This window comes from Curtobacterium sp. ER1/6, assembly GCF_001742745.1.
GTDB lineage: Bacteria > Actinomycetota > Actinomycetes > Actinomycetales > Microbacteriaceae > Curtobacterium > Curtobacterium citri.
This window is the reverse complement of the sequence record NZ_MJAK01000008.1, coordinates 1-56,632: the sequence shown is the minus strand read 5'-3', so window position 1 is coordinate 56,632 and position 56,632 is coordinate 1. Positions and strand designations below refer to the sequence as shown.

Genomic DNA, 56,632 nt, shown 5'->3' with positions numbered 1-56,632 from the left:
GCAGGCTCCTGCTGGGTGGAAGACTGCTCGGTGGGGTGCTGCTCGGCCTGCTCCGCCTCGGTGTGCTCGGCGGTCGCGGCGTGGTGCGCGGTGTGGTGCGCGACGGTGGGAGCCCCATCGGGCTCGACGGATCTGCGGTGTTCGGCTGCCATGACGATCCCACGCTAGGCCGACCACTCCCCGCGGTCCGCAGGATGTGCGGTCGCTGTCCCCCACTGCCCCAGACCGGGCCGATGGACACCTGCCCGTTCTGCCGCGTCATCGACGGCAGCGCCGCCGCGACGTGGGTCGAGCGCGAGGAGCACGCGGTCGCGTTCGCACCCCTGCCCGACTCGGCCCTCGCCCCCGGGCACACCCTCGTGGTGCCGGTCGCGCACACCCTGGACCCGGCACCGTCGTGCTGCAGGCCTCCGGCACCGACGCCGGGCAGAGCGTGCCGCACCTGCACTTCCACGTCGTGCCGTGCTGGTCGGACGACGGCACGACGCACCGGCCCGCGCGGCGGTCGGCACGCGTCGTCGACGGGACCCGTACGCGGCGGTCGCGTCGATGTCCGACCAGCACGGTCCGCCGATGTCATCCCGCAGGAGCACGACGGTCCTCCTCTGAGCCGATCCCTGCGCCGGCGCGGTCCGCTGTGATCGGAGCACACACCACGAAAGGCCCGACATGCCCCGAACCACCACGACCGTCCTGACCGTCGGCGCGCTCGCGCTCGCCGCGGTCGCCCTGACCGGCTGCTCCGCCCTCGGCGACGCCGCGCACGACCGCCTGACCTCCGAGGCGTCCAGCCGCGCCGACCTGGAGTCCGCTCCCGCGTGGCTGCCGGACGACGCGACGGCCATCACCTCCGTGACGGGCACCGGCGGCCGCGCCTCCGACACCGCACCGACGACGCTGGTCTTCACGAGCCGTGCCGGCGTGACCGCGGACGGCTGCAGGACCACCCCGCGGAAGTCGGCGCCGACCATGGACGCCGACGGCGCGCCCGACGTCTACAAGGCGACGTCCGTGCTGCAGTGCGGCGGCTGGTCGATGACCGCGAAGGGCGACCGCTGGGTCGCGTGGACGCCGAACCCGGGCGACGGCGGGTCCTGAGCGTGCCCCGTCACCGCGGTCGGCGTCGGCGAGGCGACCACCGCCTCCCGTTCCGGCTCCTCGTCGAGGACCCCGCCACCGTCTCGGTCGCCGCACTGTCCGCCGGGCTCGGCGCCCTGGTGGTGACCGGGGCGGCCGCCGCACGGCGGATCGTCGAGCTCGGGGACCGCACCGGGTCGAGCGCCACGGTCGCCCTCATCCTGCCCGTCGTGGCGTGGGTGTTCATCGGGGTCGCGCTGTACGTCAGCGCCGTCGTCGCGTCGAACACCTGCGCGACCGTGATCGCGGGCCAGACCCGGTCCCTCGCCCTGCAGCGCCTGCTCGGCGCGACCGGCGCCCGGCTCCGCCGGCAGGTGACCCGGACCGGTCTGGTCAGCGGACTCGTCGGTGCCGTCGTCGGGACCGTGCTCGGCACGCTCGTCGCCGACGCCGCCCTCGCCGTCGCCGCCGCGCTCGGGACGCTCCCGCCGCTCGGCGTGCTCGCGCCGCCGGCACTCGTGCCGGTCGGGCTGCTCGTCGCCACGATCACCACGCTCGCGTTCCGCATCGGTTCGCGGGCGGTCCTCGCCATCCCGCCGCTGCGCGCGCTCGAGTCCGGTGTCGAGCCGCCGCCCGGCACGACCCGGTCCGTGGGACGCACGGTCACCGCCGCGGCGCTCTTCCTGTCGGGCGCCGCCGGGCTCGGCGTCGCCGTCGTCCTCGGGGCGTCGACCGTCGACGCGCTGCTGCTCGCCGTGGGCTGCGGTGCCCTGTCGTTCACGGGTGTCGTCGTCGCGTCGCCGGTCCTGCTGCCCGCCGTCCTCCGCCTGGTGGCTGCCGCGACCGCCCGCTCGGTCGTCCCCGCCATGGCCGCGCGCAACTCCCTGCGTGCACCGAGGCGGACCGCCCGTGCGACCGTCGGGCTGCTCATCGCCGTCACGCTCATGGCGACGTTCGCGGTGGGCTTCGCGACCTACGCGAGCATGCTCTCGCAGCAGGCCGCCGACGACCCGGAGTACTACCGCGGCATCGAGGAGCAGTTCGACCAACTGGCGGTCATGTTCACCGGCCTCGTCGGCGCGGCCGGGGTCATCGCCGCCGCCGGCGTGGTCGCGGTCACCGCGCTGACGATCGCGCAGCGCGGGCGTGAGCTCGGCCTGCTCCGGGTGGTCGGCGCGACACGGCAGCAGGTCCGCGCGCTCGTGCTCGTCGAGACGGCGATCACCATCGCCGTGGCCGTCGTGCTCGGCGTCCTGCTCGGCACGGCCTACGGCTGGGCGGGGGCGTACACGCTGCTCGGGGCCACGAAGGGTGCCACGCTCATCGCGCCCGTCGTGCCGGGGTGGCTGGTGGTCGTCGTGCTCGTCGGGGCGTCGGCGACCGGGCTCGCCGCCGCGCTCGGGCCGGCCGCACGGGCCGTCCGGGCAGCCCCGGTGGCGGCGCTCCGGTACGAGTAGGAGGAGCGGGACCGGGGCGGCCGGGTGGCTGCGGCGGTGTGAGCGCTAGAACCAGCGGAGCAGGAGCTGCTCCACGACGTTCCGCGCGACCCCCAGCGGTCCGGCGACGGGCTCGCCGGAGTCCCGCCCCACCGCCTCGAGCAACGCGTCCTGCGCGGCCCGGTGGTCGTGCCGCTCGTCCTCCGACCAGGACTCCGGCGGGGTCGTCCGAGCGGTGCTGACGGCCTCGACACGCGCCGCTCCGTACCGGAACCCGACGGGCCGCGGTGCGGACTCGATCATCGCGGCGACGCGCTCGTGGGAGTACGTGTCCGTGCACCCCGTCGCGCGTCGGACCAGGTCCGTCAGCCCGCGCAGGCCAGCCTCCGACGACACGGACCGCACCTGCACGATCCTCGCGCGGCTGCACAGGTCGTACAGCAGGCCCTCGTCGACCGCCGTCACCGGTCCCCGCCCCCATCGGAGCCGACCGCCGTCACCGGTCCTCGCCCGGGTCGGAACCCGCGGCTCGGCGGACGAGGTCGCGGAGCCGTTCCTCGACGTCGTCGGTCCACTCGACGACCGCGTACGAGGTGGCCCACATCGCGCCGTCGTCGAGCGCCGCGTCCTGCTGGAACCCGACCGTGGCGTACCGGGACCCGAACTTGGCGGCCGGCTGCACGAAGGTCACCACCTTGCCGTCCCGGGCGTACGACGGGAAGCCGTACCAGGTCTTCGGGTCGAGGTGCGGCGCGACCTCCGTCACCAGGAGGTGGAACCGGGAGGCCAGGGTCCGGTCGAAGCCGGTCAGCTGCTCGATGGCGACGGTGCACGCCTCGCGTTCGGCGTCCCGCTTCGCCGCACCCTTCAGACCCCTCGTCGCCCGGCGCTCGTCGGCGGCCTGCTGCATCGCGGCGCGTTCCGCCTCGCTGAACACGGTCCCCATCTCGACTCCCTCGTCAGGGGCGGTGCGTCCACCGCCGTCCTCGGCCGGTGCCACGCGGAACCGGTCATCGAGCATCATGCCGCACCCACGGCGAGCGCGGCGGTCGCACCGAGGGTCGGCCGGTCACGGCGTCCGTGCCGCCCCCACCTCGGCCGTCGCCCGCTCCCGGAACCGCTCCGCCGCCGGGGTCGGCACGCGGTCGAGCGCACCGTCCGCCGCCTCCTCGAGCCGGACGAGCCCCATGCGGCGCAGGTACGGCGTCTTCCGGTCGCTCGCCGCGCGGTCCGCCACGACTTCCGCCGGCAGCACGAACTCCTCGACGTTCCGCCCACCCGCCGCGTACGACCAGTCGACGAAGTCGAAGAGCGGCCACCAGGTGAACCCGCGCAGGTCGACGCCGTCCGCCACGAGCCCGCGCACCGCGTCGGCGGCGTCCGCGACCCAGGCCGAGCGACGATCGTCGTCGCCCTCGATCGAGGTCTCGGTGACGACCATGGGGATCCCGTACCGGTCGTCGAACCGACGGAGGGCCTCGACGAGCCCGGCGGTCCACCGGTCGTGCGCGTGCTGGACGACCCGACCGTCCTCGACCGTGAGCTGCCGCGGTGTGAGGTCCGGGTAGTAGTTCACGCCGAGCAGGTCGACGGCGACCGCGCCCTCCACCAGCGCCCCCAACGCGGTGGCAGTCGCCCCGTGGTCGAGGAGCCAGTCGTGCGCGGGGTGCTCCGCCGTGACCCGTCCGAGCACCAGGTCGGTCGGGACGGTCCCGAGCAGCTCGAGCAGGGCTGCCTCCGCCACCACCGCGGTGCCGCCGTCCACCGGTCGGACGAGCGTGCTCGCCTCGACGTGCACGATCACGGCGTGCGGGTTCGCCGCCCGGACGGCGCGGACGGTCCGCTGGATGCCGTCGACGATGCCGAGCACCACCCGGGTCCACCCGTCCCAGCCGGTGAGGCCCGGGGGCCACACGCCCCGCAGCCCGGCGAACGACGCCGTCGTGATCGGTTCGTTGAGGGGGGTGATGTGGTCGACCACGCCGGCGTACCGCCGGGCGAAGGCCTCCGCGAACTCGGCCACGACCGCCGGGTACCGCGGGTCGGCGAACGAGTCGTCGAGCCACGTCGGTGTGCCGTAGTGCACCAGGTCGGCGATGACCGTCACCCCGCCGGCCGCGGCGTGCGGCAGGCGCTCGTCGAGCTCCGACCAGTCGAAGCGGCCGGGTCCGAGGTGCACACGGGGCCAGTCGACGCCGTACCGCAGCGCCGTGGCGCCGAGGTCACGGACCGCGTCGAGGTCGCTCCGCCACGCTCGGTCGTGCCCGGTGAGCGCGTGCTCGTCGAGCGGCGCCATCGCGAAGCGGGCCGGCGGGTGCACGCAGGTGTCCTCGATGCCGAGCGCCCAGGTGAACGTGCCGCGGGCGAAGGCGGACGGGCCGGTCACTTCAGCCCCGAGGTGGCGACACCGGCGACGAAGTACTTCTGCGCGAAGAAGAACCCGACGGCGATCGGCAGCAGCGAGATCACCGCACCGGCGAGCAGGACCGCGTGGTCGGTCACGTGCGCCCCGCCGAACAGCGTCAGTCCGGCGGGCAGCGTCAGCATGTCGTTCGACGTGCTCACGACGAGCGGCCAGAGCAGGTCGTTCCACAGGGCCATGCCGTTGAGCACGGCGACGGTCGCGATCGCGGGCTTCGCCAGCGGCAGGATCACCTGCCAGTAGATCCGCCAGTGTCCGGCGCCGTCGATGCGCGCCGCCTCGTCGAGCTCCGGAGGGATGTCGATGAAGAACTGTCGGAACAGGAAGATGCCGAACGCGCTCGTGGCCCTGGGGATGATGAGCCCCTGGTAGGTGTTCAGCCAGCCGAGGTGGAAGAGCTCGACGAACACCGGGATGAGCGTCACCTGGAACGGCACCATGAGCGTCGCGATGACGAGCACGAAGGCCACGTTCCGCCCGACGAACCGCATGCGGGCCAGTGCGTACGCGCACATCGAGTCGAAGAGCAGCGTCAGCACGGTCGTGACGACGGTGAACACGAACGAGTTGAGCAGCAACCGCAGGAACGGCAGTTGCGACCACACGCCCTGGTACCCGTGCAGCGTGATGCTCGTCGGGAACAGCGAGGCGGGGTGGCCGAACAGGTCGGCCTCGGACCGGAACGACCCGCTCACCATCCAGACGAACGGCACGAGCGCGAACACGAGCCCGATGCCGAGGTACACCCACTTCAGGACGGAGCCGGTGACGACGAGGCCGCTCCGACGACCGTGTCGCCGGGCGCGTCGATCGGGGTCCGGCCGGGAGGCACGGGTCGGCTCCGCCACGGGCGGTCGCCGGGTGAGCGCGTCAGTCGACATCGTCGTAGCGGAACAGTCGGAGCTGCAGGAGCGAGATGAGCATGATGATCACGAAGAGGACCCAGGAGATGGCCGACGCGTAGCCGGTCTGGTAGTCGACGAAGCCGTCGCGGTAGAGCAGGTTCACGAGCGAGTCGGTGGCGAACACGGGTCCGCCGCCGGTCATCACGTAGACGAGGTCGAAGACCTGGAACGACTGGATCGTCAGGATCATCGACGTGAAGAGCAGGGTCGGGCGGATGCTCGGCAGCGTGATGCGCCAGGTCGTCTGCCAGCGGTTCGCGCCGTCGAGCTCGGCCGCCTCGTACCGTTCGGCGGGGACGCCCTTGAGCCCGGCGATGAACAGGATCATCGCGAAGCCGATGCTCTTCCACACCGACACGAGGATCACGGTCGGCAGGGCGAGCGAGGTGGACTGCAGCCAGGCGACGCTCGGGAGCCCGAACAGTGCGGTCAGGCCGCCGACGAGCCCGATGTCGGGGTCGAGCAGGAACTTCCAGACCAGGCCGATCGTGACGAGCGACACGATGGTCGGGAAGAAGAACACCGACCGGACTATCCGGTTGAGCAGGGTGTCCCGCTGCAGCAGGAGCGCGGCCACGAAGCCGAGCACCACGAGCAGGACGACGGACACGACCGTGTACTCGAGCGTCACGCGCAGCGCGTTCCAGAACTGCGGGTCGCGGGTGAGCTGCACGTAGTTCCCGAGGCCGACGAACTGCTGCGATGCGGCGCCCACCGTCCAGTCGAAGAACGAGTAGTACAGCGACCGGAGGATCGGGAACAGGACGAACACGCCGAGGATGAGCAGCGACGGTGCCATGAAGAGCCAGGCCGGCTGGAAGCGGCGCGCTCGGCGGCGGGTGGGGCGCGCCTCCCGGCCGGTGGCTGAGGCGGGGGCCCCGTCACGCGCACCGCGTGACGGGGCCGACCCGAGGAGCTGGTCGGTCACTTGCTGCAACCCGTCAGGCCGTCGATGGTCGACGCGGCCTCCTTCGTCGCGTCGGCGACCGAGGTGCCGCGGGTGATCTTGCCGATCATCGGCACGTAGGCGTCGGAGTCGACCTTCGTGGCGTTCTCGACGTGCGGCAGGTACAGCCGGGCGTCGCCGACCTGGCTCGCGAACACCGACACCGTCGGGTCGGCCTGCAGCTTCGCATCGTCGGACAGGTCGGTGCGGAGCGGCGGGAAGCCGGTCTGCAGCGAGAACTTCTGCTGCGCGGTCTTCGACGTCCAGTAGGCGAGGAACTGCTGCGCCTGCTCCGGGTACTTCGTCTTCGCCGAGATCGACAGCGGCGCGATCGACCCGAGCGTGCTCGACTTGCCGTCGACGCCGACCGGGACCTTCACGATGCCGAGGTCGATGCCGGCGCTCTCGTACCCGGACGCGGCCCACGGGCCGTTGATCTCCATCGCGGCCTTGCCGGCGGAGAACAGCGAATCGGCTTCGGCACCGGTGAGCCCGACCGGGCTGACCCCGTCCTTCGCCACCAGGTCACCCCAGGTCTCGAGGCCCTGCTTCGATGCGCTCGTCTGGACGGCGCTGCAGCCCTTGCCCGTGACGATGTCGCCGCCCTCGAGCCACTGCAGGACCGGCCACATCTGGATGGTCTGGTTGTCGGCGAGCGCGATGCCGTACTTCCCACCCGTGGTGAGCTGCTTCGCGTCGGCCGCCATCTCCTGGACGGTCGTCGGCGGGTTCGTGATGCCGGCTTCCTGGAAGAGCTTCTTGTTGTAGTACAGGCTCAGCGTCGCGAAGTTCGCGGGGACGCCGTAGAGCTTGCCGTCGTAGGTGAACTCGTCGACCGTCCCGGGGGCGAACTGCGCGGTGTTGATCTTGCTGTCACCGCTGCCGGTCATCGTGATGGGCAGCACCGAGTTCGTCTTCACGTACTGCGCGACGGCGTTCGGGTCCGAGCTGACCGCGGCGACGTCGGGGCCCTGCCCGGTGAGCCACGCGGACGGCAGCTTCTGCTGGATGGTGTCCCAGGGCTGGACGGTCATGTCGACCTTGATCTTCGGGTGGGCCTTCTCGAAGTCCTGCACGATGGTGGCGTAGCCGGGGCGGTCGCCGCCGGTGAACCCGGTCCAGACCTTCAGGGTGACGGGGCCGTCCGTGCTCGCGGATCCCCCGGCCGAGCAGCCGGTCAGGACGAGGGCGAGGGCGGCGGCCCCGGAGACGACCGCGAGGGTCGTGCGCGTGTGCTTCATCGTTGTAACGCTCCTTTGCGTCGCAGGGGTGCGCGGGTCGGTGTTCGGTGTCGGACGGTGCGCTGTGGTGGATGGGGAGAGGAGGAGCTCAGGGGGCGGGTGACCCCGCGTCGTCGTCGCAGCCGCAGGAACCGCGGAGGACGACCTCGACGGGCAGCTCGGTGTGCTGCCCCGTCGTGCTGGGGGTGCGACGGTCGACCAGGTCGAAGAGGCGCTCGGTGGCGATGCGCCCCATCTCCTCGGCCGGCACCCGCACGGTGGTGATGCCCGGGGTGGTGACCCGGGCGAGTCCGAAGTCGTCGAAGCCGACCACGGAGACGTCGTCGGGCACGCGGATGCCTGCTCGGCGCAGGACCCGCAGGCCCCCGACGGCCATGTCGTCGTTGGCGAAGACGATGCCGTCGTGCTCGGCGCCGGACGCCAGGACCTGCTCGACCGCCGCGGCGCCGGACGCCTCGGACAGGTCGCCCTCGACGACGGCGACGTCGGACAGTCCGTGCGTGTCCGCAGCCCGGAGGAACCCGTCGCGCCGGTCGATGCCGGTCTGGTGGTCGAGCGTGCCGGTCACGTGCAGGAGCCGACGTCGGCCGTGCACGGTGACCAGGTGCTCGACGAGCCGTTCGGTCGCGGTGACGTCGTCGATGCCGACCGACACGGCACGTCCCAGGTGCGGGTAGTTGCCGATGAGGACCACGGGCAGCCCGCTCGCGACCAGGGTCTGCACGTGGTCGTCGTCGATCGCGGCGCTGGTGACGATCGCACCGTCGGCGGTCCGGGACCGCATCACCCGCTCGTACGCGACACCTCCGGAGGACGTGTCGGCGTTCGTGGAGACGATCACCTGGGCGTCGTGGGCGTTCGCCGCGGTCGACATCCCGGTGAGCACGTGCATGAAGTAGAGGTGGCCGAACACGTGCGTCGACGAGTTCGGCACGATGAGGGCGACCGCGTCGGCACGCTGACTGCGCAGGGCCCGTCCGGCCGAGCTCGGCACGTAGCCGAGTTCGTCGGCAGCCTGCTTGACGGCGGCGCGTGTCTTCTCGCTGATCCGCTCGTGACCGGAGAGCGCCATGCTCGCGGCGGCCGACGTCACCCCGACCGCGGCGGCGACGTCCTTGAGGGTCACGGACTTGGACACGGGGAGCCTCCTCGGAGCGGACGGGGCGGTTGTTTTATCGATTAACCGCCGCGGACAGTCTGCACCTGCTGAATCGATTGAGCAAGTGGTGGTGTGCGGCCGGACGGGAGGCGCGTGGCGGGACCGCCCCGCGCCTCCCGTCCGGCACCTGGATCAGTTGAAGCGGAACACCTGCGGTGCCTGGCCGTTGCAGTCGTACAGCTGCAGCGGCGTCTGGTTCGCGGTGTTGCCCGACGGGACGTCGAGGCACCGACCGGACTGCGGGTTCAGCACGGAGCCGTTCGCCTGCGGCACCCACTGCTGCCCACCGACCCCGTCGCAGGTGTACAGCTCGAGGTGCGTGCCGTTCGCCGTCGCGTTGCCGTCGAGGTCCAGGCAGCGCCCGAGCGTGCGGATCGTGTGGTCGTTCGCGTTGTACGCCCACTGCTGGTCCGTCGTCTGCTCGTCGGTCAGCAGGGTCTGGCAGTCGAACACCTGCACCTGCTGCCCGTTCTGCTGCAGGTCGTTGCCCGCCACGTCGACGCACTTGCCGCCGATCGTGCCGATCGGCACCGCCGCGACGAACTTCTGCGCGGCGTTGCCGTTGCAGTCGTAGAGCTGCAGCGCGGTGCCGTTCGCGGTGTTGCCGGACGGGTCGTCGAGGCACCGACCGGACTGCGGGTTCTTGATCGACCCGTCGGGCTGCACGATCCACTGCTGCCCGCCGACGCCGTTGCAGTCGTAGAGCTCGACGTGGGTGCCGTTCGCCGTGCCGTTGCCGTTCGCGTCCAGGCACCGCCCGAGCGTGCTCAGCGTGTTCGCTCCGTAGACGCTGCCGAGCCAGTGCTGGTCGGCGGCGAGGGTCCGGCAGTCGTAGAGCTGCACGACCGCGGTGTTGCCGCCGGTGTCGTCACCGGCGACGTCGATGCACTTGCCGCCGGGGCCGGTGATGAACGCGCCGGGTCCCCCGCCCGTCGAGACACCCTGGTAGGCCTGCGCGACGATGTTCGCCTGCACCGCGTTGTCCGCAGCGTCGGTCGAGTACCCGGTGGTCATGACGCCCTCGAAGAACGACTGCGTACCGCGGTTCGAGTTGTCGCCGCCCGCGCCGAGCACGATCGAGCCCTCGAGCTTCATCGGCGTGTAGCCCTGACCGTCGGCGTCCTTGTCCGTCGGCAGCGCACCCTCGTACCACTTGGACAGCGAGCCGCCCTGCGAGTCGCCGCCCTTCAGCGCGAAGTTCGCGACGCCGTCGTTCTTGAGGAGCGCGGTGACGAACTTGCTCGCGTTGCCGGTGTTCGCCGTGTTGATCGCCGTCTTCCCTTCATAGACGCCGTTCTCGATGTCAGCCTGCACCCAGGGGCCGCGGCCCGCGCTGCCCTTGCCGTTGAGCATCGACAGGTTCAGGGCGTCCATGTGCCCCTTGCCGGTGTCCTGCGGGAGCGTCTCGACGTTGCCGAAGTCGGAGCAGCAGCCGTGGTTGACGTTCGTGCCGCTCGCGACCTCGTACATCGACTCCGGGCTGGCCCCGCGCGCGGTGCCCTTGGCGACCGTGCTCGAGATCCGGTAGGCGACCTGCTGCGGCATGAACACGCCGTAGGCCTTGTGCCCGGCGACCGTGACCGGCAGCGCAGCGGCGTCGGCGGCGTGGTTCGCGGGTCCCGCATCCCCGGCGCCGGCGACCGTCAGGTCGTTGTGGTTGCTGGTCTGGTCGTAGATCTTCGGGATCGTGCACGTCGTGCCGGAGCAGAAGGCGTCCTGCGTCGCGGCGTTCGCGTACCCGCCCGCGGCGAGGAGCCCGACGTTCGTCGTGGCCCCGTCCGAGGCGCGCTGCACCTGGTAGAGCGGCCCGTTGTAGGCGGCGAAGAGCGCGCGGGTCGAGCTGTACGCGGCGACGCACGCGGTACCCGCGCCGCCGTAGGTGTCGCAGGGGCCGTTCGTGGCGGCGGAAGCGGTACCGACGCCGAACGTCGTGGCGAAGAGGCTGCCCGTGACGAGGGCGAGGGCGCCGAGTGCGGCGGCGACCGTGCGCCGTCGTCGTGGGGATGGTCTGGTGGTGCGCATGGTGAGGCGGTTCCTTCCGAGCGTCGTTGCTGAGATGGCGGTCGCAGGCATCGACGAGCGATGCTTAAACGATTAAACAGATCATACGCGACGGAGCCCGTCCGGACCAGTGCCGATGGCCGATCAGCGACCGCCGACGCAGCAGCGACCCGGGCGCTTACCTGCCCGCCTCGGCTCGACCACTCCGCGGAACCGACAGACCCCGCCGGTCGGTTGCCGGAGAACCGTCGCCCTGCCGTACCACTCGTGCAGCCGTACCCCTTCCCCGGGGGCCACGGACGTCGTATGGTTTCCAGCGTTGTAAACGCGGCCGCCGAACCGGGCGACCGCGGTCACGGCCGTCGAACGGCCCGATGGACGACGTCGTCCACGAGGAGCACACTTGCGCGCCAACCCCGTCCGTTCCCGAGGGCAGCGCCGTGCGCTGTCCTCGGCCCTCGTCGCCGCGACCGCGCTGAGCATGCTCGGCCTCACGGCGCTCCCCGCCGCCGCGGACCCCGCGGCCGCCCGCACCGTCGTGTCCGGCCAGGCCCGGTTCGAGGTGCTCTCCCCCACCCTGATCCGGACCGAGTACGCCGGTGACTCGCGGTTCACCGACGGCAGCACGTTCAACGTCGTCGGCCGCGACGACTTCGCGCCGACACGGTTCACGAAGACCGAGCAGGACGGCTGGCTCACCATCGACACCGGCGCGATGCAGGTCCGGTACGAGGAGGGCTCGGGCCCGTTCACGCAGGACACCCTGCAGACCAGCCTGACCCTGCCGTCGGGGCAGCACGTCACCGGGACGCCGTGGGTCACGAAGCCGACCCCGTCCTGCACGATCGGGACGCTGTGCGAGGCCGAGGCGCTCGGGCTCAGCGGCCTCTCGCTCGCCACCGACCACGGCGGCTACACCGGCGCCGGGTTCGCCGCGGGGTTCGAGTCCGTCGGCAACGCGGTGTCCTTCACCACCACCGCGTCGACGACCGGCTCGTACGACCTCGCCCTCCGCTACGCCAACAGCCAGGGCGGCGACGGCAAGGTCGCCACCCGGACGCTCACCGTCACCGTCGACGGCGGGACGGCGCAGACGATCAGCCTCGCCCCGGGTGCGGACTGGGACGACTGGCGGACCACCACGGCCGCGGCACTCGACCTGACCGCCGGCACGCACACCGTCCGCATCGAGCGGACCGCAGGCGACTCCGGGCAGGTGAACGTCGACAGCCTCGCCCTCGTGCCGAGCGGCGCCGCCTACCCGGCGCCGTCGACCGCCGCCGGTGGGCAGGACTGCGCCTTCGGGGTCGTCTGCCAGGCCGAGGACGCGGCGTTGACCGCTCCCGCGGACACGGCCACGAACCACAACGGCTTCGCCGGCACCGGCTTCGCCGCCGGGTTCGAGCGCAGCGGCGCCCAGCTGACCGCGCACGTCACCGGCGTCCCGACGGCCGGCGACCACGTCCTCCAGGTCCGCTACGCCAACGGCTCCGCGACCGTCCCGACGCTGACCGCCGCGCCCGCGGGCCAGGCGGCGACCACGGCGGAGCTGCCGAGGACGAGCGGCTGGGACGACTGGAACACCGTGTCCGTCCCGGTGCACCTCGCCGCGGGGACGAACGACGTCGTGATCGGCTGCCCGACCGTGGCGGCGAACTGCAACGTCAACTTCGACACGGTGGCCGTCGTCGACACCGCATCGCCGGTGCTCGCGGCGCACGCCCCGCTCGGCGGGTACCGCCGCGACCTCGACACCGCGAACGGGTCCGTCAAGACCAACCCGGGCCTGCTGTACCAGGACGGTTGGTCGCTCCTCGACGACAGCGCATCGGCCGGGTACGACCCGACGACGGACACCGTCACCCCCGCCGGTGACCACGGCGGGAAGCCGTACCAGGACGGCTACGTCTTCGGCTACGGCTCCGACTACCGCCACGCACTCCAGGAGCTCGCGGTCCTGACCGGACCGACGAAGCTCCTCCCCCGCTGGGCGTACGGCGTCTGGTACTCCGAGTACTACGACCGCTCGCAGGCCGACTACCTGGCGATCGCGAAGCGCTTCCGCGACGAGGGGGTCCCGGTCGACGTCATGGCGATCGACACGGACTACAAGACCGGCAGCACGACGAACGAGGGCGACAGCAAGTGGGACGGCTGGTCGGTCGACCCGGCCCGCATCCCGGACATGACCGGGCTGCTCGCCGACTGGCACGCCGAGGGCATCCACAACACCCTGAACATCCACCCGTCGATCTCGAGCAAGGACCCGAAGTTCGCGCAGGCGCAGGCCACGGCGAAGGGGAAGCTCACGAAGGGCGACGGCGACCGCTACCTGTTCGACTGGTCGGACCCCGACCAGCTCAAGGCCTACTTCGACCTGCACACGTCGCTGCAGCCCGAGGGCGTCGACATGTGGTGGCTCGACTGGTGCTGCAGCGAGAACTCGAAGTACTCGGCGAACGGCGTCACCCCCGACGCCTTCATCAACCAGCAGTACGCGAAGGCGACGAACGAGGCCCTCGGCGGCCGCGGCCTGGCGTTCTCGCGGGCGTACGGCTCGCTGACCGCGGGCGGCTACGGCAACCCGCAGGCGGTCCCCACCGGGCCGTGGGCGGACAAGCGCACCACGGTGCACTTCACCGGCGACACCACGTCGTCGTGGGACATGCTGGCGGCCGAGGTCGGGTACACCCCGGGTGAGTCCGCTGCGACCGGCCTCGCGTCGATCAGCCACGACATCGGCGGCCACAACGGTGCGCAGTACGGCATCGAGGGCGCCGAGCCGGGCACGACCCAGCTGCCCGAGGACCTCTACGCCCGCTGGGTGCAGCTCGGGACCTTCCAGCCGATCGACCGCCTGCACAGCAACCACAGCGACCGGCTGCCCTGGCAGTACCCGGCCGCCGCGAACGCATCGGCGAAGCAGTTCCTGAACCTCCGCGAGGACCTGCTCCCCCTGACGTACACCCTCGCCGCCCAGGCGACGGCGACCGGCACCCCGATCCTGCAGCCGCTCTACCTGCAGTACCCCGAGGCGCAGCAGTCCTACGCCCAGGCCGGCTCCGAGTACCTGTACGGCGAGGACGTCCTCGTCGCCCCGGTCACGACCGCGAACGACGCGGACACCGGCACCGCCACCCGCTCGGTGTGGTTCCCGGCCGGCAGCTCCTGGACCGACTGGTTCACGGGGAAGACGTACGCCGGTGGCACCACCGCCGACGTGACGACCGGACTCGACAGCATGCCCGTGTTCGTGAAGAGCGGTGGGATCGTCCCGACCCGCTCGCACCACGTCGCGAACGACGCGGCACCGCTCGACGCCGTCACCCTGACGGTGGCGACCGGCGCGGACGGCGCCTTCGACCTGTACGAGGACGCCGGTGAGGGCGCGACCACGGCGGCGGACGTGCGCGGCAAGGCGGCGGCGAGCAGTGCCTCCACGGCCGTCCGCTACACGCAGCAGGCGACCGGCGGCACGCTCGACATCGCCCCGGTGGACGGCAGCTTCGCGGGCCAGGTGCAGGACCGCGCGTGGACCGCGACCTTCCGCGACGCGGACCGTCCGCGCACCGTGACCGTCGACGGCCGCCCGGTCGCCGACACGGCGTGGACCTACGACGCCGCCACGCGCACCATCAGCGTGCCGGTCGACGAGCGGTCCGTGAGCGAGCACACGGTCGTGCGGTTCAGCAGCGAGGCGGCGGTGACCCCGACGCTCCGGGTCGCGGACCCGCAGGTCGCCGCGGGTGCCGTGCAGACCGTGACGGGCGCGGGCTTCCCGGCCGACACCGACGTGGCGCTCGCCACAACGCCGGACCTCGGTGGCGCCACCGCGCACACCGACGCGGCCGGCGCGTTCTCGGCCGAGCTGACGGTGCCGGCCACCGCGTCCGGCCGGGTCACGGTGACGGCCTCGGTGGGTGACACGGTGCTCGCCCGGGCGGCGTTCACGGTGACGCCCGCGGCGTCCGGGCCGGGTGCGACGCCGACCCCGACGCCCGGTGCGACGCCGGGAGCCGGCTCGCCCGGCGGGTCCGGTCCGGCGGCGGGTGCCGACGGCGCGGGGGCTGCCCCGGGGTCGGACGCAGCCGGGGGCCGCGACGGTGCCCTCGCGTGGACGGGTGCGGACCTGCTGCCACTGGCGCTGCTGGCCGCCGGGTTGCTCGCCGCCGGCGGGGTCGTGCTGACGGTGCGTCGCCGACGTCGCGTGCGCGGCTGACGGTCCGACGGCCTGACGGACGGGAGGGACGGTGCCAGCCGGCACTTGGGCCCACGCCGCCGGTTCCGGCACGACGCGCCAGCGGCGTGCCGGCCGTGCCGGTGGGGACCCTCCCGTCCGTCGTCGGCGAGCGTCAGAGCTCGACGGTCCCGTTCTCGATGGGGTCACGACCCGGGTCGCGCGTGACCGCGGCCCGCACGGTCTTCGCCACGTAGGCCGCCGTGCTCTTCGGCCCCTCCCAGTACTCGGCGGAGTCCGCCTCGATCCTGATCAGCGCGAGCCCCGGCGTCTCGAGTCCGTCCGGGAACCACGCCTGCAGCGGCTTCGCCCAGAGCTGCTCGGCCTTCTGCCGGTCGTGCACGACGCTCGCGCGCCCGGCGAGCGACGTCCACGAGTGCCCCTTCGTGTCGGAGAACGCGACGTTCACCTCGGGGTGCGCGGCGATCTGCCGGGCCTTGGCGGAGTCGTCGTACGCGAAGAACCAGAGGTCGCCGTCGAACTCGGCCTCCTGGATCGCCATCGGGCGGCTGACGTGCCGACCGTCCTCGGTCATGGTGGTCAGCATCGCCACCTCGGCGTCGCCGAGCAGTTCGGCGACGTGGTGCTGGTCGTCGTGCGTGGTTCCGGACATGGTGGTCCCTCTTCCGTCGTGTGCCGGTTTCCTGTCGCCCCGCACGGTACGCGCCGCCCTCGACCGGCCGGTCACCGTTCGAGCAGCATCCGTCGCGCCAACCGTGCGAGTTCGCGGGTGGCAGGGGACAGCACCACCCCCGATCGCTGCACCAGGGCGATGACGTCGTGCAGCGGCTCCGCGAACGGCACCGTGTGCAGGCCGGCGGGGAAGTTCCGTCCCGCCGCCACCGCTCCGGACACGACCGTGTCCCCCGCACCACGCGCGACGAGGTCGAGCGCCGAGTCGATGTGCTCCACCTCGATCCGCGGCACCAGCGACACGCCGGCGAACTGTGCACGCTCCGCCAGCTGCCGTCGCGTCGGGTCCCGCCAGCCGTAGTGCGCGTCGTACAGCACGAGGTCCGTCGCCGCGAGGTCCTCGATCGTCACGGGCCGCGCGGTGCGCTCCGGGTCGGCCGACGCGAACAGGACGTCGTCGCGGCGGAGCGGCGTCACCTCGAGTCCCTCCGCATCGATCGGCAGCACCACCAGGCCCGCCTCGAGCTCGCCCGCCGCGACCGCCTCGGCGACCTCGACCGAGTTCAGGCCGATCACCCGGAGCCGTACGTCCGGGTACCGGGCGTGGAAGCGCTCCAGCAGCCGGGACAGGAAGTAGTAGTTCGCGTTCCGCAGGAGCCCGAAGGTGGCGACGCCGCCCTGCAGGCTGGTGAGCTCGCGCAGGGAGCGGTCGGCCGCGTCCGCCGCCTCGACGGCCTGCCGCGCGTGCGGGAGCAGTCCCTCCCCGGCCGCGGTCAGGACGAGACCGCGGCTGCCGCGGGTGAAGAGCCGGACGCCGTAGGTCTCCTCCATGCGCTTGACGAGCTCGGAGACCGAGGGCTGCGCCATCCCGAGCTGCACGGCGGCGGCCGAGAACGAGCCGGCGGCGACGATGACCAGGAAGGCCCGGAGTTGGGTGAGCGTCACAGGGCCACCCTATGGCCGACCGTGGATCATCGGCTCTTGTCCTCTGCGCCGGCGCCGGTCAGGCTCGTCTCCATGAAGCTCAGCCCCCGGTTCTCCGCCGAGAACGCCCACCGGTTCTCGTTCGTCAAGGCCCCCGCGGTCGATGCCCCGGAGGCGCAGCGCGACCCGGCGGTCGCCGAGCGCGTCGCCGGGATGCTGGCCGAGATCGCCCGGGACGGCATCGAGGCCGTGCGACGGTACGCCACGGAGCTCGACGGTGCCGACGTGGTCGAACTCAGCCGCGACGAACTCGCCGCCACCGGCGACCGACTCGACCCGGCGCTCCGCGCGGCCATCGAGCTCGGCGCCGAGCGCACCCAGCAGTTCGCCCGGCTCCAGCGCGACCACCTGACCGACTTCGAGGCCGAGCTCCTGCCGGGCCTCACCGTCGGCCAGCGCTACGTCCCGGTCGGCAGTGTCGGCGCGTACCTGCCGGCCGGGCGCTTCCCCCTGACCGCGAGCGCGTTCATGAGCGTCGGTGTCGCCAAGGCCGCCGGCGTGCCCACGGTGATCGCCTGCACGCCGCCGCAGCCGGACGGCGGGGTCAACGCCGCGGTCGCCTACGCCGCGTACGTGTCCGGCGTGGACCGGCTCTTCGTCGTCGGTGGCGTCCAGGCCCTGGCGGCGATGGCGTACGGGCTGCTCGGCGAGGCGCCGGTCGACATGATCGTCGGCGCCGGCAACGCGTTCGTCGCCGAGGCGAAGCGCCAGCTGTTCGGCACCGTCGCCATCGACCTGCTCGCCGGACCGTCCGAGGTCGCGGTCATCGCCGACGAGACGGCCGACCCGGAGCTCGTCGCAGCGGACCTGCTCGGACAGGCCGAGCACGGCCCGAACTCCCCCGCCGCCCTCGTCACGACGTCGCGGGCACTCGGTGAGGCGGTCGTCGCCGAGGTCGAACGCCAACTGCCGACCCTCTCCACGAACGCGATCTGCGGCCCGGCCTGGCACGACTTCGGGTCCGTCGTCGTCGTGGACGACCGCGAGTCCGCGGTGGCGGTCATGGACGAGCTCGCACCCGAGCACCTCGAGGTGCAGACCGCCGACGACGCCTGGTACCACGACCGCCTCACGAACTACGGCTCGCTCTTCATCGGGCCGTGGAGCACGGTGGCGTACTCGGACAAGGGCATGGCGGGCACGAACCACACCCTGCCGACCGCCGGCGGCGCGAAGCACAGCGCCGGGCTGTCCGTCTCCCGGTTCCTCAAGCCCCTCACCTACCAGCGCATCGCCCGCGAGGCCACCCCGGCCCTCGCCGACGCCGTCGACGTCATCTCGGCCAGCGAGGGCATGTCCGCCCACCGCGCGACCGCGACGCTCCGCACCGACCGGCTCCACCGCAGCACGCTCCCCTCCCCCGAACTCACGACCCGGAAGTGACCATGACCGCAGCAGCACGACGGCGACCCCTGCTCGCCGCACTCCCAGCCATCGGACTCGTCGTCGCCCTCGCGGGGTGCTCTGCTCCCGGGGCCGGCGGTGGGAGCACGGGTGCCGACCAACCCGAGATCACGAGCAAGGTGACGGCTGCCGACGTGGAGGACGGCGGCGACACCACCCTGACGATGTGGGCGGACGTCGCCGAGAAGCCGCTCATGGAGAAGCTCGTCCCCGCGTACGAGAAGGCGTACCCGAACGTCGACGTGAAGATCACGTACAAGAGCTTCGACGACCTGATCGCCACCGTCGTCAACGCCGCGAACTCCACGAACGCCCCCGACCTCTTCCAGGGCAACATCGGCTACGCCGTCGACGGCGCACTCGTCAAGGGGAAGCTCGTCCGGCCGCTCGACGACGTCGCGAAGATCTACGGCTGGACGTCCGGCACCGGCGCGTCCACCCTGGCGCCCTCGGAGTGGAAGACCGACGGGAGCACGTTCGGCTCCGGCACCCTCTACGGCATGTCGCCCATCAGCGAGGTGCAGGGCATCTACTACGACAAGGCGAAGCTCGACGCGCTCGGCCTCCAGCCGCCGACCTCGATCGACGACCTCGAGGCCGACCTGGCGAAGGCGAAGGCAGCCGGCGAGCAGCCGATCGTCCTGGGCAACTCGGACCAGTACGCCGCGACGCACGTCTTCTCCGACATCGCCGCCACCACGCAGGAGCCGAAGGACATCGCCGACTGGATCGGTGGGAAGTCGGGCAGCACCTTCGAGACCTCGGGCAACGTCGAGGCCGCGCAGACCATGCGCGACTGGGCGCAGAAGGGGTACTTCGGGACCGGGTACGACGGCCTGAGCAACGAGGACGCGATCGCGCGCTTCGCCGGCGGCGACGGGGTCTTCTTCGTCGGCGGTTCGTGGAACGGCGCGTCGCTGAACGCGGAGGAGTTCGGCTTCGGCTCGCTGACCTCGGGCGGTGTCGGCGCGACCGCGTCGCCGTGGCACATCAGCACGAAGTCCGAGCACCAGGACGCCGCGATCGCGTTCCTCGCCATGCTGCACACGCCGCAGACCGGCCAGTGGATCCTCGACACCGGTCGCCTGCCGGTCGTGACGGACGGCGTCTCGAGCTCGGACCCGCTGCAGGAGCAGACCCTCACCGCGCTGAAGGAGACCATCGCCGCGGGCACCCAGGTCGGCTACTACGACTGGACCACCACGGACATGCTGACGAAGATGGGCGGCTCGCTCCAGGAGGTGATGGCCGGCAGGACCACCCCGAAGGCCTTCACCGAGACGGTCCAGGAGACCTGGGCGAAGGCGCACGGCTGACATGACGACCGCACTCGCCCAGCGGGGCGAGGACCGGGAGGCCGTCCGGACGGCGCGACGAACGCGTCGCCAGGCGGCCTCCCGCCCCAGCTGGTCCTCGCTGCTCTACGTCGCCCCGGCACTCGCGTTCTTCGTGGTGTTCGTCGTGGTCCCGATCGTCCAGTCCGTCCGGATCTCGTTCTACGACTGGGACGGCATCTCGGTCGCCACCCCGGCCGGACTCTCGAACTACGCCGCGGTCTTCTCCGACGCCGACCTCCGTGAGGCGCTCGGCCACTCCCTCGTCCTGCTCGTGTTCTACGCCGCGCTCCCGGTGCTCGTCGGCCTGCTGCTCGCCGGCGCCATGTCCCGCATCCGGATCCACGGTCTCACCGTCCTCCGCGCGGTGCTGTTCCTGCCCCAGATCCTGTCGAGCGTCGTCGTCGCGGTCGCCTGGCGCGGCATCCTCGCCGACGACGGTCCGGTCAACGGCGCACTCCGCGCGGTCGGGCTCGGCGGCCTCACGCACACGTGGCTCGGCGACTTCGGCACGGCGCTGCCGTCCATCGGCCTCATCGGGACCTGGGTCGAGTACGGCCTCTGCATGGTCCTGTTCCTCGCCGGCATCGCGACGATCGACCGGTCGCTGTACGAGGCAGCCCGGCTCGACGGCGCCGGTGCGTTCCGCGAGTTCACCGCGATCACCCTGCCGGCACTCCGCCCGCAGATCTCCATCGCACTCATCCTGACGATCACGTTCGCGCTCCGGAACTTCGACCTCATCTGGAACACCACCCGTGGCGGTCCCGGCACGTCGACCACGGTCCCGAGCGTCTTCGTCTACCAGGACGCGTTCCAGGACCGCGCCCTCGGCCAGGCCTCGGCCCTCGCGGTCGTCCTGACCGTGCTCATCCTCGTGGTCGTCGGCGTCGTGCAGCTCGCGCTGCGCGAACGCCCCGACCGCGACCGTCGGAAGGGGGTCCGCGCATGAGGGTCGCCCGCACCGAGACGGCGCTGACGCACGCCGTCCTCGTCGTCGCCGCGCTGATCGCCGCGTTCCCGCTCGCGTCGGTCGTCGTCACCTCGCTGGGTGGCGGTCGGACGGGAGGCGCGGCGAGCGCCGGCAGCGGCGGCTTCGGCAACTACGTGGCCGCGTGGACGCAGGGCGGGTTCGGTTCCGCGCTCGTCTCCAGTGCCGTCGTGGCGATCACCGTCGTGGTGGTCACCGCGGCCGTCGCGTGTCTCGCCGGCTACGCACTGGCGCACATGCGCGTCCCCGGCGGCCGCATCCTGCTGGGCCTGCTGCTCGTCGGACTCGTCCTGCCGTACGAGGTCACGGTGCTGCCGCTCTACCAGATGCTCGCGGGTTGGGGTCTCGTCGACACCTACTGGGCGCTGATCCTGCCGCAGGTCGGCCTGTCGGTCCCGCTCGGGGTGTTCTGGATGCGGTCGTTCTTCGCGTCCGTGCCCGTCGAGCTGCTCGAGGCCGCACGGATCGACGGCGCCGGACGGTTCCGCATCCTGCGCGACGTCCTCATGCCGGTCGCGATGCCCGCCGTCGCCACCCTCGCGACGATCCTGTTCCTGTTCACGTGGAACGAGTTCCTGCTCGCGCTGGTGCTCGTGCCGCAGAACGAGGCCGTGCAGACCGCGCCCCTGTCGCTGTCGTTCTTCTCCGGAGCGGAGCGCGGCGCGCAGCCCGACGTCACCGCGGCCGCGGCCGTCCTGGTCGCCCTGCCGATCGTCGTCGCCTACGTCGTGCTGCAGCGCCGACTCATCACCGGACTCACCGAGGGGGCCGTGAAGTGAGCGGGATCGCCCGGCTGCGCTGCGACCAGGTCGCGCCGGTGCTCGGTGACGTCGCCGCGAACACCGCGCTGGTCGTCGCGTCGGTCGAACGGGCGCTCGGAGACGGCGTCGACGTGCTCGTCCTGCCCGAACTCGTCACCTGCGGGTACGTGTTCCGCGACCGCGACGAGGCGCTGCGGAGCGCGATCACGACCGACGACCCCCTGTTCGTCCGGATCCGGGGACTCCTCGACGGCACCGACACCGTGGTCGTGTTCGGCTTCGGCGAGCGCCAGGGCCAGCGGGTCCGGAACAGCGTCGCCGTCGTCGACGCATCGGGTACCCGCGCCGTGTACCGGAAGACGCACCTGTGGGACCGGGAGACGCTGGTCTTCGACGCCGGCGACGAGGCTCCCCCGGTCGTCGGGACGGTGCACGGCCGGATCGGCGTGCTCGTCTGCTACGACATGGAGTTCCCGGAGATGCCCCGCATGCTCGCCGTCGCCGGTGCCGACCTGATCGCAGTACCGACGAACTGGCCGGTCGGCGAGCACCCCGAGCGCGACCGTGTCGCCGAGGTCATCGCCGCACAGGCCACCGCCCGCGGCAACGGCGTCTTCATCGCCTGCTGCGACCGCGCCGGCACCGAGCGCGGACAGGACTGGAACGAGGCGAGCGTCATCGTCGACCAGTTCGGATGGGTCGTCGCCGAGGCGGCGCCCGCCGCCGGGAGCACCGCCGTCACCGCCGACGTGTTCCCGGCGCTCGCGCGGGACAAGTCGACGAGCCCGCACAACGACTGGCTCGGGGACCGCCGCCCCGAGCTGTACGAACGAGAGGTCCCGCGCGCATGACGCCCGAGCACGACTGGTGGCGCACCGCCGTCATCTACCAGGTCTACCCACGGTCCTTCGCCGACCGCGACGGCGACGGCACCGGTGACCTGCCCGGCATCACCGCGCGCCTCGACCACGTCGCGGCGCTCGGCGCCGACGCGATCTGGTTGTCACCCTTCTACCCGTCGCCGCAGGCCGACGGCGGCTACGACGTGGCGGAGTACCGCACCGTCGACCCGATGTACGGCACCGATGCCGACGCCGACGCCCTGATCGCCCGCGCGCACGAGCTGGACCTGCGCGTCGTCGTCGACCTGGTGCCCAACCACTGCTCCGACCAGCACGAGCTGTTCCAGCGGGCGCTCGCCGCGCCTCCCGGCAGTGCCGAGCGGGGAATGTTCCACTTCCGCGACGGGCGCGGGCCCGAGGGCGACGAGCCGCCGAACGACTGGGAGTCGATGTTCCAGGGCCCGGCCTGGACCCGCGTGCGCGAGGCCGACGGCCGCCCCGGCCAGTGGTACCTGCATCTCTTCGCGCCGGAGCAACCGGACTGGAACTGGGACGACCCCCGCGTGCACGAGGAGTTCGCGACGACGCTGCGCTCCTGGCTCGACCGCGGCGTCGACGGGTTCCGTGTCGACGTCTGCGACGCGATCGTCAAGGCGCCGGGTCTGCCGGACTGGCCGCACGCGACGCACGGCGTGGTCGAGCCGATCGACGGCGTCATGCCGCCCATGTGGGACCAGGAGGGCATCCACGACGTCTTCCGCGAGTGGCGCCGGATCCTCGACGAGTACGAGGGACAGCGGATCCTGTGCGCCGAGGCGTGGCTGCCGCCCGAGCGCGCCGCCCGGATCGTCCGACCGGACGAGATGCACCAGGCGTTCAACTTCGCCTACCTGTCGCTGCCGTGGGACGCCGACGCGATCCGCGCGACCGTCGACACCAGCCTCGCCGCGAACCAGGCCGTCGGTGCGCCCACGACCTGGGTGCTCTCGAACCACGACGTGATGCGGCATGCGAGCCGCTTCGGGTACGACGGACCGGTCGAGCTCGAGTCGGGAGTGGGCATCGACGACCCGCAGCCGGATCGTCCGCTCGGGCTGCGACGTGCCCGCGCTGCGACGCTCGTGATGCTCGGCCTCCCCGGGTCCTCGTACCTGTACCAGGGCGAGGAGCTCGGGCTGCCGGAGGTCACGACGCTCCCCGACGAGGTGCGGCAGGACCCGGTGTGGGAGCGCTCCGGTCGCACGATCCGGGGCCGTGACGGCTGCCGCGTGCCGATCCCCTGGACCGCGGACGAGCCCGCGTTCGGCTTCGCCTTCGGTGCCGACGCGGACACGTGGTTGCCGCAGCCCGACGACTTCGGGCAGTTCGCCGTCGATCGGCAGCACGACGATCCGCAGTCGACGCTGACGATGTACCGCACGGCGCTCGCGGTCCGACGCGCGCACGACCTCGGCGCCGGGGAGCTGCGGTGGCTCGACGACCTGACGGTGCCGGGCAGCGGGGTGCTCGCGTGGACGAACGGGCCGGTCGCGGTCGTCGCGAACGCGGGCACCGCGCCGGTCGCACTGCCCGACGGCGAGGTGCTCGTCGCGTCCGTTCCCGATGCGGTGCAGGACGGGCACCTGCAGCGGGACGCCGCGGTCTGGGTGCTGCTGCGCACGCCGGGACACTGACGGACGACGGCTCGACCGACGAACCACGAACACGACGTCGAACCACGATCTCCCCCTGGTTCGACGTCGTGTTCGTGGTTCGTCCCGAGCGGCTCGAGCGCCCGTGGCCGCACGTCGTCTGGTCGTCGGATCGTCAGGCGCCGTCGGGCACCGTGTGTCCGGCGGCACACGTCGCCGGACCGGTGGCGGTCCGGCGCCGCGCTCGTCGTACGCTCCCCGTCGTGGGGGAACTCGTGCTCGCCGTCCTACTCGTGGCCGCGGTGATCGCCGCGGTGGCGTGGGTCCCGCGACTGCGGGCACCGGTCCGGCACCGCACCGGCAGCGTCCTGCGGCACCCGGGCACGTGGCTCGGCGTCGTCGTCGCGCTGTTCCTGGCGAACCAGGTCCTGGTCGCCGCGTTCGTCGAGCAGACCTGGCACGGCGACCCGGATCCCGTCGCGCGGTACCTGCCGTCCGGGTGGTTCGCCCTCGCCGACCTCGGCCCGCTCGCCACCGCACTGCCCGCGTGGCCGTGGACCGTCCTGCACGTGCAGGCGGGCCTGGAGCTGCCGTTCGTGCTGCTCGCGTACCTGCTGGTGTGCCGGTGGTCCGGCGAGGAGGTCTTCGCACGCATCCTCGCGGCACGTTGGCTGCTGTCGGGGGTGTCCACCGCGACGTTCTGCCTGATCGAGCTGGACCTGGCGAACCCGTGGACGCCGGTCGACCTCGTCGTCCGCGTCGCCTCCGGGATCGTCACGCCGCTGCTGCTCGCGCAGCTCGCACCCGGCGGCACCCGATCGACCGGGCTCGTGACGCTCGCCCTGTCGGCCGGTGCACTCGGCGTCCTGGTCCTCGCGGTCTACGACACCGCCACGCTGTACAACCTCGGACACCTGGCGGGGTGGGTGCCGGGCGCCGCCGCGGCCGGGGCGGTCCTGGCAGCGACACGGTGGGTGGCTGCTCGTCGCTCCCGCGACCCGGCGCCGCTCACAGCGTCCGCGATCCGGTCGATCGGCTGGTTCCTCGTGCTCTTCGCCGTGCCGTCCCTGCCGCTGCGGTACGCGGTCACGTTCGGGCTCCGTTCCCTCGCCCTCGTTGCCGGTGCCGTGCTCGTCCTGACGGCGCTCCGGCGGGGGTGGGACCACCGGCGCTGGCGAGCGCTCGTGGGGATCGCGACCGTCGCCCTCGTCGCCGCGGCGGCCGGGTCGCTGCTGACCGGCGGGTACCCCGAAGCGCGACTGCTCGTCGGCGCGGTCGCGTTCGTGCTCGCCGGAACGGCGCTGTGTTCGATCCTCGACCGACGGAGGACGCCGAGACCCGGGCGGGACGGCACCCCCGGTCGGGACGGCGCTCGCGAACCCGGATCCTGAGCCGCCGTGTCCGGGGCGCGCCGGTTGGCTGCGCACAGCCTCAGCCGATCCGCCGGACGACACCAGCGACGGCGGAGCAGCGTGGGCGACACCGGACCCACCCAGGAGGAAGCATGCTGCTCGAAGGCAAGACCATCGTCGTCACCGGCGGCAACAGCGGGATCGGCGAGCAGATCTGCCTCGCCGCCGCCGCGGAGGGCGCCAACATCGTCATCGACTACGTCGCCCACCCCGAGGCGACCGACTCGCTCATCGCCCGGATCGAGCAGGCCGGCGGCCACGCTGTCGGGGTCGACGCCGACATCACGAGCGCCGCGGACCTGCACCGCATGGTGCAGAAGGCCGTGGACGCGTTCGGCTCGCTCGACGTCCTCGTCAACAACGCCGGGATCGAGGACCGGAAGTCCCTGCTCGAGGAGACCGAGGAGGGTTACGACAAGGTCATGGCCGTCAACATGAAGAGCGCCTTCTTCGGCACGCAGGCGGCGGCGAAGCAGTTCATCGCCCAGGGGAACGGCGGCCTCGTGCTGAACATCTCGAGCGTCCACGAGGACTGGCCGATGCCCGGCAACCTCGCCTACTGCGTGTCGAAGGGCGGGATGCGCATGCTCGCCCGCAGCGGTGGCGTGGAGCTCGGACCGCACGGCGTCCGGATCGTGAACATCGCCCCCGGCGCCGTCGACACCCCGATCAACACCGCGACGACCTCGGACCCCGAGAAGCTGCGGCAGCTCGACGACGCCATCCCGCTCGGCCGCCCGGCGAAGCCGCACGAGATCGCCGAGGTCGTCGTGTTCCTGGCGTCGGGCAAGGCCGCCTACATGACCAGCACGACCGTCACCATCGACGGCGGGATCTCGCAGGGCAGCGTCGGGCTCTGACCGCGACCGCCGACGGACGGGAGGCCCGGTGCCGGCTGGCACCGGGCCTCCCGTCCGTCACGGGTCCGGACGGACGCGCCGGTCAGGGACCGGGGACCGCGACGCGGACGGCGCTGATCCGGCCGGCGCGCGTGCGCGCCGTCACCGCCGGGTCGTAGCTGTCGGCGGTCGCGAGGTAGAGCGTCCGGCCGTCCTCGCCACCGAGCGCGCAGTCGACGGCACACAGCCCGGGGGCGTCGACGCGGTCCGTCACCGTGCCGCCCTCCACGACGCGGAGGAACTCCCCCGTGTCGACCGAGCAGACCCAGATGCCACCCTCCGCGTCGACGGTGCTGCCGTCCGGCGTGGTGCCCTCCGGCAGGGCTGCCCACTCCCGTCGCCCGCCCAGCGACCCGTCCGCCGCGATGTCGAACGCGGTGAGACGGCCACCCCAGGTCTCGCTGACGACCAGCGTCCGGGTGCCGGGCAGCACGTTCATGCTGTTCGGGAAGACGAGGCCGTCGGCGGCGGACCGGACGGATCCGTCGGGGTCGACGACGTAGAGCGGGCCGGGGCGGAGTTCCTCACCGCCGTAGAGGTCGTACCCGAAGGCGCCGATGTACGTGCGACCGGTCGCCTCGTCGACGACCAGGTCGTTGACGAGTGAGGACTCGATCGGCGACAGGTCCGCGAACACCGACTGCGTGCCGTCCGCGTCGACGGCGACGATCGACCGCGCGTTCATGGCGCTGACGACCAGTCGACCGTCCGACAGCCAGCCGAGCCCGGACGACTGCCCGTCGATCGTCGCCTCGAGCCGGGGTCCGGCGCCGGTCACGGGGTCGAGGGAGAACACCTCGCCCGTGTGCATGTCGGAGTACCAGAGCCGGCCGTCGTGCCAGCGGTTGCCCTCGGGGAACCGGATGCCGGAGACGACCTCGGTCGCGGAGTCGATGGTGGTGTGCACGCGTCCAGCCTGCCAGGCCGACCTGCCACGTCACCCTTCGTCGACGCCGGTCGGCGCCGCCGGGCTGGGATCGTCGCAGCGAGGCGGGAAGGACCCGCACCACCACGACAGATCGGATCACCATGCGTCCTCACCAGTCCGCCGCACTCCTGTGCGCCTCGGCCGCCGTCGCGATCGGCGCAGCCACACTCGTGCCGTCCGCGGCGTTCGCGCACGGGTTCGTCGGCGACGACTCGGGCGACCCCGGACAGACGCTCACCGCACGTGCCGCCCTGAAGGCGAACGGCGACATGGGCGGCGCGCAGTGGGAGCCGCAGAGCCTCGAGGCTCCGAAGGGCTTCCCCGCCGCCGGTCCCGCCGACGGGCACCTCGCCTCCGCGGGCAACGCGAAGTGGTCGGCTCTCGACGAGCAGCGCGAGGACCGCTGGCAGAAGAACGTCGTCGAGCAGGGCGACGTCACCGTCAACTGGGAGTTCACCGCTCCGCACATGACCTCGCAGTGGCGCTACTTCATGACGAAGGAGGGCTGGGACCCGAACGACGAACTCGACCGCGACGACCTCGAGCTCATCGAGACCGTTTCGCACGACGGCTCCGCGGCGTCGAACAACCCGTCGCACCACATCACGATCCCGTCCGACCGCGAGGGCTACCACGTCATCTACGCCGTGTGGGACGTGGCCGACACCGCGAACGCGTTCTACAACGTCATCGACGTCGACGTGCAGCCCGGCGACGGGGAGACCCCGGAACCGGTCCAGGACACCGAGGCACCCGGCACCGTGCCCGATGCCGCGGTCCGCGCGGTCAGCTCCACCGAGGCCGAGGTCACCTGGGGTGCCGCGACGGACGACGTCGGGTCCGCTACCAGGTCGTCGAGCTCGGCGCGACCGAGGACGACTTCCGCGTCGTCCAGGAGGTCGCCGCCACGCAGCGCTCCGCCCGCCTCACCGGTCTGACCCCGGGAGAGCTCTACGACTTCGGGGTCCGCGCGGTCGACGCTGCGGGCAACATCGGCCTCGCCCACGCGATCCTGACCGTCCGGATGCCCGAGCAGGCCGCCGCTCCGGCCGCACCGCAGCACCTGCACGACATGGGCACGACCGAGTCCACCGTGTCGCTGATGTGGACCGCGGGGGACGACACCCGGGGCGTCCGCTACGAGGTCCTCCGCGACGGCGAGCAGGTCGGCGAGACCGGCGCGACCAACTTCGTGGACGTCGGGCTCCGCGCGGGCTCGCGGCACGAGTACACGGTCCGGGCGGTGAACACGGAGGGCGTCGCGTCCGCGCTGTCGAACACGCACGTCGCGACCACGAAGAGCGACGCCGGCTCGGAGTACCCGGCGTGGGACGCACGCGCCGCCTACACGAAGGGCGACCGGGTCACGCACGAGGGCACGGCGTACGAGGCCGTGCAGTCGCACCAGGGCCACGGTGACCCGAACTGGATCACCGCACTCTCGCTCTGGAAGCCGGTCCGCTAGGGACGGTCTCCGGTCCCGACCCACGGTCGGACGGGAGGCGCGGTGCCGGCCCGCACCGCGCCTCCCGTCCGGTGCCCGGCTGCGGACACCCGCAGATCCCGGCCGCCCCGTCGGCGTTCCTGGCAGCATCGACGTGTCCGACCCGAAGGAGCAACGATGCGCGTGTTCGTCTCCCTCGTGGTGATCGTCGTCGCGACCGCGCTGGCCCTCGGCGCCGGTCTCCTCGTCGCGTTCCAGCTCGGCGGTGCGGCCGACGGACTCGTCCTCGCGTCCGTGTTCACGATCCCGTTCCTCGTGATGGGTCCGGTCCTGGTCGGTTCGTTGGCCGGCTACTGGGACCCGAGGTCGTCGCCCGAGGGGCGGCGGTACCTGCGGTGGTGGTTCCTCGGCGTCCTCGGGATCGACCTGGTCGCCGCCGTGGTCGTCGTCCTGGCGACGGTGTCGGCCCGGGCGCCGGTCTGGGTGCCCGTCGTCCTGATCGTCGGAGCCGCCGTGCTGCTCGTTGTCGCCCGGCCGCTCGGTGACCGCTTCCGCCGCTCGGAGCGGGTGGTCGAGCGGTCCGACGACGACGTCGTGCCGTCGGCGGCCGTCGTCCGACGCGGGGTCCGGACCATCGCCGTGACGTTCGTCGTGTCGGCGGTCGTCGCCACCATCGGGGCGACGCTCCTGGTGGTGTCGGACGACGGGACCGGTGACGGGGTGCTGCGGAGTGTCCTCCTGGCCGGTCAGCTCACCTTCACGGCGACCGCGATCGCGACCGTGCTCGTCGCGCTCCCCTGCAACCGTGCACTGCGCGACGTCGGCGGGCGCGACATCGGACGGTTGCAACGCTTCGGCAAGGTCGTCCTCCGCGGCAGGTCGATCCCGCTCGACGCGGCGGAGGAGCGCGGCGCGCTGCAGTACGCGCGACTCGTGCCGCTCACGATGCGCTTCCAGCTGGCGTTCACGGGCCTCCTCTACGTCGGGCTCGCGTTCCAGTTCGTGTCGTCCACGCTCGACGGGCAGCTCGGTGTGCTCCCCGTCGTGTTCCTGGTGGCGATGGTGGCGGTCCTGCTGTGGGCGGTGCCGACGAGCGTCCGACGGATGCGGCGCGCGCGCGACTACGCGGAACGACACGGCGGAGCGCCCTCCCCCACGGCCGACGAGGTCGACCCGCGAGGGCCTAGCTCCGTGACCGCCTGAACCCCTCGTCGAGGAACGCGACCACCCACGCGAAGCTCGCGTCGACGTCCTCCGACAAGCGGAAGCCGCCGCCGGTCTCGAGCGTGGCGAACCCGTGCAGCATGCTCCGGAAGGTCCGGAGCGCGTGCACGAGTTCGGCCTCGGGGAGGTCGTACCCGCGCAGCACCGCGGCGAAGGGGTCCAGCGCCCCGCGGAGCGCCGCGGCCGCAGCGTCGGGGGCGTTCGGTGCCGACGCCCGTGGGCCGACCGTCGCGGCGTACCGGCCCGGGTGCGCCCGGACGTAGCTCCGGAAGGCGTGCGCCGCGGCCCCGAGCGCGTCGATCCCGGCCCGTCCCTGCGTCGCCCGACCGACCTCGTCCGCGACCTCGGTGGCCGCGAGCACCGCGATCCGGTCGACCAGGTCGTCGAGGCCCCCGACGTGCTTGTACAGCGACGGCGCCCGGACCCCGAGACGCTCGGCGACGGCGCTCATGCTCACCTGCGCGAGTCCGGTCTCGTCGGCCAGGTCGGCGGCGGCCGCGGTGACGACCGCGGGGTCGAGTCCCGCCCTAGGCACCGGTCGTCCCGTCCGTCGTGGCGAGCGTGCGCCCGAGGAAGGGCAGCACGAGTGCGAGCACCGCGTCGGGCGTCTCGGCGTGCGGGTAGTGCCCGGCGCCCGCGATCACGGCGACCTCGCCGAGGCCGTCGGGCAGGTCGGCGACGACGCGCTCCCCCTCGGCCCGGGGGTCCGCCCAGTCCGGGTCGGCACCGCCCTCGATGACGAGGACGGGCTGTCGGACCTCCGGCAGCCTCGCCCCGGCGTCGGCGGGCGTCGTCTTCGTCATCCCGGTGAGCGCCGCCATCCGCTCCGGACGGGACAGCACGGCCTCGATGTGCGCGCGCTCCTCCGCCCAGTCCACCGGCTTCGTCGGGTACGCGATGTCGAGGTACGCGAGCCACCCGGCGAGGCTGCCCGTCGCCATGACCCTGCCGAGCTGGACCGTGGCGGACCGGTGGCGGCGGTTGCGCAGGAGACCGACGACGTCGACGGACTGCTTCCGGGTGAAGGGCGCGATCTCGACGACGCCGGCGACGAGCTCCGGCGCGGTGGCCGCGGCGATGGTGGCGGCACCGCCGCTGATCGACTGACCGACGATGACGGCGGGGCCGCCGAGGTGCCGGACCACGGCGACCAGGTCACCCGCGATGTCGGTCCGGCTGTAGCCGCTCCACTCGGCACCGGAGTCGCCGCAGCCGCGGATGTCGACGTTCGCGACCCGGTACCCGGCGGCGACGAGGGCCGGGACGACGAAGCGGTAGGACCGGCGACTGTCGCCCATCCCGTGCGCGAGGACGACGAGCGGGCCGTCGCCGGTGAGGTCGTAGGCGATGGTGCCGCCGGGGACGGCGAGGTGTTCGGTCATGTCGGGCTCCTTGGCTACGTTGTGTAGCCAGAAGCTAACACCCGTAGCCGCGCGGTGTCAACGACGTCCGACGACGGACGGGAGGCGCGGTGCCGACCGGCCCCGCGCCTCCCGTCCGGACTGCGGTCGACTACCGCACGGCCACCACCCGCACGTCCCAAGCGCCGAGCGCCAGCTCGACCCCGGCGGCGATCGCCGAGCCGTCGAGGACGTCCTCGGCGTCGACCGGCAGCGTGAAGGTGCTCGGCGTCCACGACCAGTTGTGCAGCACGTGCACGGTCTCGCCGTGCTGGTTCACCGAGCTCGCGACGGATTGGGTGTCCGTCTGCGGTCGCCACCCCGTGGTGCCGCTCCCCTGCGCGACCGCCCAGTCGACGACCGCCGCGGCGAGCGCGGGGTCCGGTACGGTGCCGACGGAGGTGACCCGCCCGGCACCGTGCGCCCGGGTCGTCACGGCCGCGAATCGCCCGTGGTGCGGGTGCTCGTACCCGACGAGCACGTCCGCGTCGTCCACGAGCAGGCCGTCCGCCCACCGGGTCGCGCTCGCACCGGCCGGCACTGTGAAGCCGTGCGCACCGGCGGCGGCACCGGCGGACACCGGGACGCGGCGTCGGAGGTTGCTGAACTCGTCGTAGTGCACGCCGGCAGCGACGTCGAGGAAGGCCGGCTTCCGCTCGGGTCGTGCCCGCGCCTCCTGGTCCTCGTACCCGGTGCGGATGCCGACGACCAGGTGGCCGCCGGCCTCGGCGTAGGCGGCGAGCCATCGCAGCTGCGCGTCCGTGGCGATGGTGAAGGCGGCTGCGACGAGCACCGGGCGCTCCCGGGCGAAGGAGGCCGGGTCACGGTCGAAGACCTGTGACGGGTGCACCGTGTTCGCCTGCAGCCCGGCGTCGAACACCCCGCGGGCGAAGGCGTCGTACACGGTCTGCCACGAGCGACGGTCCGGCTCGGTGCCCTCGCCGAGCCCGAGTGCCGGGTGCTCGTTGAGCGCCCACTTCGACTCGTTCGAGAACAGCAGGGCGACGTCGGCGTGCGGCCGGAGTCCGGCGACCCGGTCCCCCGCGTGCCGGAACTCGGCGCCGATCGCGGCGATCTCCCGGTACGTGCGGCCGGGCTGCTGCGAGTGCGGCAGGATCCCGCCCCAGTAGGTCTCGGCACCGAAGTGCAGCGTGTGCCAGTGCCAGTACTCGATCATCGAGGCGCCGCGGGACACGAGCGACCACGCGGCCTGGCGCCACTGGCCCTCGTAGGCCGGCTCGTTCGTCCACGAGAACCCGATGGCCTGCGCGTTCGTCTCGGTGACCAGGAACGGCGCCTGCTTCGACCCGTACATCCGGTCGCCGGACGCGACGATCGTCCACGCACCCGAGCTCGTCCAGTACTGCGGTGCGTCGTCGGTGTCCGGCAGCTCGAGGGCGTCCTGCATCCGGTAGTACGGGTTGCCGGCGGTGACGTCGAGGGCCCGGGTCAGGGCGTCGTCCTCGGCGGTGGGCCGCTCGTACGAGATGCAGGTCGTGACGAACTGGTCCTCGCGGGAGTACTCACGGACGATCGCCGCCTGCCAGGCGATGAAGTCCGTCGTGATCGACGCCTGGAACCGCCGCCACGCCAGGTCGTACTGCGGCTGGGCGTTGCCGTCCGGGGTCCAGAGGTCGGCCCACGTCGAGAGCCGGTGCGACCAGTAGGTCAGGCCCCACTCCTCGTTGAGCCGCTCGACGCTGCCGTAGGTGTGGCGCAGGTGGTCGACGAAGCGCTGGAACACCTCCGGGTTGGCGATGAGCTCGTTGCCCGGTTCGTTGTCGACCTGGTACCCGATCACCGCGGGGTGGTCGGCGTAGCGGGCGACGATCTTGCGGATGACCCGTTCGGCGTGGAAGAGGAACGCCGGGTGGGCGTGGTCGATCTCCTGGCGCGCGCCCCAGCCCATCGCCTCCCCGGAGGTGCGCCGACGGACGTTGATCTCGGGCACGATGCGGGCGAGCCACATCGGCACCGCGTACGTCGGCGTGCCGAGGACGACCCGGATGCCGTGCTCGTGGGCCGCGTCGAGCACGGGTGCGAGCCACTCGAGGTCGAAGACCCCGTTCTCCGGCTCCCAGGTGCTCCAGACGGATTCGCCGACGCGGATCACCGAGAACCCGGCCTCCTGCATGAGGCGCATGTCCTCGTCGAGCCGAGGGGTGGGCTGGTACTCGTGGTAGTACGCGGCGCCGAAGAGGACGCGGTCGTGCTGCATGGTGCGGGGTGCTCCGTTCAGGGTGGATCGGTGGTCGGTGGCGGGGTCGGTCATCCCTTGACCGCCCCGGCGGTCAGGCCGTCGAGCAACTGCTTGCGGAGGAGCAGGAACACGAGGATCGTCGGCACGCTCGCGAGCACGGCGCCGGCCAGCACGAGGTCGTACGACCGGTTCTCCGAGGCGAAGATCGCGTTGAGGCCGAGCGGCAGCGTGTACTGGTCGGAGTTCGACACGAGCACGAGCGGCCAGAGGAACGAGTTGTAGCTCTGCAGGAAGCTCCACACGGCGAGCGCCCCGAGGGACGGCCGGAGCAGCGGGAGCACGACGCGGCGGAAGGTCCCGAACTCCGAGTTGCCGTCGATGCGGGCGGCCTCGATGATCTCGTCGGGGATCGACTGGGTGATGAACTGCTGCATCATGAAGATGCCGAACGCGGGTGCGACCCACGGCACGATGAGCGAGAACCACGGGTTCGCGAGCCCCGACTTCACGACGAGGATGAACAGCGGCACGAGGATCACCGCGAACGGGACCGACAGCGAGGAGAACATCACCGCGAACAGGACCCGCTTGCCGCGGAACCGGAACTTCGCGAAGCCGTACCCGGCCATGGCGCAGACGAAGACCGAGACGACGGTCGCGATGACGGCGGTCCCGACGCTGATGCCGAACCACGCCCAGAACGGCTGCGTGGTGAGCAGGTTCACGTAGTTCTCGCCCGTCGCCGGGCTCGGGACGAGCGTCGGCGGCGTCGAGAAGATGTCACCCCGGCGCTTGAAGGAGCCGGACAGCGCCCAGAGCAGCGGGAACACGAACACCAGCAACAGCACGACGAGCGTGGCGTAGAGGAGTCCGCGCCGGGCGATCCACCCCGGGGTGCGCGGTGGGCCGGAGCGCGGGCGACGTGTCGTGCCCCTGGTGGTCACGGCCTCGGTCACGGTGCTGGCGGTCATGCGTCGTCCCTCCCGATGGCGAGTGCGCGGTTGAGGATCTGGCTGACGCCGAAGACGACGACGAAGAGCACGACCCCCGCGGCGGCCGCGTAGCCGAACTGCTGCCGTTCGAAGGCGGCGCGGTAGATGAACATGGCCACGGACAGCGTGGCCTCGCCGGGGCCGCCCTTGGTGAGCAGGTACGGCTCGTCGAACAGCTGCGCGGCGCTGATGAACGACGTCACGACGACGAACGCGGTGACCGGTCGGATCGCCGGCAGCGTCACGTTCGTGAACTTCCGGAAGGTGCCGGCCCCGTCGAGCGAGGCCGCCTCGTACTGCTCGGGCGACACGTTCTGCAGGGCGGCGAGGAAGAAGATCGTCAGGTACCCGACCGTGCGCCAGAGCAGGACGAACCCGATCGCGACCTTGGCGAGCGTCGGGTCGCCGAGCCAGTCGGTGTCCGGCAGCCCGAACAGGGCCTTCAGCGTGGCGTTCAGCAGCCCGTAGTTCGTGTCGAACACCAGGCTGTAGATGAGCGCGATGACGATCGGTGAGAGCACCATCGGGATGAAGAACGTGACGCGGAACAGATCACGCGCTCGCAGCCCCTTGGCGTTCAGCGCCTGCGCCACGAGGAGCGACACCGGCACGATGACGAACACCGCGATGAGCGTGTAGATGAGCGAGTTGACCAGGGCCGTACCGAAGCTCGTGTCCCGGAAGAGGTTCGCGTAGTTCCGCAGCCCGATCCAGTCCGGCGAGCCGAGCCCCACCCACTCGGTGAGCGACAGGTACACGGCGGCGAGCACCGGCACGATCATGAACAGGCCGTAGAGCACGTAGAACGGCGCGATGAAGACGTACGGCGCGCTGCCGCCGTTCGTGTTGAGCCGGCGCCGCCTGCCCGGTGGGTCGGCAGCGGCCGGGGAAGCGGACACCGGGATGCCGGTGGCAGTGGATGTGGACAACGTCGTCCTCCTCAGGCGCGGGTCTGACCGCGGAAGTCGGCCGCAGCGGCGTCGAGCGCCTGCTTCGGGGAGATCTGGCCCTTGTAGGCCTTGATGAGGTACCCGCTCAGGACGGTCTGCAGGATCGCCGCGTTCGCGCTCTGGTGCTGCGAGGGCACCTCGTCGACGACCGACCTGTAGACGCCGAACAGCTGCTGTCCGCCGAAGTACGGGTCGCTCATCGCCGCGAGCCGCGGGTCGTCGTACACCGAGCGCAGGGTCGGCAGGTACCCGAGGTCCTGGTAGCGCTTCACCTGCTGGTCGGGGTCGAGGTACGCGGCGAGCACGAGGTCGATGCCCGCCTGCGTGAGCGGCTTGTCCCGGAGCACCGCGAATCCCGTTCCCCCGCCGACGCTCGTCGTGCTGCCGCCACCGGCGAACCGCGGCAGGTTGCGCACCCGCCACTTGCCCTCCTGCTCGGGCACGTTCGGCTTGATGCCGTAGCTCGCGTACCAGGACGGCATGTCGACGGCCAGGATCGTGCCGCCCTTCAGCCCGGACTGCAGGCTCGGGCCGTACATGTCGGCGACCGTCGCGATCGCCCCGGACTGCACGCCGTCGACGAGGAACCGCAGGGTGCGCTCGGCCTCGGGCGTCTGGATCGCGATGTCGCCGGACTCGTCGTACAGGTCGCCACCGCGCTGGAGCAGCAGGATCTGGTAGCTCTGGAGCGTGCCGCCCGGGTCGGTCACCGCGACCGCGTGCAGCGAGGCGCCCTTGCTCTCGTGGAGCTTCGCGCCGACCGCCATCGTCTCTTCCCACGTCGTCAGGTCGTCCGGGATCCCGAGCGCCCGGAACCGGTCGGCGCGGTGGTAGTAGACGCACAGCGGGGTGTCCGAGTCGAGCGCGTACAGGTGCCCGTCCTTCGAGAACGGCGTCAACCGAGCGCCGATCAGGTCGTCCTTCCGGGACGCGACCGACGACGACAGGTCGCTCAGGAGCTCCTTCGCGATGTCGCCGCGGAGCATCCTGCAGAACGCCCCGATCTCGAGACCCGCGACGTCGGGCGTCCCCGTGCCGGCCACCGCCTGCGCGATGAGCTTGGTGGGGATGTCCGCCGCCGCGATCGTCGTGATGTCCAGTGCGTAGTCGAACCGGGACTTCCGGTCGGCGACCGGCAGGGCCGCGGTGAAGAACTTCTCGTACCCGGGGTCGTGGGTCCAGAAGGACAGGTCGGCGCGGCCCGACCGCACCGCGGCGGTGGACTGCGGGGAGCAGGCGGCGAGCAGGCCGCTCAGGGCGACGGCCCCGCCGGCGGCGGCTCCCCAGCGGAGCAGGTCGCGTCGGCTGGGTCCGAGGTCGTCGGGACTGCCGGGAGGCACGGCTGCGGTCCGACCGGCAGGTCGCGTTGGTACTGGGGTCACGGAACAGACTCCTGACGTCGTCGTCGGGGTGGTTGCGGGTGGGAGGTGCGCACTCGTGAGCGCTCACTCATCCGGCGGACGGCAGGCGGGCCTCCCGTCCGGGGATTCAGTCGGCGGGACGGAGGTGACGCCGCTCCGGAGCGGGCGGTGCGCTGGTGGCGCGGGTGACGAGCTGCCCCGGGAGCATCCGGTGCCGCTCGGCGGGCGGATGGCCCTCGAGGGTGCGGAAGAGGCGGTGCATCGCGAGCCGGGTGGACTCGTCGAAGTCCTGGCGGATCGTGGTGAGGGGGGTCGGCAGGAAGGCGGCGATCGGCATGTCGTCGAAGCCGACGATGCTGACGTCCCGCGGGACGGTCAGGCCTGCGTGCTGGATCGCGGACATCGCCCCGATCGCCATCTGGTCGTTGGCCACGAAGACCGCGGTCACGTCGGGGCGGCCGAGGAGCGAGCGCATCGCGTCGTGGCCGCTCTGCGGCGACCAGTCCCCCGCGATCGGCGTGTGCTCGGCCACACCCGCGTCCTGCAGGGCGGCGCGCCAACCCTGCTCGCGGCGGACGCTCGACGTCCAGTTCGGAGGACCGGCGATGTGCCACACGGTCTCGTGGCCGAGCGCGAGCAGGTGGTCCGTCGCGGCGAAGGCGGCACCGGTCTCGTCGAGACCCACCGCCAGGGTGTTCTCGCGGTCGGCGACGTCGGGCGGGCCGAGCGTCAGGATCGTGACGCCGGGCGGCATCCGGAGCTGGTCCATCTGGTTCTCGACCGGCTCGGAGAGGACGATCGCCTCGACGCCCTGCTCGACGAGCGAGTCGACGGCAGGCTGGAGCTCCTCGGCCGACGCCGTCACCGTGCGGACGATCGAGAGGGCGTAGCCGTTCGTGCGACAGGCCTGCTCGACGCCGGTGAGCATCGCCGTCGGGCCGTAGAGGTCCGTGCCGATGGTGACGAGGCCGACGCGACGGGAGCGCTGGGACTTCAGGGAGCGGGCCGCGGCGTTCGGGCGGAAGCCGAGCTCGGCGATGGCGGCCTCGACCTTCGCACGGACGGCCTCGGTGACGTGGGGCTCGTCGTTGACGACGCGGGAGACGGTCTTCTGCGAGACACCGGCGAGGGCGGCCACATCGGTCATGGACGCCGGTCGGAGACGGCGGACGGGGGCGGTGTCGCTCATGGGCCAGCTCCTTCGCTGTGTCGGTGCCGTGCAAGACAACCACGGAATTGTCTACGTAGTCAAGAAGCGGTTCCCGAGCGAGCCGAGCGCGGCGTTGCACATTTCGCGTATCACCGGCAGGCTGATGGGTACTCCGGGCGTGGGCACCGGCAGGGGAAGGAACGCATGACGACACCGACCGGCAGCACCACGAGGGGGCGGGCCCTGATCACCCTCGGAGGCGTGGCGACGTCGTTCGCTGCCCTCGCACTGATCGGCATCGAGGCGGCAGGGACCGTGGCGCTCGCCACGCTCTGGTTCGCGGCGTCGGGGCCGGGCACGGTCGGCACGCTCGGCACGGCGTCTGGCCCCGAGGACGTCGATCCTCGGGCGGTCCGGCGGCACCGCGAGCGGCACCCGGGCACGACGATCAGCGAGGCCGTGTCGGCCGTCCGGTCGGGATCGTGACGCCGAGCGTACGGCGTGCGCGATCGGCGATCGCGGCTGTTGCCCCGGTGCTCGCCGCGACGGCTGCCACCGTCCTGTCCGTCGACGACCTGCTCGGCTTCGCCGGGGCGCGCTTCCTGCGGGGCGGATGGCCTGTCGACCTCGCTGCGGTCGCCGTCGCCGCCGCGCTCTCCGGCGCGCTCGCCGCACTCTGGTGTCGCGATGCAGCCCGGACCCTCGTGTGCTGCAGCGTGCTCGTGTGGGTCGCGCTCCTGTCGCCGGCCGGCGGCACCGGGATCTCGACGGACGGTGCAGCGGCCCAGGTTGCGGTGCCGGTCGGTCTCGTGCTCGCGGCGCGCGCACGGGTGCCTCGCCGGGCGACCTCCGCTGTCGTCGTCGTGCTCGCGACGGTCTGGCTCGTTGCGGGACTCGTCCCGGTGGTGCCGCTCGAGGTCTGCATCGGCGTCCAGTCGCTCGCGCTCGGCGCGACGGCGGTGCTGGCCGCCGGTCCGTGGCTCCACCGGGGCGCTGCGGTCCTCCGCGACCTGTGGCGGTCGGCGGAGGTCCGGTGATCCGTCAGCTGCGGCGCCCCACGTCCGCGCCCGGCTCGCTGTCCCGCGGACGCCGTCGCACGACGAGCGTGCCGATGCCCTGGACGATGAAGTACCCCGCCGAGACGGCGAGGACCACCGCGACGAGCACGGAGGCACCCGAGACGCCGGTGGCCACCGTCCTCGCGACCCCGACCGCCAGGAAGATGCACCCCATCACGATGAGGACCACGGGGTTCTGCGCGACGAAGAACCGCCGGCCGCCGTTCGCCTCGGCCACCGCCCGCGTCCGCGCTTCCGCGACCGCATCGGGAGACCGTCCCGCGCGACGGTCCGCTGCCCGTCGGCGAGCGCGCATCGTCAGCCACACGACGAGGCCGATCACGACGGCCGCCGAGTACGCGATCGGCTCGGTGAGGTGCAGCAGCCCGGAGACGAACAGCACGGCGGCGGCCGTGACCACGCCCGCGACCACCGCGGTCGTCCACATGTCGGTACGACCGTCGACGCCGGTCACGTAGCCGGGCCGGCGCGCGTACGGGTCGTGCTGCGTGTCGTGCTGCGTGTCGTCGGCGTCCTGGTCGATCGGTCGGTTCCCCACCCCGACGAACCTACGCGTCGCCCCGTGACGTGTCCCCCTTCTCGCCAGCCGAACTCGATCCGCTCGTCGACATCGGACCGGGAGGTCAGGATCTCCGAGTCGAGGACGTCGCTGATGAGTCCCGTCGAGAGCGGGGATCCGCGATCGAACGATCTCCTTCACTGATGTCGGCCACGGGCGCGGTTCCCGGACCATCACCCCTGGGATAGTGGGCAGATGCCAGGGACGAAGTGTGCATGGCCGAGCGCGGCCGTCGCGGTGGTGATCGGTAGATGATCAGTGCCGATCCCGAACGACCCGGATCGCTGCGCTGGTACGCGGCGAGCGCCCCACCGGCTCCACCGACACTGCTCTGGTTGCACGGGGGCGGCTTCTTCCGGGGTGGTCTCGACACCCCTGAGGCCGATGCGGTGGCGCAGGCGCTGAGCAGCCGTGGAGTGAGCGTGGCGACGACGAGCTACCGCCTCGCGCCGCTGCCGGGTCTCGGCACGATCCACTCCGCCGGCCGACGACGCGGACAGTTCCCGCTCGCTCTCCACGACATCACCGCGGCGTACCACGAAGTGCGAGCCTCCTCCGTGGGCGATGTCTTCATCGGCGGAGCGAGTGCCGGGGCGTGCTTGGCCGCTGCCGCCGCACTCCGGGCCGCTGACGAGGGCTTGCGCGCTGCAGGCGCGATCCTGGCCTACGGCTTCTTCCACAGCATCCATCCGCCGACCCGCGACGCGCATCACCGGTCGAGGCGACACCGCCGGCTGACCCACGCCGTCTGGGGTCTGAACCTCATGAACCGGAACTACGCCGGTTCGTCCGACGCTCTGGCCCACCGCCTGGCCTTCCCGGGCGGCCACGACCTCGCCGGGTTCCCCCGCACGCTCATGGTCAATGCCGAGCACGACAACATGCGCGCCTCCGGCGATGCCTTCGCATCGGAACTCCGGGCCGCAGAGGTCGACGTCGACCACCACGTGCTCCCAGGAACCTCGCACGCCTTCCTCAATCGGCCTCACCTTCGGGCGTTCGACACCGCGGTGTCGATGATGGCGGACTGGATGACGACCACCGTCCGCTAGGCAGTCGCCGATCCGGCTCTGGTCTCGGGTCCGGGCACCGAGCGTCATCCTCGGCGACGAAGCTCCCGCTCGACGAGCGAGGACGCGATGCTGTCGGCCGTGTGCGGCGTCTGCGCGAGCGCATGCACCACAGCCGTGACTCCTCGAGCGTTGAGGATGGCCGCTCCGGCTGCCCGAACTTCACGGTTGATCCACGTCGTGACCCCTTCACGCTTCCAACTCACCGTTCGAGCAGTCTCGGCTCCGGCACGCAGTGTCCAGTCGGCGTACCGACAGAGGTCTTCGAATGACGACCAGATGCCACCTGCTGCTGCGTACGGAGACTCCGCTATCGCCCAAGGCTTGATGTGCCGCCCGAACAGCCTCGGCGCAACCCACTCTGCGTCGGACGGCGAGAGGGTCGCGGAGCTGATGCTCGCCGGCCCGAGGACCACACGGTGCACTTCGGTGAACCAGTCTCCGTGCACGACGTCGAGTACTGCTCCGAGGAGGGCGTAACCGAGGTTCGAGTAGACGATCGAGCCGCGTTCGGTGAGGGGCACGCACACCGCCGGGTCCAGGGGAGCGCCAACCGAGGCTCGGTACGGATCGGTGAACAATCTGTTGGTCATCCCGCTCGGGAGCCGCGGCAGGCCCGCTGTGTGATGGACGAGGTCTGCGATCGTGATCTCGCCGTCGGGAACGGTCGGGAGGTAGTGCACGACGGGCCGCTCCACGTCGAGTGCCGACAACGCCGTCGTGCCCACGACCCCCTTCGTGATGCTTCCCCAGCAGGTCTGCTGTGCAGCCGCGAGGAGATCCAGACTCTCGCCCTCCTGCGTCATGGAGCGAAGCCGGGGCATCAACCGAGCGGCTCGACCCCGTAACCGACGACCACCGCCCGCAGCTCGTCCAGGTACGTCTGCGCCTGCACGGTCAGCGGCACCGACGTGTGCGCGATCCATCCGATCTCGATCCGCTCGTCGACGTCGAGCGGGATGGCCACGATCTCCGGATCGAGGTCGTCGCTGATCAACCCCGTCGAGATGGTGTACCCGCCGAGACCGATCATGAGGTTGAAGATCGTCGCCCGGTCCGACACCCGGATCTCGCGCTTGCTCGACATCGTCGACAGGATCTCCTCCGCCAGGTAGAAGGAGTTGTTCGCGCCCTGGTCGAAGGTGAGCCGCGGCAGGTCCGCGAGGTCCTCGAGGGTCGCCCGCTCCCGCGACGCGAGCGGGTTCCGCCGGGCCACGAAGATGTGCGGCTGCGCCACGAACAGCGGGGTGAACACCACGCCGGCGTCCCGCATCAGCTTGCCGAGCACCTGCCGGTTGAAGTCGTTCCGGTAGAGGATGCCGACCTCGCTCCGCAGGGTCCGGACGTCCTCGATGATGTCCCAGGTGCGGGTCTCGCGGAGGGAGAACTCGTACTCGTCGGCGGCGGCTCCCTCGACCATGCGGACGAAGGCCTCGACGGCGAACGAGTAGTGCTGCGCGGAGACCCCGAGCAGCCGACGCGACGCCTGACGCCCGACGTACCGCTGCTCGAGCAGGGAGACCTGCTCGACGACCTGCCGGGCGTACCCGAGGAACTCGACGCCGTCGACCGTCAGCACGACGCCGCGCGCCGACCGGGTGAAGAGCGGCCGCCCGATCCGCGTCTCGAGGTCCTTCATCGCTGCCGACAGCGTCGGCTGCGAGATGTAGAGCAGGTCGGCTGCCGCGCTGATGGAGCCCTCGGAGGCGACCTCGATGAAGTACCGGAGCTGCTGCAGCGTGATGTCGTTCGAGACGCGAGCCATAGATGCAGACTATGTGTCTGCATAGCGTCTCGGTATTACCTGATGCCCCGCGCCTCCCGGCATGATCGGAGGACTCTTCCCACAGTGCCCGCGGGCGCTCGACGTACGGACTGCGGACCATGGCGAACGACATCACCTTCAGCATCAGCAGGACCCGCTTCGACGAGGACTACTCGCCGGCGGAGAGCTCGCGGCTGACCACGAACTTCGCGAACCTGGCCCGCGGCGAGGGCCGCCAGCAGAACCTCCGCAACGCCCTCGCGCTCATCGACGGGCGCTGCAACGACCTGGCCGGGGATCCGGACGGTGACCGCTACCGCGTCGAGCTCGACATCGTGTCGATCACGATGCAGTTCGAGGACGGTGGACGGGTCGAGCGCTTCCCCCTGATCGAGGTGCTCGACGTCACGGTCGTCGACCAGCACACCGGCGAGCGCCACCAGGGCATCCTCGGCAACAACTTCTCGTCGTACCTCCGCGACCACGACTTCGCGGTGCGGCTGCCCTCGGCGCCCTCGCTCCCCGCCGACTTCGGGCAGCTGCACGGGCAGCTCTTCCAGCACTTCCTGCGGTCGGACGCCTTCCGGTCGCAGTTCGACGCCGAGCCGGTGGTGTGCATCAGCGTCTCGACGAGCCAGACCTACCGGCAGACGGGCTTCGTCCACCCGGTCCTCGGCGCGGAGTACGAGCACGAGCACGCCTCGCTCACCGACGACTACTTCGGCCGGATGGGGATGCAGGTCCGGTACTTCATGCCCCCGGGTGCGAAGGCGCCGCTCGCCTTCTACTCGCGCGGTGACGTCGTCGCCGACTACTCGGACCTGCAGCTGATCGGCACGATCAGCACGATGGAGACGTTCCAGAAGATCTACCGACCGGAGATCTACAACGCAAACGGGGTCGCGCCGAGCGAGTTCCGCCCGACCCTCGAGCACGACGACTGGTCGTCGACCGGCATCGCCTACGACCGCGAGGAACGCAGCCGCCTCGGCGTCACGCAGGGCCGCTGGACCGAGGAGCACCTCGTCGCGCCGCACCGCGACTTCCTCGACCGCTGGCTCGCCGAGCAGACCGCGCCCGCCGCCCTCACCCACTGACCGACTGGACCTCCACGCACATGAGCACCCTCCTCCCCACCTCGATCGTCGGCAGCCTGCCGAAGCCCTCCTGGCTGGCCGAGCCCGAGAAGCTCTGGTCCCCCTGGCAGCTCGACGGGGCGGCCCTGACCGAGGGCAAGCAGGACGCCCTCCGCTCCGCCGTCCACGAGCAGGAGCGCAACGGGATCGACATCGTCAGCGACGGCGAGCAGACCCGCCAGCACTTCGTCACGACGTTCATCGAGCACCTCGACGGCATCGACCAGGAGCGCAAGGAGACCGTCCGCATCCGTGACCGCTACGACGCCGCCGTCCCCACGGTCGTCGGCGCCGTGAGCCGCCCGGAGTCGGTCTTCGTCGAGGACGCGAAGTTCCTCCGCGCCCAGACCGACCGCCCGATCAAGTGGGCACTGCCCGGCCCGATGACCATGATCGACACCCTCTCCGACCAGCACTACAAGAGCCGCGAGAAGCTGGCGTGGGAGTTCGCGACGATCCTCAACCAGGAGGCACTCGAGCTCCAGGAGGCCGGCGTCGACGTCATCCAGTTCGACGAGCCTGCGTTCACCGTCTTCCACGACGAGGTGCAGGACTGGGGCGTCGCCGCGCTCGAACGCGCCGCCGAGGGCCTCCGCGTCGAGACCGCCGTGCACATCTGCTACGGCTACGGCATCGAGGCGAACAACCGGTGGAAGGAGACCCTCGGCGCCGAGTGGCGGCAGTACGAGCAGTCCTTCCCGCTCCTGCAGCAGTCGTCGATCGACATCGTCTCCCTCGAGTGCATCCACTCCCACGTGCCGCTCGAGCTCGTCGAGCTCATCCGCGGCAAGAAGGTCATGCTCGGCGCGATCGACGTCGCCACCGAGCGGGTCGAGACGCCCGAGGAGGTCGCCGAGGTGCTGCGCCGGGCGCTCGAGCACGTCGACGCGGACAAGCTCATCCCGAGCACGAACTGCGGCATGGCACCGCTGGCCCGCGGCGCGGCCCTGCAGAAGCTCGGCGCGCTGTCCGCAGGGGCGGACATCGTCCGAGCGGAGCTCGCCAGCGTCGCGGTTCCGGCAGCGCGGTAGCGTCCCGACTCCGCAACACGGCTCGCTCCGGCAACGGGGCGGGCCGTGCGTCGTCCTGCGACCGTCAGGTGATCAGTTCTCGGTGCGGCCTGGAGGCGCGGGTCGGTTCGCAGTGCAGCTCTCGCTCACCAGTGCTGTATCACTGGTGAAACTGGCGCTTCAGTCGAACGGAAGGAACAAGCACCACGACTCATGAAGGCGCGGAAGACAGCCCCGCTGGCCCGCGGCACGGCCCTGCAGAAGCCCGGCGCGCTATCCGCAGAGGCGGCCATCGCCCGGTTGGAGCTCGCCAGCATCACGGTTCCAACAGTGCGGTAGCAGCACGGCTCGCCCTGGCAACGGCGCGAGCCGTGCGTCGCCATGCCCACCCTGCTCGAACCAGGCATACACAAAGCGATATCATGGTGGGCGTAAATACTCTGTATTTCTTGTTGTTCTTGCTGCACCGATATGCCAGTATCAGTCCGATAGTGAAAGGACTGTCCTTGAAACACTCAATCCCCGTTCTCGGGGCCGTCGCCGTGCTCCTGGGGTCTCTCCTCTGCGCAAGCCCCTCGTACGGAGCGACCGCCTCCCCGATGACCGACGGCCCATCTGATGTCGAGATCGTCGACGCCCTCGCTTACGGCTCTGGCGATCTGGCAAGTCGACTCGGAACCGAGGTCGGCAAAGATCTCCTCGTGTCAGACAGCTTCGACCTCGGTGATTACCGGGCAAAGGCTCACGCAGCCAGTGTCGAGGTGTTGACGGCAGAACAGTCACGGCTCGAGCCGGTACTCGCTGACCTGCGGAGCGGGAACGTCTACCGCGTGGAGAAGGCATCAGCGAAGCTCGGGCAGATCGTCGTCGAGCACACGCGCGAGCAGATGAATGCTCGAGACGTTGGACCAGCTGACTTTCCGTCCGCCGAGAGCAGCGGCCGATGCGGCGCCGCTGTGGTGTGCGTCGCGTACGCCGCAGTCGGGGTCCACAACGCCGCCGTGGCGACTGCTGCTGTGGCCGTGGTGATCTCGGTGGCCCTGTGGTGTGGGGCATGGACCTGGTGCGGAAGAGCTGCGACCGGGGACGAGAGCACCGCCGCTCGGGAACGGCTCGCTGTGCAGGTCGTCTCGACTGTCCGCTAGACACCAATGAACGATCAGCCCACTCACGCGCTTGCGTTGTGCGGCGCAATCGTCGTCACCGTCGCGTCGACCATGACGGCGATTGCCCTGCCACCGGCAGATCACCTCGGACCGAGCACGAAACGTGCAGCGAACATGGTGCGGGAGATCGTCCCCGAAGGATGGTCCTTCTTCACCAAGTCACCTCGTGGAGCATTCGTCGTGGCCTACGACGAGCACGGCGTCGAAGTCGGGACCGCACCGAATGCTCAACCACGCTGGGCGTTCGGCCTGAACCGGGCTTCGCGGCTGGGTGCGATCGACGTCGACAGAATCATCGAGCGGCTCAACCGTGACGCCTGGCGTCCCTGCTCTACCGGCGCGTCCGTGCTCGCGTGCGGCGCGGGACTCGAGCGCCAACGAGTGCGGATCACGAATGACGCGCAGATCTTGTGCGGAGACGTTACCCTCGCGCGCCAGGAACCGGTTCCCTGGGCGTTCCGCGGCACTGAAGCGCCCTTCGAGAAGGTCGCGAAGGTGGAAGTCAGATGCGCATGAACCCGCTCGCGGTCCAGAGCGGCTTGGTGACCGAGTGGAGGAGCTCGGCCTCAGCGGGCAAGACGCTGTTGCGCAGCGCGGCCGACTTCATCGACGACGTCTCGCCGTACAACTCGTCAGTGGCGATCGCGCGCTCGTTGCTCGCACTGTCGACCCTCCTGACCTTCCTTCTGACACCTCGTGGAGCGCTGTTCCTCTCCAGCCCTGAGAACCCTGACGGGGTGGTGTGCGATGCGGCGACCGCACGATGGTCGCTGTTCTGTGCGGCGGGCGGCAGTTCGCCGCTGAGCCTGATGATCGTGGTTGCGGTCACGCTCGCCGTACTCAGCGGGTACCTACCAGCAGTCACCGCTGTTCCCCACTGGTGGGTCTCGTGGAGCCTCAACATCGGATCCCCTGTCCGCGACGGCGGTGATCAGGTCGCAGCGGTCCTCACGCTGCTGCTGGTCCCGCTCCTCCTCCTCGACGGTCGAAGCAATCACTGGGTGAGAGACGGACGGTGGGCTTCGCGAACTTGGGGCGCACGAGGAACAGCGTGGGCCATGCTCGTGATCATCTGGATCCAGGCTGCAGTTCTCTATGCGAACGCGGCCATCGCGAAGTTCGCAGTCGTCGAGTGGGCCAACGGTACGGCCCTTTGGTACTGGATCCAGGATCCGAGCTTCCGGCCACCGGGCCCGCTGGTCTGGCTCATCGAGGCGGCGCAGGGCTCGCTCTTCGGCACTGTCGCTGTCAACTACGGAGTGATGGCTCTGGAGCTCTTCGCGGCAGCACTCTTCTTCGTCCGACCCTCCATCCGCACGATCGCCCTCCCTGTGTTGCTCGCTTTCCACCTCTGCATCGGAGTGGCCTTCGGACTCTGGTCCTTCTTTCTCTCCATGGCCGCGCTCCTGGTGCTGTACCTCCGAGTGCCTCGAATCGATCGGACTGACTGATGAGCGTCCTCTCCTGGCAACGGTTCAACGTCGGCTTGCGATTCATCCTCTGTGGTGGCCCGCTGCTGGTGTGCGTGTTCTCCCTCGCCGAGTTCCCCGAGGCAAGCGGCTGGTGGATGCTCGGCTTCGGCGGCGGACTCTTCGTACTGATGCTGACAGCCCCGGCCGTCGCCATCATGACAACCCGTCGCGCCGTGTGGTTCGTCGTCGTCCCGTTCTGGGCCGTCCGCGTCCGACTCGACGACATCGCATCGATCGAGAGCGTTGACGTCCGCCCACTCGAAGACTTCGGCGGGTGGGGCATCAAAGGAGCCAGCCGCAGGAAGGGGCTGCTCCTCGCCGCGAACGGACAGAAAGCCATCAGGATCACCCGTGGGAACGGACAGGTGTTCCTCGCCACGTCCGAGGACCCAGAACGCGTCATCGCCGCCTTCGCGCGACCATCCGTGCAACATCTCTGAGATGTGGTCGCAACTTCGTCGACGGGGACAGGCGCAGCCACTATCTGAGCAGCATGGTTGTGCGGATGGCACGCGAGGCCGCGCTCTGCTGGCTCGGCGCGCTGTCCGCCGACGCCGCGATCATTCGCGGACAAGTCGCCGAAGTGAGCAGACCGCCGGTGTAGTGGTCACGCACCGGCGCGCCGTCGCGTCCGCTGAACGCACGCCTCCCGTTCGGCAGGAGGCATCCGGCTCCAGCCGGCAGGTCACCTCGGCTGGCGATCGCCCGTCGCGGACCTGCGCCGCGAAGCGTCAGGCCGGAAGCGTTGACTAACCCCATGATCACCAAGAGCAAGATCCACGAGGTCGAGAACGCGACCGTGCGGGATCGCGACGGGGCATCGGTCGGCAAGGTCGCGCAGGTGTTCCCCTCTGCCGAGGACGGCAGCGCCGCCTACGTCAGTGTCGCGACCGGACTGCTCGGGAGCCACCACACGCTCGTCCCGGTCGAGGACGCCACCTTCGACGGTACGGACCTGCACGTCGGGTACATGAAGAGCGCCATCAAGGCAGCGCCCTCCTCGGGAGCCGGACAGACCCTGTCCCCGAGCGAGGCGAACGCTGTCCGCAAGCACTTCGGACTGTCACCCGCGGGGAACGCGACCGGGGACATGGGCGACCCGCACGAGAACCTCGACCAGGCCGGCACCGGGCCGGCGGGCGCGGACGACACCGAGGGCGCGGGAACGGCGCCGCCGGCGTGACCGGCCCGTCGCCCTCGGCACGGCGGAGTCGGGGCGCCGGCGGCCGTCGTGCGCGGCGGAGCGTCCGGCGGCACCCGCCGGACGCGGACGCGTGGTTCGGCGTCCGGTGCGTGTTCCGCCACGGGGAGAGCAGGTACGAGGAACGGGTGGTGATCGTCCGCGCCGATGACTTCGCCCTCGCGATCGCCAGAGCGGAGGACGAAGCCGCTCGGTACGCCGTCGACGTGGACGCGGAGTACCTCGGGCTCGCCCAGGCGTTCGCACTCGTCGACGACCCGGGCGACGGTGCCGAGGTGTTCTCGCTCATGCGCGACTCCGACCTCCCCCCTGACGAGTACCTCGACGCGTTCTTCGACACCGGCGACGAGCGGCAGGGTGGCGTGGGGGCTGCCAGCGGGCGGCCGGAGCCGCCTCGCTAGTCGGTCGGCCGTCGAGAAAGCCGCAGACAGCTCGGTGAGCGCACGTGCAAAGCTGGTCCGATGCTCCTGCTCCCTGACGCCTCCCGAGGTGCGTGGCTCCTGGAACGAGCCGGTGGGTGGGCGACCGTCGGCGGTGTCGCTGGCACCGGTTTCGAGGCGTACGCACGGCTGCTGCACCCGGTCAGCGCGCATCGCGCCGGCCCGAGGGGCACCGACGTGTGGGGGGACGCCCGCGACGCCGACCACGCGCGCTGGCGGTGGGCCGAGGTCGCGCGCCGCAACGGCAGGGTCGTGCATCCCCTGGTGCAGTGGCGCCGCCTCACCGACGACGAGCGGACAACGGACTGGCCCGACGGGTGGCGGGTCGACCAGACCGACGACGGATGGTTCGACCCCGAGGACCTCGCGGTCTTGACCACCCACCTGCGAGACGCGACCCGGACTCCGGACGACCTGATCGTCGCAGCGTGGGAAGGCACCGGCAACCCGCCCTGGGCGGGCCGCGGAGGTCATGCCCGGTTGCGAGCTCAGACGCAGTTGCACTGGCCTGGTCGTGACATGTGGCTGTTCAACTCGAGCACGGCCGAGCTCGAGGACCCGAGGTGGGCACAACGCAGCGTCGCGGGCTGGGAGTGCACTCGACCCGGCCAGGAAGGCCCGTACACCTCATTGATCTGGCCCGGAGACCACTCCTGGGTCGTCGCGTCCGAAGAGGACTGGGACTCGACCATCGTCGCCGGCTCACGTTCGCTCATCGACGGCGTCCTCACCGATGAGCGGTTCGAGGCGTTCGAAGTCCGCGAGGGCGACGACCTGAGCTGGGACGGCGATCTCCTCAACCACGGACGTGCGAGCCCGCTGGGTCTCTGACACGGGCCGGCCGGAGACGGGCTGCACCATGTGCATCCGATCAGTGGCAGTCCTCGCCCTCGACGAGCGGGCGCTCCTCCGCACGGGCTGATGACGTCTCGGGCAGGTCCATCGCGGGACGGTGCGGGCTTGGTCAGCGCCCGGTAGCGAGCGCGGACTCGATCCGTCGGATCGTCCGGCGCATCGCGTACTCGTCCTGGGCTGGCTGGTCGTCGACCACCCACAGGTGTACAGCGCCGGCCCCCGACGTTCTCGGTGCGAGGTGGACCACGATCCCCCATCTGTACGCGACCCCACGCGGCGTGGGCTCGCTGAACACATCGAAGCCGAGCACCTCCGACCGGAGGGCGATCGGTGTCCGCTGCTCGCCGCCGCGCGTCGACCAGCTCGTGATCCCTGTCCCGTCGAAACCGAGATCGCACGGGAACCGGACACGCAGCGTCGGGCTCCAGGCCGAGAGGTCGGCGGCCGTCGTCTCCGTCTCGTGCGCGGTGACGAACGCGGTGTCGGGATGGGTTTCGGCCTTCTGCCGGAGGCGCGCCCGCCGGCGGTGGGTGCCTTCAGTGGTGACGCAGGCAACGCCGAACCCGAACGTGATGAGGATGCCGAGACGGAGCTCGACGGACAGGCCTCGTCCCTCGTCGGTGCCGATCAGGACCGCGAAGACGATCGTCGCGGCTCCGGAGACGACGGTGACGGCAGCGAGAAGGATCGTCGACGGGCGCACGGGTCGACGATGCCAGAACCCGATGCCCGGTGCACTGCGCGCACGGTCACGCTGGGCACCGCGTCGGAGGATCACGGACCGTCCGCTCGACGATCGGCGGGCGCGCTTCGGTCCTCGTGAGGTCGCCAGGTCGGCCGCGATACTGATCGGATGACACCACCACTCGTCCTGGACGTCGCTCACGCCGGCCTCACCGTGGACGACCTCGACGACGCACTGGTGCTGTGGTGCTCCGGTCTCGGCTTCACGCTGGAACGCACCTTCACGCTCGACGCCCACACCACGGCCGCGACCACCGGCGTGTCCGGCGCGTCGATCCGTGCAGCCACGGTCGTGCTCGGAGACCGACGGGTCGAACTGCTGCAGTACGACCCTCCCCGGGCGGCTCGGGCGGCGGGCTCTCCCGCGGACACCGGCACGGTGCACATCGCGCTGACCGTCTCGGACCTCGACCGGGTGCTCGACCTCTGTGCAGCGCACGGTTGGCGGCCGGTCGGCCGACCCCACGAGATGACCAGCGGCGCCCGGACGGGCACACGCATCATCTACCTCGAGGGTGAACTCGGCGGCTTCCTCGAACTGATCGCCCCGCCGCAGTTCCCCTAGGCCCGGCCCCGGCCGAGTCGGGCGCCGAACCGACCCGTGACGGATTGGAGGCCGTGCTCACCAGGTGAGCACGGCCCCCAGTCCGTCACGTGGTCCGGTCAGGACCGCTGGCGGCTCCTGCGGACACCCGTGCGGATGCCGGCACCGAGGAGCACGGCGAGGAGCGCCGCGAGGGCCATCGAGCCGATGCCCTCGGACCCCGTGTACGCGAGGTCTCCCGAGTGCCGAGTCGCGGCGGGGTGGCCGCCGCGGTCCGCGACGGGCGCCGTGGTCGCGCCGGTCGTGGGCTGCGCGGCCGGCGTCTCCGGATCGGTCGTCGCCGGCGGCGTGACGACCGCGGTCGGGCTCACCTCGACGAGCACCGATGCGCTGACCGAGCCCACCGTCGCCGTGATGACGTGCGGCGATGCGTGGTGGAACGTCACGGTGTCGCCGTGGATCTCGTCCGACGCCATGCTGCTCGTGAGCACCACGTCGCCGGGCGTCGTGAGCTCGTTGCCCCACGCGTCGGTACCGAGCGCGTCGATCCGGATCGTCGACCCCTGCTCCGCCGTGACGGTGCCGTCCTCGGTGCCCGTGCCGAGCGTGGTGAGCGTGAGGGCGTCCAGCGCACCCGGTGCCACGTCGATCGTGACGGTGGAGACGGCGGGGAGGCCGAAGCCGTTGTCGGCGGTGATCCGGATGACCGACTGTCCGGCCTTCGTCGGGGTGCCGGTGATGTCGCCGGTCTCCGCGTCGAAGGTGAGCCCTGCGGGCAGGTCGCCGTCGAAGGTCACGGTCGGGGCCGGCGAGCCCGAGATGTCGACGTGGTACCGGAACGCCTCGCCGGCGACGGTGGTCGTCGGCACGGAGCTCTCCGGGGTGACCGACGCGGGGAGGCCCGCGACCGGTGCCGTGCCCTCGGAGGTCACGGTGAGCGGCTGCCACCCGGCGAGGGTGCCGGTGACCTCGACGCCGACGACGTGACCGAGGTCACCCTCGACGGGGGTGTAGGTGCGGCCGGCCGCGCCGTCGACGGTCTCGCCGTCCCGGAGCCAGCGGTAGGAGAGCTCGGTGCCCTCGACCCAGCCGGTGCTCGTCGCGGTGAGCGTGGTGCCGACCTGTGCCGTGCCGGTGCCGTCGATCGCGACCGAGGCGCGCTGCGTCCCGGCGACGGCCCGGGTCGCGGCGGCTGCGTCGACCTCGCGGTCGTCGTACCCGCCGAGGTGTCCGGTGACGGTGACGCCGATCACCGCGTCGACGTCGTCGGCCGTGGGCGTGTAGGTCGCCCCGGTCGCACCCTCGATCGCGACGCCGTTGCGCGTCCACTGGCGGTCGAAGGTCGTGCCGTCGAGCCAGCCGTCGTCCGTCGCGGTCAGCGCCGAACCGACCGTCGGCGTCCCGTCGATGCCGACGGTGCCGCTCTGGGTGCCGCGACCGACGACCACCGGAGGGCTCGCGGCGGAGTGCTGGTCGTAGCCCTCGGCGGTGCCGGTCGCGATGACGTACAGGGTGTGTCCGGCCTGCGCGGCGGTCGGCGTGTAGGTCTCGGAGGTGGCTCCCGGGATGGCCTGCTCGTCGTCGAACCACTGCAGCGACACCGTCGCGCCCGACGGGGTCCACTCCTCGGTCGTCGCGGTGACGGGCTCGGCCACGGTGGCCGGGCCGGTGGAAACCCTGCCGAACTGCGCGCCGTAGGTGACGGCGACGGAGCCCGAGGTCGCGGTCGTCGCGGTGTAGCCGCGCGAGGCGACCGAGGCGATGACGAACACCGCGTGGTCGCCGGAGGCATCAGCGCCGGTGAGCGTGTACTGCGCCGTGTCCGCGCCGGGGATCGTCGTGTTCGTGCTGTCGCGGTACCACTGGTAGGTGACCGCCGAGTCGGTCGGCACCACCGTGGGGAGCGACGCCGTGAGGACGGTGCCCGCGGGGGCGGACGAGCCGATCGCTGCGCCCCGTGCGTCGACGATCAGGACGTCGCCCGTGGTGATCCTGCCGGCGGCCACGGTACCGAGGTCGGCGGTCTTCGTGGCGGTGTGGCGGCCGACGGCGTTCGCGGTCACGGTGACCTGCACGGCCTTGCCGAGGTCGTCCGGTGTCGGCGTGTACGTCGCAGCGGTGCTGACCTGGGCACCACCGACGGTCCACGACCACGTGAGGTCCGGAGTCGGGGTCCAGCCGTACGACTCCGCGGTCACGGGCTTGCCGACCGCGAGCGCTGCGTCGTCGACGGAGAGCTTCCCACCCGAGAAGTCACCCATCGGCGTCGCGGTCGCGGTGGTGCTCCACAGGCCGGGTCCGCGGTCGGTGGTCGCCCGGACGCGGAAGTCGTAGGCGCTGCCGTCCGTCAGGCCGGTGACCGTCGCGGTCGTGGCCGTCGTCGCGGTGGGGGTGCTCCAGGAACCGGAGCCGCTCACGGCGTACTCCGTCTCGTACCCGGTCAGCGTGGTGTCAGCCGGCAGGGTCGGAGCCGTCCACGACAGCGCCGTGGTGCCGTCGCCGGCGGTCGCGGTGAAGGAGCCGGGGGCGGGGATCGAGAGGATGTAGGTGCGGTAGTTGAGCGAGTACCGGCCGACGTGGTTGGTGGTGCCGAGCATCACGCCTTCGCCGGCCGCCGGAGTCGTGTTGAGCCAGTACGCGCCGACCGGCACCTTCAGAAAGTAGGTCGAACCGGCCGTGATCACCGGCGGGGACGGGAACTCGACGGTCTTCCATCCCGCTTCCAGCGAGATCGTGCCCGTTGCAAGGACGGCGCCGCTCGCCGACGAGCCGGAGTAGACCGAGACGGTTCCGGATGTGGCACCGCCCGTGTAGTACTGCGTGTTGTTCGCGTAGAAGTTGAGATCAGCGCCGGTGAGCTGGCCACTCCGCCCGGCGATGAACACCTGGCCGGAGCCGGCCTCGGCGTAACCTCCCGCCGACTGACCCTCGGCTGACCGGTCGAGCGTACCGTTGGCCGGCGCGGCCAGCGCGGCGGGAGCCACCACCAGGGTGACCGTAGCGACGAGGGCGGCGGCGAGCGCCGCTGCCGAGAAGCGGGCGCGGCGACGAGGCCGCGCGGAAGGTGAGAGCACTGAGATCCTTCGGGTGGATGCGACCGACGCGGTCACGAGCGTGCTCACCGTACCGAGCAGTCCTCAGCGCCCGCGCCCTCCCGTACAGGGGTCAGGACGGGCGGACAGGAGGCTCGACGCACGTCCGGCGACGGACGCTGCGGTCCGCCGTCGCTCCAGCTCGATGGCTCGTCGCCGGCGCACGGCTCCCCCGGCGCCGACAGGCGCAGGATGGCGTGGTGACCACACCCTCCCGAGCCGCCGGCCTCGATGCCCTGCAGGCGTTCGTCCCGCATTCCGGAGCCGAATACCGTCGCGACCGCAACCACGACACCGGTCCGGCGCGGACCAACGTGTCCGGTCTGTCGCCGTACATCCGACACCGGCTCGTCACCGAGCAGGAGGTCGTCGACGCCGTGCTCGACCGGCACAGCCTGCACACCGCGGAGAAGTTCGTGCAGGAGGTCTTCTGGCGCACCTACTGGAAGGGGTGGCTCGAACAGCGCCCCGAGGTCTGGCGGCGCTACCGCGAAGAGGTCGGTGACCTGCTCGCCGGCGACCTGCCCGCTCACCACGAGGACGTGATCGCCGGGCGGTCCGGGATCGAGGCCATGGACGCGTGGGTGCACGAGCTCGTCGAGACCGGGTACCTGCACAACCACACGCGGATGTGGTTCGCGAGCATCTGGGTCTTCACCCTCGAGCTGCCCTGGCAGCTCGGTGCCGACTTCTTCTACCGACACCTCCTCGACGGTGACGCCGCCTCGAACACCCTGTCGTGGCGCTGGGTCGCCGGTCTGCAGACCCGGGGGAAGACGTACCTGGCGACGACGGAGAACATCGCGCGGTACATGGACGGCCGTTTCGCCCCGACCGGTCTCGCGACCGAGGCGCGTGCTCTCGACGAGGAGCCCTTCCCGGCCGCGGTCCCGGTGGCGTCCGACGACATCGACGGCCGGATCGGCGAGCACGTCGGGTTGCTGCTGCACGAGGAGGACCTGGAGCCCGAGAGCCTGCTCGCGGAGCACCCGTCCCTCGCTGCGTCGATCCGGGCGGCCGCCGTGGCCGCCGACCCCGAGCAGCGTTCCCCTGCCGGCGTGTCCCCCACGGTCGCGGCCTTCACCGCCGGTGCGGTCGCGGACGCTGCGACGCGGACCACCGATGCGACGGTGCTCGACTCGGCCGAGCCCTCCGTCGTCCTCGACTGGGCCGGCGCTGCGGACCTGGACACGGTGGTCGTCCCGTTCGCGCCCGTCGGCCCCGTCCGCGAGCGCCTCGACCTGCTGCGCTCGCGCCTCAGCGCGCAGGGCGTCGCGCTCGTCACCGTCCGCCGACGGTGGGACGGTCGGGCGTGGCCGTACGCGTCGCGGGGGTTCTTCCCGTTCCGGGAGCGGATCCCTGGGCTGGTCCACGGGCGGTAGCCGACACCGGGGCGGCGAGCTGCGGGGTCGGCGCTGTCACGGCCTGGAGGCGCGGGGCGAGTACGCCTCGCAGGCTCACCTGACGGGTCCGAAGGTCTCAGATGTAGCTCGGCGCTCGCGTTTGGTCATGGCGTTCCGCGCTTTGTGAGGCGAAGCACGGCCGGTAGCGGATCGATCACCGGACTGCGTGACGCCGTACGCTCGCCGCATGAGACGCGTTCTCGATCTCCTTGGCATCACCCGGGCGAAGGGGTCACCTCGGCCCAAGATGCTCAACGCGATCATTGGTGGTGTCGGGCTGTTCTTCGTGCTCACTGGTGGCTCGGTGATCGCCGGCAACGTTGAAGCGGGTAGCTCCACCGCGATCTGGACGGGTGGCGCTCTGGTCGTGGTGGGCCTGGCGTGCTGGATCGTGGAAGGCGTTCTGAGCAGTCGGACAACGGGCAGCGGACCGTCTCGATAGCCGCTACCGGCGCGGGATGCTCGTAGGCTTGCTGGGTGATCGCGCGAGTTCTTGGTTCCGGTCGTCCGCTCGTCGCTCTCCACGGCTTCGGGGTGGACCACCGCATCATGCTGCCACTGGCGGACGCGGTGCAGGATCTGCCGTGGCGGCTGGTGTTCCTCGACCTGCCATGGGCCGAGGCCGCCGCGGCGACCGCAACCGCGAAGAGCGCGATTGACGTGGCCGACGAGGTACTCGCCGAGATCGACGACCACCTCGGCGACGAGCCCTTCGCCGTCATCGGGAACTCCTTCGGCGGCATGATCGCCCGACACGTCGCCCACGAACGCCGAGACCATGTCCTCGGCGTCGCAACCCTGGCGGGTGTCGTGCACCCAGCGCACACAGACCGCGCCGTCCCCGAGCGCACCGTGCTCCACGCCGAACCGTCCGTCCTCGAAGCCGCCGGCGACGCGCGAGAAGCGTTCGAGGAGGTCAGCGTCATCCAGGACGCCGCCGCGTTCACAGCGTTCGAGCGGTACGTTCTGCCCGGTCTCCGTGGCGCCGACCCTGCGGTGATGGACCGCATCGCCGCCGACTACGCATTGGATGCCCTGCCGGAGGAGYTCCATCCGGAACCGTTCRCCGCTCCGGCCCTGCACCTGTTCGGTCGGCAGGACGACGTCGTCGGCTACGAGAACGGGCTCGCAC

55 protein-coding genes (1 of these 55 cut by a window edge) are annotated in these 56,632 nt (G+C 71.4%); 31 read left to right on the top strand and 24 right to left on the bottom strand.

Features of this window, described 5'->3' with window-relative positions; genetic code table 11:
• Positions 1 to 152, bottom strand: partial view of an MFS transporter gene (locus Cus16_RS12245; RefSeq protein ID WP_083263938.1) — the 5' portion only. It extends 1,456 nt beyond the left edge of the window; only the first 152 of its 1,608 coding nucleotides appear in the window; the start codon lies at positions 150 to 152; its stop codon lies beyond the left edge, outside the window.
• A 44-nt stretch (positions 153 to 196) separates the two neighbouring features.
• On the opposite strand from Cus16_RS12245, the gene Cus16_RS17130 reads away from it, so the two are divergent.
• Genes Cus16_RS17130 through Cus16_RS12235 form a run of 3 tightly spaced genes read left to right on the top strand, consistent with a single transcriptional unit; the run spans position 197 to position 2,534 of the window.
• Complete coding sequence (locus Cus16_RS17130) at positions 197 to 697, top strand: HIT domain-containing protein (protein WP_189319590.1); 501 nt, start codon at positions 197 to 199, stop codon at positions 695 to 697.
• Positions 670 to 1,098: a hypothetical protein gene (locus Cus16_RS12240; protein WP_069712932.1), complete on the top strand. Its 429-nt coding sequence runs from the start codon at positions 670 to 672 to the stop codon at positions 1,096 to 1,098. Before Cus16_RS17130 ends, Cus16_RS12240 begins: the two co-directional genes overlap by 28 nt.
• Positions 1,099 to 1,100: 2 nt before the next feature.
• Positions 1,101 to 2,534: an FtsX-like permease family protein gene (locus Cus16_RS12235; protein WP_141718965.1), complete on the top strand. Its 1,434-nt coding sequence runs from the start codon at positions 1,101 to 1,103 to the stop codon at positions 2,532 to 2,534.
• 45 nt (positions 2,535 to 2,579) lie between these two features.
• On the opposite strand, the gene Cus16_RS12230 is transcribed toward Cus16_RS12235, so the two are convergent.
• The 8 genes from Cus16_RS12230 to Cus16_RS12195 all read right to left on the bottom strand — a co-directional run bounded on the left by Cus16_RS12230 (position 2,580) and on the right by Cus16_RS12195 (position 11,208).
• Complete coding sequence (locus Cus16_RS12230; RefSeq protein ID WP_069712931.1) at positions 2,580 to 2,978, bottom strand: hypothetical protein; 399 nt, start codon at positions 2,976 to 2,978, stop codon at positions 2,580 to 2,582.
• A gap of 31 nt (positions 2,979 to 3,009) precedes the next feature.
• A complete protein-coding gene (locus Cus16_RS12225; protein WP_411266609.1) occupies positions 3,010 to 3,537 on the bottom strand; it encodes a hypothetical protein in 528 nt (175 codons plus the stop codon).
• Positions 3,538 to 3,582: 45 nt separating this feature from the next.
• On the bottom strand, positions 3,583 to 4,899 hold the full coding sequence (locus Cus16_RS12220) for a family 1 glycosylhydrolase (RefSeq protein ID WP_069712930.1): 1,317 nt from the start codon (positions 4,897 to 4,899) through the stop codon (positions 3,583 to 3,585).
• Complete coding sequence (locus Cus16_RS12215) at positions 4,896 to 5,816, bottom strand: carbohydrate ABC transporter permease (protein ID WP_220456199.1); 921 nt, start codon at positions 5,814 to 5,816, stop codon at positions 4,896 to 4,898. The genes Cus16_RS12220 and Cus16_RS12215 overlap by 4 nt, the downstream gene beginning before the upstream one ends.
• Complete coding sequence (locus Cus16_RS12210; RefSeq protein WP_069712929.1) at positions 5,806 to 6,768, bottom strand: carbohydrate ABC transporter permease; 963 nt, start codon at positions 6,766 to 6,768, stop codon at positions 5,806 to 5,808. Before Cus16_RS12210 ends, Cus16_RS12215 begins: the two co-directional genes overlap by 11 nt.
• Positions 6,765 to 8,027, bottom strand: coding sequence for an ABC transporter substrate-binding protein (locus tag Cus16_RS12205; protein WP_069712928.1), 1,263 nt, complete (start codon positions 8,025 to 8,027; stop codon positions 6,765 to 6,767). Before Cus16_RS12205 ends, Cus16_RS12210 begins: the two co-directional genes overlap by 4 nt.
• Before the next feature lie 88 nt (positions 8,028 to 8,115).
• A complete protein-coding gene (locus tag Cus16_RS12200; protein ID WP_069712927.1) occupies positions 8,116 to 9,165 on the bottom strand; it encodes a LacI family DNA-binding transcriptional regulator in 1,050 nt (349 codons plus the stop codon).
• Positions 9,166 to 9,318: 153 nt separating this feature from the next.
• On the bottom strand, positions 9,319 to 11,208 hold the full coding sequence (locus Cus16_RS12195; RefSeq protein WP_069712926.1) for an arabinofuranosidase catalytic domain-containing protein: 1,890 nt from the start codon (positions 11,206 to 11,208) through the stop codon (positions 9,319 to 9,321).
• Positions 11,209 to 11,590: 382 nt separating this feature from the next.
• On the opposite strand from Cus16_RS12195, the gene Cus16_RS12190 reads away from it, so the two are divergent.
• Entirely contained in the window at positions 11,591 to 15,406 is a 3,816-nt protein-coding gene (locus Cus16_RS12190) for a TIM-barrel domain-containing protein (RefSeq protein WP_069712925.1), read from the top strand.
• Positions 15,407 to 15,539: 133 nt separating this feature from the next.
• On the opposite strand, the gene Cus16_RS12185 is transcribed toward Cus16_RS12190, so the two are convergent.
• Both Cus16_RS12185 and Cus16_RS12180 read right to left on the bottom strand, forming a co-directional pair.
• Positions 15,540 to 16,037: a pyridoxamine 5'-phosphate oxidase family protein gene (locus tag Cus16_RS12185; RefSeq protein WP_069712924.1), complete on the bottom strand. Its 498-nt coding sequence runs from the start codon at positions 16,035 to 16,037 to the stop codon at positions 15,540 to 15,542.
• A 71-nt stretch (positions 16,038 to 16,108) separates the two neighbouring features.
• A complete protein-coding gene (locus Cus16_RS12180) occupies positions 16,109 to 17,002 on the bottom strand; it encodes a LysR family transcriptional regulator (RefSeq protein WP_069712923.1) in 894 nt (297 codons plus the stop codon).
• A gap of 72 nt (positions 17,003 to 17,074) precedes the next feature.
• Here Cus16_RS12180 and hisD point away from each other — a divergent pair, with 72 nt between their 5' ends.
• The 8 genes from hisD to Cus16_RS12140 all read left to right on the top strand — a co-directional run bounded on the left by hisD (position 17,075) and on the right by Cus16_RS12140 (position 26,276).
• Positions 17,075 to 18,424: a histidinol dehydrogenase gene (hisD, locus tag Cus16_RS12175; protein WP_069712922.1), complete on the top strand. Its 1,350-nt coding sequence runs from the start codon at positions 17,075 to 17,077 to the stop codon at positions 18,422 to 18,424.
• Between the two features lie 2 nt (positions 18,425 to 18,426).
• Positions 18,427 to 19,761 carry an ABC transporter substrate-binding protein gene (locus Cus16_RS12170; RefSeq protein ID WP_069712921.1) on the top strand — a complete coding sequence of 445 codons (1,335 nt, stop codon included), beginning with the start codon at positions 18,427 to 18,429 and terminating at the stop codon, positions 19,759 to 19,761.
• A gap of 1 nt (position 19,762) precedes the next feature.
• A complete protein-coding gene (locus Cus16_RS12165) occupies positions 19,763 to 20,731 on the top strand; it encodes a carbohydrate ABC transporter permease (protein ID WP_069712920.1) in 969 nt (322 codons plus the stop codon).
• Positions 20,728 to 21,549: a carbohydrate ABC transporter permease gene (locus Cus16_RS12160; RefSeq protein ID WP_069712919.1), complete on the top strand. Its 822-nt coding sequence runs from the start codon at positions 20,728 to 20,730 to the stop codon at positions 21,547 to 21,549. Before Cus16_RS12165 ends, Cus16_RS12160 begins: the two co-directional genes overlap by 4 nt.
• Positions 21,546 to 22,382: a nitrilase-related carbon-nitrogen hydrolase gene (locus Cus16_RS12155; RefSeq protein WP_223246610.1), complete on the top strand. Its 837-nt coding sequence runs from the start codon at positions 21,546 to 21,548 to the stop codon at positions 22,380 to 22,382. The genes Cus16_RS12160 and Cus16_RS12155 overlap by 4 nt, the downstream gene beginning before the upstream one ends.
• Positions 22,379 to 24,046 carry a glycoside hydrolase family 13 protein gene (locus tag Cus16_RS12150; protein ID WP_069712918.1) on the top strand — a complete coding sequence of 556 codons (1,668 nt, stop codon included), beginning with the start codon at positions 22,379 to 22,381 and terminating at the stop codon, positions 24,044 to 24,046. Before Cus16_RS12155 ends, Cus16_RS12150 begins: the two co-directional genes overlap by 4 nt.
• Positions 24,047 to 24,267: 221 nt before the next feature.
• Entirely contained in the window at positions 24,268 to 25,395 is a 1,128-nt protein-coding gene (locus tag Cus16_RS12145) for a hypothetical protein (RefSeq protein WP_141718964.1), read from the top strand.
• A 113-nt stretch (positions 25,396 to 25,508) separates the two neighbouring features.
• Positions 25,509 to 26,276: an SDR family NAD(P)-dependent oxidoreductase gene (locus Cus16_RS12140; RefSeq protein ID WP_069712916.1), complete on the top strand. Its 768-nt coding sequence runs from the start codon at positions 25,509 to 25,511 to the stop codon at positions 26,274 to 26,276.
• A gap of 82 nt (positions 26,277 to 26,358) precedes the next feature.
• On the opposite strand, the gene Cus16_RS12135 is transcribed toward Cus16_RS12140, so the two are convergent.
• Entirely contained in the window at positions 26,359 to 27,222 is an 864-nt protein-coding gene (locus tag Cus16_RS12135) for an SMP-30/gluconolactonase/LRE family protein (protein ID WP_083263936.1), read from the bottom strand.
• A 122-nt stretch (positions 27,223 to 27,344) separates the two neighbouring features.
• Between Cus16_RS12135 and Cus16_RS16400 the strand changes: the two genes are divergently transcribed.
• From Cus16_RS16400 to Cus16_RS12125, 3 genes are all read left to right on the top strand, one after another.
• Positions 27,345 to 28,181, top strand: coding sequence for a lytic polysaccharide monooxygenase (locus tag Cus16_RS16400; RefSeq protein ID WP_141718963.1), 837 nt, complete (start codon positions 27,345 to 27,347; stop codon positions 28,179 to 28,181).
• 86 nt (positions 28,182 to 28,267) lie between these two features.
• Entirely contained in the window at positions 28,268 to 28,708 is a 441-nt protein-coding gene (locus Cus16_RS16395; protein WP_141718962.1) for a carbohydrate-binding protein, read from the top strand.
• 156 nt (positions 28,709 to 28,864) lie between these two features.
• On the top strand, positions 28,865 to 29,890 hold the full coding sequence (locus Cus16_RS12125; RefSeq protein ID WP_069712915.1) for a hypothetical protein: 1,026 nt from the start codon (positions 28,865 to 28,867) through the stop codon (positions 29,888 to 29,890).
• On the opposite strand, the gene Cus16_RS12120 is transcribed toward Cus16_RS12125, so the two are convergent.
• The 7 genes from Cus16_RS12120 to Cus16_RS12090 form a co-directional block, all read right to left on the bottom strand.
• On the bottom strand, positions 29,871 to 30,446 hold the full coding sequence (locus Cus16_RS12120) for a TetR/AcrR family transcriptional regulator (RefSeq protein WP_069712914.1): 576 nt from the start codon (positions 30,444 to 30,446) through the stop codon (positions 29,871 to 29,873). The genes Cus16_RS12125 and Cus16_RS12120 overlap by 20 nt on opposite strands.
• Positions 30,439 to 31,293, bottom strand: coding sequence for an alpha/beta fold hydrolase (locus tag Cus16_RS12115; RefSeq protein WP_069712913.1), 855 nt, complete (start codon positions 31,291 to 31,293; stop codon positions 30,439 to 30,441). Before Cus16_RS12115 ends, Cus16_RS12120 begins: the two co-directional genes overlap by 8 nt.
• Positions 31,294 to 31,423: 130 nt before the next feature.
• Entirely contained in the window at positions 31,424 to 33,583 is a 2,160-nt protein-coding gene (locus Cus16_RS12110) for a beta-galactosidase (RefSeq protein ID WP_223246609.1), read from the bottom strand.
• Positions 33,580 to 34,482, bottom strand: a complete 903-nt coding sequence (locus Cus16_RS12105; RefSeq protein WP_083263935.1) for a carbohydrate ABC transporter permease — start codon at positions 34,480 to 34,482, stop codon at positions 33,580 to 33,582. Before Cus16_RS12105 ends, Cus16_RS12110 begins: the two co-directional genes overlap by 4 nt.
• On the bottom strand, positions 34,479 to 35,432 hold the full coding sequence (locus Cus16_RS12100; RefSeq protein ID WP_069712912.1) for a carbohydrate ABC transporter permease: 954 nt from the start codon (positions 35,430 to 35,432) through the stop codon (positions 34,479 to 34,481). Before Cus16_RS12100 ends, Cus16_RS12105 begins: the two co-directional genes overlap by 4 nt.
• An 11-nt stretch (positions 35,433 to 35,443) precedes the next feature.
• Entirely contained in the window at positions 35,444 to 36,793 is a 1,350-nt protein-coding gene (locus Cus16_RS12095) for an ABC transporter substrate-binding protein (RefSeq protein ID WP_083263934.1), read from the bottom strand.
• Between the two features lie 148 nt (positions 36,794 to 36,941).
• Positions 36,942 to 38,003, bottom strand: coding sequence for a LacI family DNA-binding transcriptional regulator (locus Cus16_RS12090; protein ID WP_069712911.1), 1,062 nt, complete (start codon positions 38,001 to 38,003; stop codon positions 36,942 to 36,944).
• 165 nt (positions 38,004 to 38,168) lie between these two features.
• Between Cus16_RS12090 and Cus16_RS12085 the strand changes: the two genes are divergently transcribed.
• Positions 38,169 to 38,450 carry a hypothetical protein gene (locus Cus16_RS12085; RefSeq protein ID WP_069712910.1) on the top strand — a complete coding sequence of 94 codons (282 nt, stop codon included), beginning with the start codon at positions 38,169 to 38,171 and terminating at the stop codon, positions 38,448 to 38,450.
• Positions 38,447 to 39,001, top strand: coding sequence for a hypothetical protein (locus Cus16_RS12080; protein ID WP_141718961.1), 555 nt, complete (start codon positions 38,447 to 38,449; stop codon positions 38,999 to 39,001). Before Cus16_RS12085 ends, Cus16_RS12080 begins: the two co-directional genes overlap by 4 nt.
• 4 nt (positions 39,002 to 39,005) lie before the next feature.
• On the opposite strand, the gene Cus16_RS12075 is transcribed toward Cus16_RS12080, so the two are convergent.
• Positions 39,006 to 39,581: a hypothetical protein gene (locus Cus16_RS12075; RefSeq protein WP_069712908.1), complete on the bottom strand. Its 576-nt coding sequence runs from the start codon at positions 39,579 to 39,581 to the stop codon at positions 39,006 to 39,008.
• A gap of 272 nt (positions 39,582 to 39,853) precedes the next feature.
• Here Cus16_RS12075 and Cus16_RS12070 point away from each other — a divergent pair, with 272 nt between their 5' ends.
• A complete protein-coding gene (locus tag Cus16_RS12070) occupies positions 39,854 to 40,654 on the top strand; it encodes an alpha/beta hydrolase (protein ID WP_083263933.1) in 801 nt (266 codons plus the stop codon).
• A 44-nt stretch (positions 40,655 to 40,698) separates the two neighbouring features.
• Here the strand turns inward: Cus16_RS12070 and Cus16_RS12065 are convergent, their stop codons facing one another.
• Together Cus16_RS12065 and Cus16_RS12060 are read right to left on the bottom strand one after the other, a co-directional pair.
• On the bottom strand, positions 40,699 to 41,478 hold the full coding sequence (locus Cus16_RS12065; protein WP_189319589.1) for a serine hydrolase: 780 nt from the start codon (positions 41,476 to 41,478) through the stop codon (positions 40,699 to 40,701).
• A 17-nt stretch (positions 41,479 to 41,495) separates the two neighbouring features.
• A complete protein-coding gene (locus Cus16_RS12060) occupies positions 41,496 to 42,437 on the bottom strand; it encodes a LysR family transcriptional regulator (protein WP_069712905.1) in 942 nt (313 codons plus the stop codon).
• 119 nt (positions 42,438 to 42,556) lie between these two features.
• Here Cus16_RS12060 and Cus16_RS12055 point away from each other — a divergent pair, with 119 nt between their 5' ends.
• The 9 genes from Cus16_RS12055 to Cus16_RS12020 all read left to right on the top strand — a co-directional run bounded on the left by Cus16_RS12055 (position 42,557) and on the right by Cus16_RS12020 (position 49,693).
• The gene (locus Cus16_RS12055) at positions 42,557 to 43,534 is read left to right on the top strand and encodes a putative oxygenase MesX (protein WP_069712904.1); all 978 of its coding nucleotides are present in this window, start codon (positions 42,557 to 42,559) and stop codon (positions 43,532 to 43,534) included.
• 20 nt (positions 43,535 to 43,554) lie between these two features.
• Positions 43,555 to 44,604 carry a methionine synthase gene (locus Cus16_RS12050; RefSeq protein WP_069712903.1) on the top strand — a complete coding sequence of 350 codons (1,050 nt, stop codon included), beginning with the start codon at positions 43,555 to 43,557 and terminating at the stop codon, positions 44,602 to 44,604.
• 428 nt (positions 44,605 to 45,032) lie between these two features.
• Complete coding sequence (locus tag Cus16_RS12045; protein WP_141718960.1) at positions 45,033 to 45,728, top strand: hypothetical protein; 696 nt, start codon at positions 45,033 to 45,035, stop codon at positions 45,726 to 45,728.
• Positions 45,729 to 45,734: 6 nt separating this feature from the next.
• Complete coding sequence (locus Cus16_RS16060) at positions 45,735 to 46,265, top strand: SdpA family antimicrobial peptide system protein (RefSeq protein ID WP_083263931.1); 531 nt, start codon at positions 45,735 to 45,737, stop codon at positions 46,263 to 46,265.
• Positions 46,262 to 47,200 carry a sporulation-delaying protein SdpB family protein gene (locus Cus16_RS16055; protein ID WP_189319588.1) on the top strand — a complete coding sequence of 313 codons (939 nt, stop codon included), beginning with the start codon at positions 46,262 to 46,264 and terminating at the stop codon, positions 47,198 to 47,200. Before Cus16_RS16060 ends, Cus16_RS16055 begins: the two co-directional genes overlap by 4 nt.
• The gene (locus Cus16_RS12035) at positions 47,200 to 47,661 is read left to right on the top strand and encodes a hypothetical protein (RefSeq protein WP_069712900.1); all 462 of its coding nucleotides are present in this window, start codon (positions 47,200 to 47,202) and stop codon (positions 47,659 to 47,661) included. The genes Cus16_RS16055 and Cus16_RS12035 overlap by 1 nt, the downstream gene beginning before the upstream one ends.
• Positions 47,662 to 47,978: 317 nt before the next feature.
• Complete coding sequence (locus tag Cus16_RS12030) at positions 47,979 to 48,404, top strand: PRC-barrel domain-containing protein (RefSeq protein ID WP_069712899.1); 426 nt, start codon at positions 47,979 to 47,981, stop codon at positions 48,402 to 48,404.
• A gap of 146 nt (positions 48,405 to 48,550) precedes the next feature.
• Positions 48,551 to 48,823 carry a DUF4288 domain-containing protein gene (locus tag Cus16_RS12025; RefSeq protein ID WP_223246608.1) on the top strand — a complete coding sequence of 91 codons (273 nt, stop codon included), beginning with the start codon at positions 48,551 to 48,553 and terminating at the stop codon, positions 48,821 to 48,823.
• 60 nt (positions 48,824 to 48,883) lie between these two features.
• Positions 48,884 to 49,693 (top strand): hypothetical protein, encoded by an 810-nt coding sequence (locus Cus16_RS12020; protein WP_069712898.1) that lies wholly within the window; start codon positions 48,884 to 48,886, stop codon positions 49,691 to 49,693.
• 133 nt (positions 49,694 to 49,826) lie between these two features.
• On the opposite strand, the gene Cus16_RS12015 is transcribed toward Cus16_RS12020, so the two are convergent.
• Positions 49,827 to 50,420: a hypothetical protein gene (locus Cus16_RS12015; RefSeq protein WP_141718959.1), complete on the bottom strand. Its 594-nt coding sequence runs from the start codon at positions 50,418 to 50,420 to the stop codon at positions 49,827 to 49,829.
• Between the two features lie 150 nt (positions 50,421 to 50,570).
• On the opposite strand from Cus16_RS12015, the gene Cus16_RS12010 reads away from it, so the two are divergent.
• Positions 50,571 to 51,026 (top strand): VOC family protein, encoded by a 456-nt coding sequence (locus tag Cus16_RS12010; protein WP_069712896.1) that lies wholly within the window; start codon positions 50,571 to 50,573, stop codon positions 51,024 to 51,026.
• A 98-nt stretch (positions 51,027 to 51,124) separates the two neighbouring features.
• Here Cus16_RS12010 and Cus16_RS12005 read toward each other — a convergent pair whose 3' ends face one another.
• A complete protein-coding gene (locus tag Cus16_RS12005) occupies positions 51,125 to 54,079 on the bottom strand; it encodes a fibronectin type III domain-containing protein (protein ID WP_141718958.1) in 2,955 nt (984 codons plus the stop codon).
• 218 nt (positions 54,080 to 54,297) lie between these two features.
• Here Cus16_RS12005 and Cus16_RS12000 point away from each other — a divergent pair, with 218 nt between their 5' ends.
• From Cus16_RS12000 to Cus16_RS11995, 3 genes are all read left to right on the top strand, one after another.
• Positions 54,298 to 55,479 (top strand): FAD-binding domain-containing protein, encoded by a 1,182-nt coding sequence (locus Cus16_RS12000; RefSeq protein WP_069712894.1) that lies wholly within the window; start codon positions 54,298 to 54,300, stop codon positions 55,477 to 55,479.
• Between the two features lie 208 nt (positions 55,480 to 55,687).
• On the top strand, positions 55,688 to 55,942 hold the full coding sequence (locus tag Cus16_RS16390; RefSeq protein ID WP_141718957.1) for a hypothetical protein: 255 nt from the start codon (positions 55,688 to 55,690) through the stop codon (positions 55,940 to 55,942).
• 35 nt (positions 55,943 to 55,977) lie between these two features.
• A partial coding sequence (locus Cus16_RS11995) for an alpha/beta fold hydrolase (protein WP_141718956.1) occupies positions 55,978 to 56,632 on the top strand: 655 nt, incomplete at its 3' end.

What these genes read in the sequence shown, in the direction of transcription:
- Cus16_RS12240 (WP_069712932.1), top strand. Translation starts at nt 670, where the DNA reads ATGCCCCGAACCACCACGACCGTCCTGACCGTCGGCGCGCTCGCGCTC.
- Cus16_RS12225 (WP_411266609.1), bottom strand. Translation starts at nt 3,537, where the DNA reads ATGATGCTCGATGACCGGTTCCGCGTGGCACCGGCCGAGGACGGCGGT.
- Cus16_RS12215 (WP_220456199.1), bottom strand. Translation starts at nt 5,816, where the DNA reads ATGTCGACTGACGCGCTCACCCGGCGACCGCCCGTGGCGGAGCCGACC.
- Cus16_RS12205 (WP_069712928.1), bottom strand. Translation starts at nt 8,027, where the DNA reads ATGAAGCACACGCGCACGACCCTCGCGGTCGTCTCCGGGGCCGCCGCC.
- Cus16_RS12195 (WP_069712926.1), bottom strand. Translation starts at nt 11,208, where the DNA reads ATGCGCACCACCAGACCATCCCCACGACGACGGCGCACGGTCGCCGCC.
- Cus16_RS12185 (WP_069712924.1), bottom strand. Translation starts at nt 16,037, where the DNA reads ATGTCCGGAACCACGCACGACGACCAGCACCACGTCGCCGAACTGCTC.
- hisD (WP_069712922.1), top strand. Translation starts at nt 17,075, where the DNA reads ATGAAGCTCAGCCCCCGGTTCTCCGCCGAGAACGCCCACCGGTTCTCG.
- Cus16_RS12170 (WP_069712921.1), top strand. Translation starts at nt 18,427, where the DNA reads ATGACCGCAGCAGCACGACGGCGACCCCTGCTCGCCGCACTCCCAGCC.
- Cus16_RS12165 (WP_069712920.1), top strand. Translation starts at nt 19,763, where the DNA reads ATGACGACCGCACTCGCCCAGCGGGGCGAGGACCGGGAGGCCGTCCGG.
- Cus16_RS12160 (WP_069712919.1), top strand. Translation starts at nt 20,728, where the DNA reads ATGAGGGTCGCCCGCACCGAGACGGCGCTGACGCACGCCGTCCTCGTC.
- Cus16_RS12150 (WP_069712918.1), top strand. Translation starts at nt 22,379, where the DNA reads ATGACGCCCGAGCACGACTGGTGGCGCACCGCCGTCATCTACCAGGTC.
- Cus16_RS12140 (WP_069712916.1), top strand. Translation starts at nt 25,509, where the DNA reads ATGCTGCTCGAAGGCAAGACCATCGTCGTCACCGGCGGCAACAGCGGG.
- Cus16_RS16400 (WP_141718963.1), top strand. Translation starts at nt 27,345, where the DNA reads ATGCGTCCTCACCAGTCCGCCGCACTCCTGTGCGCCTCGGCCGCCGTC.
- Cus16_RS16395 (WP_141718962.1), top strand. Translation starts at nt 28,268, where the DNA reads ATGCCCGAGCAGGCCGCCGCTCCGGCCGCACCGCAGCACCTGCACGAC.
- Cus16_RS12125 (WP_069712915.1), top strand. Translation starts at nt 28,865, where the DNA reads ATGCGCGTGTTCGTCTCCCTCGTGGTGATCGTCGTCGCGACCGCGCTG.
- Cus16_RS12115 (WP_069712913.1), bottom strand. Translation starts at nt 31,293, where the DNA reads ATGACCGAACACCTCGCCGTCCCCGGCGGCACCATCGCCTACGACCTC.
- Cus16_RS12110 (WP_223246609.1), bottom strand. Translation starts at nt 33,583, where the DNA reads ATGACCGACCCCGCCACCGACCACCGATCCACCCTGAACGGAGCACCC.
- Cus16_RS12105 (WP_083263935.1), bottom strand. Translation starts at nt 34,482, where the DNA reads ATGACCGCCAGCACCGTGACCGAGGCCGTGACCACCAGGGGCACGACA.
- Cus16_RS12090 (WP_069712911.1), bottom strand. Translation starts at nt 38,003, where the DNA reads ATGAGCGACACCGCCCCCGTCCGCCGTCTCCGACCGGCGTCCATGACC.
- Cus16_RS12085 (WP_069712910.1), top strand. Translation starts at nt 38,169, where the DNA reads ATGACGACACCGACCGGCAGCACCACGAGGGGGCGGGCCCTGATCACC.
- Cus16_RS12070 (WP_083263933.1), top strand. Translation starts at nt 39,854, where the DNA reads ATGATCAGTGCCGATCCCGAACGACCCGGATCGCTGCGCTGGTACGCG.
- Cus16_RS12065 (WP_189319589.1), bottom strand. Translation starts at nt 41,478, where the DNA reads ATGACGCAGGAGGGCGAGAGTCTGGATCTCCTCGCGGCTGCACAGCAG.
- Cus16_RS12060 (WP_069712905.1), bottom strand. Translation starts at nt 42,437, where the DNA reads ATGGCTCGCGTCTCGAACGACATCACGCTGCAGCAGCTCCGGTACTTC.
- Cus16_RS12055 (WP_069712904.1), top strand. Translation starts at nt 42,557, where the DNA reads ATGGCGAACGACATCACCTTCAGCATCAGCAGGACCCGCTTCGACGAG.
- Cus16_RS12050 (WP_069712903.1), top strand. Translation starts at nt 43,555, where the DNA reads ATGAGCACCCTCCTCCCCACCTCGATCGTCGGCAGCCTGCCGAAGCCC.
- Cus16_RS16060 (WP_083263931.1), top strand. Translation starts at nt 45,735, where the DNA reads ATGAACGATCAGCCCACTCACGCGCTTGCGTTGTGCGGCGCAATCGTC.
- Cus16_RS16055 (WP_189319588.1), top strand. Translation starts at nt 46,262, where the DNA reads ATGAACCCGCTCGCGGTCCAGAGCGGCTTGGTGACCGAGTGGAGGAGC.
- Cus16_RS12035 (WP_069712900.1), top strand. Translation starts at nt 47,200, where the DNA reads ATGAGCGTCCTCTCCTGGCAACGGTTCAACGTCGGCTTGCGATTCATC.
- Cus16_RS12030 (WP_069712899.1), top strand. Translation starts at nt 47,979, where the DNA reads ATGATCACCAAGAGCAAGATCCACGAGGTCGAGAACGCGACCGTGCGG.
- Cus16_RS12020 (WP_069712898.1), top strand. Translation starts at nt 48,884, where the DNA reads ATGCTCCTGCTCCCTGACGCCTCCCGAGGTGCGTGGCTCCTGGAACGA.
- Cus16_RS12010 (WP_069712896.1), top strand. Translation starts at nt 50,571, where the DNA reads ATGACACCACCACTCGTCCTGGACGTCGCTCACGCCGGCCTCACCGTG.
- Cus16_RS16390 (WP_141718957.1), top strand. Translation starts at nt 55,688, where the DNA reads ATGAGACGCGTTCTCGATCTCCTTGGCATCACCCGGGCGAAGGGGTCA.